This is a genomic window from Pantoea sp. OXWO6B1 (assembly GCF_001641135.1).
Lineage (GTDB): Bacteria > Pseudomonadota > Gammaproteobacteria > Enterobacterales > Enterobacteriaceae > Pantoea > Pantoea allii.
This window is the reverse complement of record NZ_LWLR01000001.1, coordinates 3,934,392-3,990,874: the sequence shown is the minus strand read 5'-3', so window position 1 is coordinate 3,990,874 and position 56,483 is coordinate 3,934,392. Positions and strand designations below refer to the sequence as shown.

Below are 56,483 nucleotides of genomic sequence, written 5' to 3'. Positions count from 1 at the left end.
TGGTGATGGCGACAGCCAGGTCAATCAGCGCCAGATCCAGGTTGCCGGGAATAAAACCGGCACCAATGCCCTGAATTTTATGTGGGCCAGGTTTCAGCTCTTCGCCTGCCATTGCCTGAGCAATCACGGGAGAATCGGTTGGCTCGACCGCTACCGTGATCAATGATTTTTTACCCTTGGTGTTTTTGATGTAGCGGCTCACACCTGTCAGGGTGCCACCGGTGCCGACACCGGCAATAAACACATCCACTTCACCATCGGTGTCTTCCCAGATTTCCGGGCCGGTGGTCTTTTCATGAATTTCCGGGTTGGCCGGGTTGCTGAACTGCTGCAGCAGCAAGAATTTATCCGGATTGCTGGCAACAATCTCTTCAGCTTTGCCGATTGCGCCTTTCATGCCTTTTGCGCCTTCGGTCAGCACCAGGTTCGCACCCAATGCTTTCAGCAGTTTACGACGTTCAACGGACATGGTATCCGGCATGGTCAGCGTCAGCTTATAACCGCGCGCGGCAGCCACGTACGCCAGTGCAATCCCGGTGTTACCACTGGTCGGCTCAACCAGCTCAATGCCGGGCTTAAGAATACCGCGCTTTTCTGCGTCCCAAATCATATTGGCACCGATACGGCATTTCACACTAAAGCTTGGGTTACGGGACTCAACCTTGACAAGGATGCGGCCGTTACCGATGCGGTTCAGTCGAACCAGCGGCGTATGACCAATTGTTAAAGAGTTGTCTTCATAAATCTTGCTCATAGCCTGTCCTTAACTGTATGAATTATTGGGAACCCTCAGAGCATACCTGTTCTTCTTTCTGGCGGAAGGAAAGAAATCATATATCTATATGTCTCATGGCAATAAGACCTGCAAAAAATCGCATAAGGCTGGCTGATGAGTTTAGCCTGGGTTTGCGCGGGCAAGGCGCGTGCGATAGCGATCGACCCACATCGCCGTTGCGCCACAAACCGCCACCGGCATGATGGCAAGGTTAACCACAGGAATCATGGTAAACAGGCTGACCAGCGCCCCAAACTGCATATTCGCCGTCTTGTGCTGACGCAAGGCATGGCGCATCTGCTGAAAACCTACCTTATGGTTATCGAAGGGATAGTCGCAGTATTGAATGGACAGCATCCATGCGCTGAACATAAACCACAGCACCGGCGCGACAGTTTGCCCAAAGCCCGGAATAAAGTAGAGCAGCAGTAAGCCAAGCGCGCGGGGCAGGTAGTAGCCCAGCTTCTGTAATTCACGTTTCATGATACGCGGTATATCTTTGAGCATGCCGACCCAGCCGCTGTCGGGGAGCGGTTTGCCGGTCAGGCGCGCTTCCAGTTGTTCTGCCAGCAGGCCACAAAAGGGGGCAGCAATCAGATTGGCTAGGGTGGAAAAGAAGTAGCTGAACACCAGCACGACGGAAATCACAGACAGCGGCCACAGCAAATAGCTCAGCCACTGCAGCCAGTCTGGCACATGGGACATTAACTGTGGTATCCACGTATCAAGCTGGTAAAAAAGCCACACGAAAGCGCCGCCCAGCAGAACGATATTGACCAGTAAAGGGATGATCACAAAGCGCCTGATGCCGGGTAATCTGACCAGCTTCCAGCCCTGGCTGAAGTAGTGCACACCGTTAAATGAGGATACCGAATTGTTTACAGCCATAGAGCCCATTCTCCTGAAGATGTTAAGGCGCGCCCACTATAACCTGGCTTTTTCTGCTGGCCAGGTGCCGTTTGGGTAAAAAAACAGCGAAAAAGCGTGGGTGGTCTATCTTATTTGTGAGAAAATACTGCACAGACTTGCACTTATCTGGCAGGGCAAATACAGTTAGAGAATAAAGTTTGCCGCGGTGGCAAGGTATTGGAACAACAGAGAATACAATGATGCAGGATTTGCGTCTGATATTAATCGTTGTTGGCGCGATCGCCATTATAGCGCTTCTTATTCACGGACTGTGGACCAGCCGTAAAGAGCGCTCTTCAGTGTTCCGCGATCGCCCGCACAAACGTTTGAAACAACGTGATGAACATGATGATGAGACCCTGACCGATGACGTAGCAGAAGGCGTCGGTGAAGTTCGTGTGCGCCACACGCGCGAACACCAGGAGCCTCATTTCGACAACACTCGCGTGCAGCCGGACGAGCCTGTCACAGCAGCGCGCGCGCGTCAGTCATCCACCGCCGGGCCTGACAGCGATCCGCTTTTTGCCCCAGCGCCAACGTCTGAACCTACGCCCCAGCAACGGCCCGCGCGCCAGCAGCCTACCTTTGTTGCCGCGCCTCCGGTACAGGCGGACCCTTTGCTGGATGCCGACCCGCTGGATACGGTGCAGCCTAATCCGGTTTACCAGGCGGCACCTGAGCCTGAGCCAGAAGTGGTTAGCCCGCCGCAGCCTAAGCAGCCCGAGTCCCGACCGGCGACCAGCAGCAAACCGAAAGAAGCCGTGTTGGTTCTGCATGTTGCCGCCCATTCTGGTGGTCAACTTAATGGTGAAGCGCTGTTACAGGGCATTTTGCAGGCCGGCTTCCAGTATGGCGAAATGAACATCTTCCATCGCCATCTCAGTCCGGCCGGAAGTGGCCCGGTGCTGTTTAGCCTGGCTAACATGGTCAAACCCGGTTCATTTAATCCAGACGAAATGACCGACTTCACTACGCCCGGCGTGTCCATTTTCATGATGGTGCCGTCGTATGGTGATGCGAATCAGAATTTCAAACTGATGCTGCAGTCGGCACAGCGCATTGCGGACGATGTCGGTGGCGTGGTACTTGATGACGAGCGCCGCATGATGACGCCGCAGAAACTGGAAACCTACAAAGCGCGTATCCGCGATGTGGTTGAATCCAGAGACTGATCCGCACTTTTCCAATTTGTTATGATAAACCCCCGCCTGTCGGGGGTTTTTTATCTGATGGGGTTATATGAAATCCGTCCAGGAACACATCACCGAACTGCGCACTACGCTGCGCCATCATGAATACCTTTATCACGTAATGGATGCGCCGGACGTTCCCGATGCGGAATACGACCGTTTGATGCGTGAACTGCGTGAGCTTGAAGAACAACATCCCGATCTGATTACCCCGGATTCACCGACGCAACGCGTGGGTGCTGCTCCGCTGATGGTGTTTGAGCAGGTACGTCATGAAGTTCCCATGCTGTCACTGGATAATGCCTTTGATGAAGCCAGCTTTAGAGCGTTCAACAAACGCGTGCAGGATCGTCTGAAAAGCAGCGATGATCTGGTTTACTGCTGCGAACTCAAACTGGATGGCCTGGCCGTCAGCCTCTTGTATGAAGATGGACTGTTAACCCGTGCCGCCACACGCGGAGACGGAACGACCGGCGAGAATATCACCACCAATGTGCGGACGATTCGCGCCATCCCGCTGCGGCTCAAAGGCGATAATATTCCCGCCCGCGTCGAAGTGCGCGGTGAAGTCTTTATGACCCAACGCGGTTTCGAAAAGCTGAACGCTGAAGCGCGCCGTACCGAGGGCAAAGTCTTTGCCAATCCGCGCAATGCGGCAGCGGGTTCCCTGCGCCAGCTTGATCCGCGAATCACCGCGAAACGACCACTGACCTTCTTTTGCTACGGGTTAGGTCTGCTGGAAGGGGGCGAGATGCCGCGCAGCCACATGGCGCGTCTGCAACAGTTTAAAGCCTGGGGTTTGCCCGTCAGCGATCGTATCCGTCTGGCTCATAATGCCGATGAGGCTCTGGCGTTTTATCACGACGTTGAAGCCCAGCGTACAGCGCTGGGGTTTGATATTGATGGCGTGGTGATCAAAGTCGATTCTCAGGATTTGCAGGAAAAACTGGGCTTTGTGGCCCGCGCGCCGCGTTGGGCGGTGGCCTTCAAGTTCCCCGCTCAGGAGCAGATGACCGTAGTGCGTGATGTCGAATTCCAGGTCGGCCGCACAGGGGCGATTACGCCTGTCGCCCGACTGGAGCCGGTGCAGGTGGCAGGCGTCATGGTCAGCAATGCCACCTTGCATAATGCGGACGAGATTGAACGGCTTGATCTGCGTATCGGCGATAAGGTGGTTATTCGCCGTGCCGGTGACGTTATCCCTCAGGTGGTGAATGTCATCGCCAGCGAACGTCCTGAGGATGCCCGTGAAATCGTGTTTCCTGCCCACTGTCCGGTCTGCGGGTCTGATGTGGAGCGCATCGAAGGCGAAGCCGTGACGCGCTGTACTGGTGGGTTGATCTGTGGCGCGCAGCGCAAAGAAGCGCTGAAGCATTTTGTGTCGCGCCGTGCCATGGATGTGGATGGCATGGGCGATAAGATCATCGATCAACTGGTGGAAAAAGAGTATGTCAAAACGCCAGCGGATCTGTTCCGTTTAACCCGTGAAACCCTGACCGGTCTGGATCGCATGGGCGCGAAATCAGCGCAGAACGTGGTCGATGCGTTAGAGAAGGCCAAATCCACCACGCTGGCGCGCTTCCTGTATGCACTGGGGATTCGTGAAGTCGGAGAAGCCACGGCGGCTAATCTGGCCAACCACTTTGGTGAGTTGCAGAAGGTGATGGACGCCGATCTTGATGCGTTGATTGCGGTGCAGGATGTCGGCACCGTCGTCGCTAAGCATGTCCGCAACTTTATGGAAGAAGAGAGCAATCGGGAAGTCATCCGTCAGTTGGTTGAGGATATTGGCATTCACTGGCCGCAAGTGGTAGTGGTAAAAGCCGAAGAGATTGACAGTCCATTTGCAGGCAAAACCGTGGTGCTCACAGGCTCGCTGTCACAGATGAACCGGGACGATGCCAAGGCCCGTCTTACCGAACTCGGCGCGAAAGTGAGCGGGAGTGTATCCAGGAAAACCGATTTGCTTATCGCTGGCGAAGCTGCCGGTTCAAAGCTGGTGAAGGCACAGGAACTGGGCATTGAGGTGATTGACGAGGCTGAAATGATTCGGTTATTGGGGGCCTGAAATGGACAAACAGTATCTGGTTGAGATTGCCAATACAGCCATGCCCTTTGGCAAATATAAAGGCCGGATGCTGATTGATTTGCCTGAACCCTATTTGCTGTGGTTTGCCCGCAGTGGTGATTTTCCGTCAGGGCGTTTAGGTGAGCTGATGCAGCTGACGCTGACCATTAAAATTGAAGGGCTGGAAGGGCTGGTGAAGCCCTTAAAGCGTGGTGAATAAGCACGCTGCCTCGTGGGTATCAAGCCAACGAGGCAGCGTTTGAGTTACTTCTGCGATTCCACCGCCGCCGCTTTTACTTTTTTAGCCTGCATGTCGTTGGTTTTCTTATAGCGCCCGGCTATAAACGAACACACCATTAACTGAACCTGATGAAAGATCATCAAGGGCAAAACGATGATGCCGACCGCACTGGCGGGGAACAGAATGTTCGCCATGGGCACGCCGTTTGCCAGGCTCTTTTTAGAACCACAGAACAGAACAACGATCTCATCCGGGCGGCTGAAGCCGAACAGACGAGAGGCAAAGTAGTTAATCAGCAGTACGATCGTCAGCAGCAGTACGCATCCCGCCAAAATCCACAGCAGCGTATCAACGCCCACGCGTTTCCAGATGCCGTTGACCACGGCTTCACTGAAGGCGGAATAAACGACTAACAGAATGGAGGTTTGATCGGTAATCCCAATCAGACCACGATGTCTTTCCACCCAGCCGCTAATCCAGCGACGCGACAGATGGCCCAGAACAAAAGGCACCAACAGCTGCAGCATGATTTTTCCCACCTGCTCCAGACCATCGCCCGGCCCGTTACTGTTGACGTCCATGACCAGATTCACCAGCAGCGGGGAGATAAATACGCCCAACAGGCTGGATGCCGATGCGCTACATACCGCGGCGGCAACGTTCCCGCCAGCCATCGAGGTAAAGGCAATCGCTGACTGCACGGTGGCAGGTAAGATACACAGATACAGGAAACCGGTATAAATCTCTGCGCCGACGTTTACCGGATGCCACCAGACAATTAGCATGCCGATAGCCGGGAACATCACAAACGTACTGCACATAATCCAGAGATGGAGACGCCAGTGGCTGCTACCGGCAATGATTTTTTCCCGCGATAGCTTGGCACCATGCATAAAGAAAAGCAGGGCAATCGCGGCGGTAGTGAGGTACTGGAAAACGTCAACGAAGCCGCCTCTGGCAGGAATAAAAGAGGCCAACAACACGGTGATGATAAGCTTAATCATCATTGGGTCTATACGTAAAAATCCCATCGTTACAATCCGGTTAAATTAAGTCTGTGAGGATTGTGCGCGATGCGGGTTTAGAAATAAAATTAATTTATTAGATTAATCTATGTGAGAAATCGATGAATTACTCTTTGCGTCAGCTACGCACCTTTGTTGCCGTTGCCCACTATGGCGGCTTTAGCCAGGCCGGGCAGGCTATTGGCCTGAGCCAGTCAGCGGTGAGCCACAGTATAAAAGAGTTGGAAAATGAAATCGGCGTTCGCCTGCTGGACCGTACGACGCGCGAAGTGGTCCTGACCGAGGCCGGACAGCAGCTGGCATCGCGCATGGAAAGGCTGCTGGAAGAGATGAATACGACGCTGCTTGATATTCGCAGCTACGGCGAACAACGCAGTGGGACGGTGAGAATCGCGGCCAGTCAGACCATTTCTGCGCACCTGATGCCGCAATGTCTTGCCGCCAGCCAGCATAGCTATCCTGATATTAAGATCATTTTGCACGATCGCGTTCAGCAATGGGTGTTAGAAAGTGTACGCAATGCTGAAGTCGATTTTGGGATCGTCATCGGCCCGCTTAATGACACGGATTTTGACTGCTGTGCGATTCTGGACGAACCTTTTCTGCTGTTGTGCCGGGAAGACGATCCGCTTGCCGAGGTAGCACTGGCGCAGTGGTCTATGTTGGACGGCAGGACGATGGTGCTGCAGGATTACGCTTCAGGCAGCCGGGTATTAATTGATGCGGCTTTACGCCAGCAGAACGTGAATATTAACGTAATCCAGGAAATCGGCCATCCCGCTACGCTTTTTCCCATGGTCGATGCGGGCATCGGGATCAGCATTTTACCGGCCCTGGCGTTACCGCTACCGGCAGGGCGCGCACTAACGGTACGGCGTCTCTATCCTGAGATCAATCGCACCCTGACATTAATTAAGCGTAAAAATCGCTCTTTAACGCCAGCGGCCGAAGCGATATGGCAGGAAGTGCGTCAGCAGGCAAGATTGCTGACGCAACAACGCGAATCCAGACCTGCGTTTTAAATATAAACGTCAAGTTGGTTGTTTTGCGTAGGGCGATTAACACCATCTGCAGGGGTAGTATTACCTTCTTTTTGCGCCTGCTTTGCTTCAGCTTTCTGTTGCTCTTTGCGTTGTAACTGCTGGATTTGCGCTTCTAAAACCTGGATTTGTGCCTTAATCGTATCTTGCTGCTTCTTTTTCTCCTCTGTGGTCATCGTCTTATCGTCGCCCAAACTTTTCAGTTGATCGTTGAGACGAGAAATCTGCTTATTCAGGCTGGCGATTTGTGATGCGGTATCACTTGAATTGACCGTGTCTGATGAACTGCCGCTTCCGATACTCGGTGTGCTGGTTAATATAGTTGTCATGAGGCTCTCCTTACAATTAGACGTTTTAGGTTATCGGACGTTAACAGGAAAAGCTTAATGTCTCTGAGTGTTAAATATGTGAAAAGATTCTTACATTCTTGCGTGAGGTTAAGGCGGGCAGGGAAGATGAGAGGTGACGACAGGTAAGATGGACCCGACTGTCATCTGAGCACAGAAAAGAAAAAGGGCGCCAGCGCTTTATGTGGAGAGGGAAGTTGGACAGGGTTTCTCCCGTCCGGGCCTCACCCTTCGGGTGATGCTGGCGCATCAGCCTGAACCGCTTTGCGATTCAGTCGAACCTGCCAGCAGGTTCTCATCCCGCACGTTTTACGCATAGCAAAAAGGCGCCTTTAGGGCGCCTTTCAACATTGGTGGGTCGTGCAGGATTGCCTCGGCCCGGTGGGCCTCGCCCTTCGGGTGATGCTGGCGCATCAGCCTGAACCGCTTTGCGATTCAGTCGAACCTGCGGCAGGTTCTCATCCCGCACGTTTTGCGCACAGCAAAAAGGCGCCTTTAGGGCGCCTTTCAACATTGGTGGGTCGTGCAGGATTCGAACCTGCGACCAATTGATTAAAAGTCAACTGCTCTACCAACTGAGCTAACGACCCGAAGTGGTGGGTGATGACGGGTTCGAACCGCCGACCCCCTCCTTGTAAGGGAGATGCTCTACCAACTGAGCTAATCACCCACTTCGGTACTGCTTCACAAGAGTGTCATCTGACTAAGATATGGTGGGTGATGACGGGTTCGAACCGCCGACCCCCTCCTTGTAAGGGAGATGCTCTACCAACTGAGCTAATCACCCATATCTTATCTCTTGCACACTGCGGGCCATCTTAAACCTTGTTAAGAGTGGTGGGTGATGACGGGTTCGAACCGCCGACCCCCTCCTTGTAAGGGAGATGCTCTACCAACTGAGCTAATCACCCCCGCTGTGTGGAGTCGCATTATAGGGATAGTTGATTTTGAGTCAACGCTTTTTAAAACATAATTGTGCGTTCGGTTTAATTTTAAACATCCCGTAGCGATTTTATCCAATGTGCTGGTTTTCTTAGCAGAAATATAGGGTTTGCTGGCGCTCAGCTGCCTTGCATGCATTGAGGATTCATCATCAGATGCTAGAATATGCGCACTCTTTTCGCGTCTAACCTGTTTTTTGTCATCCAGACAACGAACCTGCGCATTTAAGGCAATACTGAATGAAAATCAAAACTCGCTTCGCGCCAAGCCCCACCGGCTTCTTACATGTAGGTGGCGCGCGTACTGCCCTCTACTCATGGCTCTTTGCCCGTCATCATCAGGGCGAGTTTGTGCTGCGCATTGAAGATACCGATCTTGAGCGTTCAACACCGGAAGCCATTGAAGCCATTATGGATGGGATGAACTGGCTGAGCCTGGATTGGGATGAAGGTCCCTATTACCAGACTAAACGTTTCGATCGCTATAACGCCGTTATTGATGAAATGCAGGAAGCGGGTACGGCTTATAAATGTTACTGCTCCAGAGAGCGTCTGGAAGCGCTGCGTGAAACGCAAATGGCTAACGGTGAAAAACCGCGTTACGACGGCCGTTGCCGCGACAGCCATGAACATCATGCCGATGATGAACCGCATGTGGTGCGTTTCCGTAATCCACAAGAGGGATCGGTTATTTTTGATGACCAGATTCGTGGCCCGATTGAGTTCAGCAATCAGGAGCTTGACGATCTGATCATCCGTCGCACCGATGGCTCACCGACGTATAACTTCTGCGTCGTGGTCGACGACTGGGATATGGGCATTACCCATGTTGTGCGTGGTGAAGATCACATCAACAACACCCCGCGCCAGATCAATATTCTCAAGGCTATCGGTGCACAGGTACCGGTTTATGCCCACGTTTCTATGATCCTGGGCGACGACGGTAAAAAACTGTCTAAGCGACATGGTGCGGTAGGCGTCATGCAATACCGTGATGACGGCTATCTGCCAGAAGCCTTGCTTAACTATTTAGTCCGTCTGGGCTGGTCTCATGGCGATCAGGAAATCTTCTCTGTCAAAGAAATGACAGCGCTGTTTAGCCTGGACGCGGTCAGTAAGTCCGCCAGCGCCTTTAATACCGAAAAGCTGCAGTGGTTAAATCATCACTACATCAACGCGCTGCCGCCAGAGTATGTGGCAACACATCTGCAATGGCACATTGAACAGCAGAATATTGATACCCGCACTGGCCCGGAGCTGGCGAAGCTGGTGACCTTGCTCGGTGAACGCTGTAAGACGCTGAAAGAGATGGCGGCGTCCTGCCACTATTTTTATCAGGACTTTTCAGAATTCGATGCCGATGCCGCGAAAAAGCATCTGCGTCCGGTTGCACGTCAACCGCTGGAAGTGGTTCGCGATAAACTGGCTGCATTGACTGACTGGAATGCCGAAACCGTGCATCAGGCGATTCAGCAGAGCGCGGATGAGCTGGGCGTAGGCATGGGTAAAGTGGGAATGCCACTGCGCGTTGCCGTGACCGGCGCAGGTCAGTCCCCAGGACTGGATGTCACGGTGGAAGCGATTGGTCGCACCCGCAGTGTCGCGCGTATTGAAAAAGCGCTGGCCTTTATTGCCGAGCGCGAAGCACAGAACTAATAAAAAAACCGGAAGCATTACGCTTCCGGTTTCTTACTCTTCACTAATCCCCAGACGGCCGAGTACACCTTTAATCCCTTCCCGCAGAATCAACGCCGTAAGCTGATCTTGTTCATTCTGACTCATTTGCTGGACAGAGCTTATCAATAACGCAGGTAAAGAATTCGCTGGAGGCGTGTAATTTGCCGTGGGTTCATTAAGATTGCGCGTCGACTGAATGAAACTTTTCACGCGTTCATCAATATGAATCAGTCTTGCTTTTCCGCCCTGAACACCCGGCTTTGGCGTGGTCGTCCAGTTCTCGCGTTTGATCCATTTGTTCACCGTCTGCCGACTGTAGCCCGTTTCGATTGCCAGTTCTTCCGGAGTTAGCCATTCCTTTTTCACGATGCTGTCCCTGTTAAATACATTAGCCATACATATTACAGCAAATCGTAACGCGTGAAAGTAACTGGAAACGAAATTGCCTTTTGTCTCTCAACAAAAGGCAAAGAAAGTTTATTGCGCGGTGCGTGGCTGCTCGGCAGCGGGGCGGAAAGCGAGGAAGTAAGCCAGACCAACGAAGACGGCACCGCCAACGGCGTTACCTAAGAATACCGCCACGAAGTTGGGGAAATATTCAGCCCAGCTCATCTGTCCGGCGAAAATCGCAGCAGGGATGATGAACATGTTCGCGACAACGTGCTGGAAGCCGATGGCGACGAACGCCATAACCGGGAACCACATAGCGAAAATTTTGCCTACCACGTCTTTACTGGCGAATGCCAGCCACACGGCAAGACATACCAGCCAGTTACAGCCGATGCCAGAGATAAAGGCGTGCAGGAAATCGGCATGCACTTTTGCGTTAGCAATAGCCAATGTCTTTTTCAGGTAGTCGCCTTCGGTCATGGCCAGCATATGCCCAAAGAACCAGGCGATAGCGATGCTGCCAAGGAAGTTCGCAATGGTTACCCAGAACCAGTTACGTAATACGCTGTAGCCACTTACGCGGCGTGCAAACCAGGCAACAGGCAACGTCATCATATTGCCGGTTAACAGCTCGCCACCGGCCAGAATGGTCAGGATTAAACCGACCGGGAACACCGCAGCACCTAGAAAGCCGCCAAATGAACCCCAGTCCGCTGGGAGTGAGTTGATAACGTGGACATCCAACAAGAAGCCTGTAGCGATGAAGGCACCTGCCATGAAGCCAAGAATAATTAAGGAACTAATGGAGGCATGGCTTTTTGCCACGCCAGCCTGAATCGCCAGTTGGGCGATCTCTTTGGGTGTATGCAGCGACATATATTCTCTATTGATTTTAGTATTGGAGCGAAAACGCCTGGTTGAAGAACGGTGCGCTGGAGAAAACCATGCAGCCGTATTACATAGCGGGCTAAGTTTTACACGACATTACAGGGAAGACAAGATAATTCCTATAACATATTTAACCGCGTATTAACCTAGCAGCCGATAAAAAATTACTAATCAAACCCAGGCTCCTTTCATGATGTTAACAAGGGCAAGAGAGAAACAAACGCCCGTCATCACGCTGAGTTTGCCGTCTTTTTCAGCGATCAAACACAGAATGTGATTTTGCCGTTGACACTCCATGGGGGGTTTCATATTATGCCGTCCGTCGCTTAACACGACGGTTTTTTCGGTACGGGGCTATAGCTCAGCTGGGAGAGCGCTTGCATGGCATGCAAGAGGTCAGCGGTTCGATCCCGCTTAGCTCCACCAAACTTCTTCCCAAAAGTTTGGCACTGAAAAAACGATTTCCAGATGTGGGGGTATAGCTCAGCTGGGAGAGCGCTTGCATGGCATGCAAGAGGTCAGCGGTTCGATCCCGCTTATCTCCACCAATCATTTCTTGTTTTCAAATCAATACGTTAATAGATTTCGAGTGAGTGACTTTACTCATACACTGCCACAGTGGTGTTAGTGGCAATTTGTGAGAATAACATCACTGTGGCCTGTAGTTAATAGCTCGAACAGGTAGCAATTCAAAACTCGAAAGCTAATGACGTGCCTCCGTCTCAAAACACTTCTTACAAAACAGTCTGATCACACGCATTTTAAGCCCGATGTGCGGCCTTTTATGGCCCTAAACAGGCTTATGGTGGTTGATTCTGGTAGCTACAGTTCCGGCTCTGCCAGCGTTTCGCTCACGCTTCTAAGAAATACACAAACATCCTGATAAGTTGTGGTCATTCTGGACAATTGATGAAGTCGCTACGCTCCCGTTATTGCCTTACCGCCAACGGGGCTGTATGGCTTCTATTGTCTTTTTATGATGGGGCTTTATGATAAGTCATCCTTATCGTTAGGGTGTGTGTTGAAGGAGCCAAATATGGCATTAAAAGGAAAGTTCACTGTTAATGATGCAGACTACTCCCCTCTGCTAATGTATGGCGTAGGAACGTTTATGGCCTTCTCTGGTAATGGCGAATACCGCAACAGTGCAGGATGTATTGCAGTTCCAGATAATGGGCCAATACCTGACGGTCTATATCACATCGTTAAACGCCCAACAGGTGGTTGGAAAGGTGTTGTCAGAACTGACTTACACGATTTTTACTCGTGGCCTACTTCAACACCCGTTATTAAGTATGAATGGTTTGCTTTGTATCGTGATGATGGAAAGATAGACGATCATACCTGGATAAATAACGTAGAAAGAGGGAATTTTAGGCTTCACCCTCGCGGCCCTCTTGGAATTTCTTTAGGCTGCATTACCCTACAGCACAAAACCGATTTTACAGCCATAAGGCAAGCATTGCTCTCTACACCGCAAGTGAAATTACGTAATGGGCTGATGTCGTTTGGAACAATCGAGGTGGTTTTAAATGGAAGCAAAACGTGTCCCAACGGGGTTTAGAATCCTGATCGGAGTTGCTATTTTTATTATTACATTCTTGATAGCCAGACCTTCAGATCCCTCAACGCCGGGACAACAACAATTCTGGATTGCTGTGGCTAAAATCTTTGGCCAGCGTGACATTGAAGGCTTTGTTGGGATTGGATTGTTAGTGATTTGCACCTTAGTAACCGTGATTGGCTATCAGGTGATTGTTAGACTAATAGAGAAGAAACTCAACAGCATCCCGTGAATGTAGAAGATGCCCTGACTGGTTGGCAGAACTGTCCCTATATTAGGCTGGGTTATGGTCGCCTCAGACGTATCAAAAATTGCCTTCAATGCCATGACCAACTACAACCCTATAGCACGAGGTGATGATAAGTTATGGTAACTGATGAGCAAGTTTTAGATTTCTTCCGGCAAAAATTGCCGCAAATAAGAACGTTCAGCTTCAAAATCGTTCCACTTGAAATCAATGACCCGTTACAGGAATACGCAGAACTTGATGATTTGGTTGAAGCTATAGATCAGTATTCTGACCAATTTAATATTGATGTTTCAACGTTGAATATTGATAATTACTATCCCTGGACGACGCCTTGGTTTTTTCGTGCGTGGTTTAAAAAAGAGCCAGTAAAACAACACAGGCAGCCTTTAACAGTAAAAATGTTTGCTGAGTCAGCTAAAGCGGGAACGTGGTTGTATCAATGATAGCCATATAAAAGTTTTAATTATTAATGTGTTAGTATTTCTCTGTGCGATTGTAAATAATGAAATGGGATAAGTCATGGCTTTCGCGTTCAAGAAATGGCAAGTGGTATTATGAAAAGTCTGATTCACGCGCCTGGGGAAATAAGGTCTCTCTAACAGATTATAATTTCACGTTAATAGGTGGTGAAAAATATATCTATCAATAAGTAATTCATTTTTCTGTTTGAGTTTCCTTCAATGCAGGAAATAGTAAAGTGTTACCATGCCAATATATCTTTATTTTCATTGTTGAATCTTAATGTAATCATAGTTGTTATTTTTTAAACGTATTTATGATTGGGCCGCTTATAGGGTAAAGTTTCCAGATGTGGGGGGAAGCTACTTAGCTAACTTACTGAAAAGTAATTTTATAGCTCAGCTGGGAGAGCGCTTGCATGGCATGCAAGAGGTCAGCGGTTCGATCCCGCTTATCGCCTCCTGACATCTTTCAACTGCACTGCGTTGCATTCTCATTCCACTTAACGCCTGGATTCCGCCCCCGTTCAACCTAATTGCTGCAACAGCCATCGACTGAAATCATTAAGGCGTGAAGTAAATTCCGCAACAGTTGCCTGTGGCGTCTTGCTCTCTGCTAAAAAGAAGGTGATCGCGTCTTCACGTTCCGGATAAAGCGCAACGAATCGCACAACATGATCCTCCAGGCTGCGTGGCCAGTCGATATCGTTATCTGTGCGTAACATATTGGTTGAGCGAATCAGTTTTCTGGCCGCCGCGCGCTGATATTGCTGCTGCTCATGAGCCTGGCTGGCGCGGGATAATAACGTGGCATAGCCACTCAATACCGCTGCGACATCACCGTTTATTGCCCGTGCCAACGCGCGGGACGGGCGGAAACGTTCAAAGTACACAGAGAGATCCTGGCCATAGAGGCAGCGGCAGTGGTGCTTTAACCAGTAGCCCCAGGAAAGGCGGTTTTCCGGCGCGAGTGCCTCATTGACCGTGCCGATATCAAAATCGACTTTACTCACCACAGGATGCTCTTCCGCCAGCGCCTCTTTTAACGCTGACAGTCTGGCTTGCTGCTCTTGCCGGAGTGGATGGCTGAAGAGTAAACACAGATCTAAATCCGATCTGCACTTGACGGCGTTTCCGCACGCCACGCTACCGTAAAGATAAATGCTGTGCAGGCCATCCCGATAGTCAGCGCTCAGACGGGCCACAGCTGCGTTGACGACAGCCTGAAACGCCGGCTGAACGTCAGCTGTCGCTAGCGTGGGGATGTAGCTGTCGGGGTCCAGACTCATCATGGCTCCTGTCAAACAAACATAACCGGTGGAAAGAGGGGATTCGCTCTGGATTATAATCGGGGCGCGCTCCCACTAGTCGGGCAGTATTGATGAGTGTGGTAAGCGCGATCAAGCGTTGTGTCTGAACACATGCCAGCGGGCAGGCGCAAACAGGCGGGATAAAGACAAAAAAGGCGAGTCATTTGACTCGCCTTAATGTTTTGCAGAGCGCTAACTCAGAATGCCAGTACCAGGCCTGCAATCGCCGCAGACAGCACGCTGACCAGGGTTGAGCCGTACAGCAGTTTCAAACCAAAGCGTGAAACCACGTTACCTTGCTCTTCGTTCAGGCCCTTGATCGCACCGGCAACGATACCGATAGACGAGAAGTTAGCGAACGAGACCAGGAACACCGACAGGATGCCTTCTGCATTGGGTGACAGCTGACCGGCAACTTTCTGCAGATCCATCATAGCCACAAACTCATTGGAAACCAGTTTCGTTGCCATGATGCTGCCAACCTGCAGCGCTTCGCCAGACGGCACGCCCATTACCCAGGCAAACGGATAGAAGACATAACCCAGCACGCCCTGGAAGGTGACACCGAAAATGAAGTCAAACAGCGCGTTCAGGCCGGAAATCAGTGCGATAAAACCAATCAGCATGGCCGCAACGATAATGGCGACGCGGAAACCAGCAAGAATGTATTCGCCCAGCATCTCAAAGAAGCTCTGACCCTGATGCAGGTCCTGCAACTGCAGATCTTCTTCGCTGTCTACGCGGTAAGGGTTAATGAGCGACAGCACAATAAAGGTACTGAACATATTCAGCACCAGCGCCGCGACCACATACTTAGGCTGCAGCATGGTCATGTAAGCACCCACGATAGACATAGAAACCGTCGACATCGCGGTTGCCGCCATGGTGTACATACGACGTTGTGACATCTTGCCCAGGATATCTTTGTACGCGATAAAGTTCTCAGACTGTCCCAAAATCAGAGAGCTTACGGCGTTAAACGATTCCAGTTTGCCCATTCCGTTAATCTTGGACAGCACAGTACCGATACCGCGAATCACCCATGGCAGGATGCGGAAGTGCTGGAGAATACCGATCAGCGCCGAGATGAAGACAATGGGGCACAGCACGTTCAGGAAGAAGAAGGCGAGGCCTTTATCATTCATGTTGCCGAAGACGAAATTAGTGCCCTGAGCCGCATATTTCAGAAGATGATCGAAGAAACCGGCAAATCCTTTGACGAAGCCCAGACCGGCTTCCGAGTTCAGGAAGAACCATGCCAGAATGATTTCGATGACCAGAAGCTGTACGATGTAGCGAATTCGAATACTTTTTCTGTCGTGGCTGACCAGCAAGGCCAGCACACCGACAACCACTAGTGCTAAAAGAAACTGCAAAATATGGGACATGATTGCTCCAAATTTGAGGAGGATTGTATTTTGCTGCGTATTCTATGTAACGGCTTACCGAAAAACGAGATCTCTACCACAATATAAGTATTCAATATCGCCAAATTTCTCAGAAAACTCTCACCGATCACGCCCTGTAACCAAATTGTTCACATCATATTCACTTAAATCTATTGTCTGTAATTTACACAACACGTAGAGTGACGGAATTGCGCCTTAAGTTGTAGGGTTTTTACATACCCAGGGTATAGCAAAGGCTATACTTTATAGCACTATCTATTACAGCGATTACCAAAACCAAATTTCACTTGCGCCTGCGTCGCCTTAAGCTGCACAGGTAAAACAAAGACAGGGTAGCCACTATGTTTGAAAGCCGTGCCGCCGAGCGCGCCGCTCGCGGAGCCAGAAAAGTCAAACTCGCCCTGTTGGGGCCTGCTTTTATCGCCGCTATCGGCTATATCGATCCGGGCAACTTTGCGACCAATATTCAGGCCGGTGCCGCTTACGGTTATCAACTGCTGTGGGTGGTGGTATGGGCCAACATCATGGCCATGCTTATTCAGTTAATGTCAGCGAAGCTAGGCATCGCAACGGGTAAAAACCTGGCTGAACATATCCGCGATCGTTTTCCCCGTCCGGCGGTATGGTTCTATTGGGTGCAGGCAGAAATCATTGCCATGGCGACCGATCTGGCAGAGTTCATCGGTGCAGCCCTGGGATTCAAACTGCTATTGGGGATATCTCTGATGCAGGGCGCCGTGCTGACCGGCGTGGCCACCGTGCTAATTTTGATGCTGCAAAATCGTGGGCAAAAACCGCTGGAGCTGGTGATTGGCGGGCTACTGCTGTTTGTGGCGGCGGCTTACATTGTGGAGCTGTTTTTCTCACAGCCAAAAGTGAGTGAACTGGTTAAAGGCATGGCACTGCCGTCACTGCCCAATACCGACGCGGTCTTTCTTGCCGCCGGCGTACTGGGAGCCACCATTATGCCGCACGTGATTTATCTGCATTCCGCCTTAACCCAGGGGAAAAGCGATGACAGTCAGGCTCAGCGCTATTCCTCGACCAAACTGGATGTCGCCATTGCCATGACCATTGCGGGGTTTGTCAACCTGGCGATGATGGCCACGGCCGCTGCCGCCTTCCATTTTAGCGGCCATAGTGGGATTGCCGAACTCGATCAGGCTTACACCACGCTACAGCCTCTGCTGGGGCACGCTGCCGCAACGGTATTTGGCCTAAGCCTGGTCGCGGCGGGGCTGTCTTCAACCGTGGTCGGCACCCTGGCCGGTCAGGTGGTTATGCAAGGGTTTATTAAATTCTATATTCCACTGTGGGTACGACGTGCAGTGACCATGGTGCCCTCGTTTCTCGTGATCTGGGCGGGCTGGGACCCGACGCGCGTGTTAGTCATGAGTCAGGTGCTGCTCAGCTTCGGTATCGCACTGGCACTCATTCCGCTGCTGGCGTTTACCGGCAACCGCGAGCTGATGGGCGATGCGTTGGTCAATTCACGGCTGATGCAAAATACGGGGCGCGTCATCGTGGTGCTGGTGGTGAGTCTTAACGCTTATCTGTTAATCGGTCAGGCAATGGGAATGTAACGCGTCTGCCTGATAAACGGTCAGGCAGGCGTCTGTTTTCGGTGTGAATGATATTGTCTTGAGGTTTATCCGCATCGGTTTATATTTTCTTCTGTCTTGATGATTCAGGAGCAGAATGATGCGGAAGCCGGATTATCCTTCAGAAGACCACGCAAAATGGGCCGCGGTCGACGACTATTTTTCTCAGTTACTCCTCCCTACCGATCGCCTTGCTCAAGCCGCGCTGGTTGCCAACAGTCAGGCGGGGCTGCCAGCCCACGACGTTTCTGCCCTGCAAGGCAACATGCTTGCACTGTTTATCAAAATGCTAAACGCAGCACGCGTACTGGAAATCGGCACGCTTGGGGGTTACAGCACCATCCTGATGGCGCAGGCGCTGGGCGAAGAAGGGAAAATCACCACCCTTGAAGCCGACGCCCATCATGCGCAGGTTGCCAGTGATAACATCCGCAATGCCGGGTTGTCTGGACGCGTCGATCTGCGCATCGGTGTGGCGCTGGATGTACTGCCTCACCTGCAGGGACCCTTTGATCTCATCTTTATCGACGCGGATAAGAAAAATAATCCCGCTTACCTGAATTGGGCATTAGCCCTGGCTCGTCCTGGCAGCGTGATTATCGCCGACAACGTTGTGCGCGGCGGGGCGGTAACCGATGCCGATTCCGCAGACATCAACGTGCAGGGGGTACGTGCGTTTTTCGAGCTGCTTTCCAGCGATGCCCGTCTGGAGGCCACAGCCATTCAAACCGTAGGTGAAAAGGGCTGGGATGGGTTTGTTATGGCAAGAGTGAAACACCTCTAACTCTAGCGCTATCGCCTCAGGTGATCTGCCGACGCGTGGGCCGACAGAGGCGCTTTAGCGATAGCGTTCCGGATAACGGTGGTGCGCGCGGCGTTCGTGGTGCCAGTGGCGTCGTTCATGCTCCCAACGACGTTGCCGGTCGCGCGCGCGCCACTGGCGTTCACGTTCCCACTGCTGATGACGTCGCCACGCTTCGTGTCGCCACCAGCGACGCTCTTTATACGCATAGCGATCGTTAAACCAGCGCGGCTCGCGCCAGCGGTTGCCGTCCCAGTAATAGCCGCGGCGGTCGCGATCGCCCAGATGAAGCGATACGCCCGGCGCAAGATTAATTGATGACCCTGAGGCCTGAGCGGTGTGCATTGCCAGCGGCGTTAACATGGCTACAAAGGCAGCCAGTAAAATTCCACGTATTATGATTTTCTCCTGACGGCAGCGTGTCTCCGCTGCTGGTTCGCTATTCTGTCGATATTGCGTCTGAGAAACCTGTGGAAACCGTCTGAAAAACCGCGAGAAATCAGGGTTTAAGAGTATTCCGGGATGGCCGCCCGGCGAAGCAGGCGGCGCATGTTACAGCAGGGCAGACTCAATGGCGGCAAGCTCGTCATCCGTGAGAGGAGCCTGATTCAGCATCTGCACTGCATCGTCGATTTGTGCCGTTTTACTGGCCCCAATCAGCACTGATGTAATGCGTGGATCACGTAACACCCAGGTTAACGCCATCTGCGCCAGCTTCTGGCCGCGCTGTTGAGCAATGGCGTTTAGCTTGCGGACTTTTTCCATTTTTTCATCAGTAAGCTGATTTTCGTTGAGGAACTTGCTGCCGCTGGCAACGCGTGAATCCTGTGGAATACCCTGTAGATAGCGATCGGTCAGGACACCGCCTGCCAGGGGTGAGAACGCGATACAACCTGCACCATGTTCATACAGTGTCTGAAGTAATCCCTGCTCTGGCGTGCGTTCAAATAACGAATAGCGAGGCTGATGGATCAGGCAAGGCGTACCCAGATCGCGCAGAATCGCCATCGCTTCAGCCGCCCGTTGCGCGGGATAGTTTGAAATCGCGGCATACAGCGCCTTTCCCTGACGTACGACATGATCCAGCGCGCGCATGGTTTCTTCCAGCGGCGTCTCCGGATCGGGACGGTGGTGATAAAAGATATCAACGTATTCCAGTCCCGTACGGCGCAGACTCTGATCCAGGCTGGCCACCAGATATTTGCGTGAACCCCAGTCACCATACGGGCCTTCCCACATGGTGTAACCGGCTTTCGTCGAAATAAGCAATTCGTCGCGGTGTGCCTGAAAATCTTCACGCATGATACGACCAAAGTTCGTTTCAGCTGAGCCAGGAGGCGGGCCGTAGTTATTCGCCAGATCGAAATGCGTGATACCGCAGTCGAAAGCGTGGCGCAATAGCTGGCGGCTGACATCCAACTGTGTGCTGTCACCAAAGTTATGCCACAGGCCCAGTGAAATCGCAGGAAGTTTCAGGCCACTGCGCCCACTGCGACGCCACTGCATATGCTGATATCGGTCCGGATGAGGGAAAGCTGTCATATAAGGGTCCTGAGTGAAAACGAATAAATGTGCCAAAACCGGAGGAGTGTATACGCTTACACTCAGTATTAATCCGCGTGAAGTCGCATATTCACGGAATAATACACGGTCGTAACGCGGGCTTGCCATGCAATAGATTGGCTAAATCTGCAGCCGTTCTCGCCAAATTTACGCCATGTCAGATACTTATCAGAACAATCCCCTAAAAGGAACGCGCTATGTCCGATTTTACGGTTGGTGACTATCTGTTGGCTCGCTTGCAGGAGTGCAGTGTCAGGCATTTATTTGGTGTGCCGGGCGACTACAATCTGCAGTTTCTCGACCGTGTTATTGCCCATCCGGACATTAGCTGGGTGGGATGTGCTAACGAACTGAATGCAGCCTATGCAGCCGATGGCTATGCGCGTTGCTCCGGCGTAGCGGCGTTGCTGACTACGTTTGGCGTGGGTGAACTCAGCGCGATTAACGGTCTGGCGGGCAGCTTTGCCGAGTATGTGCCCGTTATCCACATTGTGGGCGCGCCTTCGAGTCAGGCGATGCAGCAGGGGGATTGTGTGCATCACACGCTGGGAGACGGCGACTTTGGTCACTTCATCCGGATGGCGCAGGAGGTGAGCGCTGCCACGGCACAGCTTACGGCCGACAATGCCACGGCTGAAATTGACCGGGTCATCCTGGCCGCGCTTCAGCAGCACCGTCCTGGCTATTTAATGCTGCCGGTGGATGTTGCCCAGCGGCAAACCTCAGCGCCTGAGCAGCCGCTAATGCGCCCTACCGCTTCACCTCATGAGGTGCGCATCGCGTTTCAGCAGGCGGCAGAGCGGTTGCTGGCACCTGCGAAGCGTGTATCGCTGCTCGCCGATTTTCTGGCGCAGCGCTGGCAGCAGCAGCCGGCACTGGCAGCCTTGCGGGCGGGACGCGCCTTTCCCTGTGCCACCTTGTTGATGGGCAAAGGTGTGCTGGATGAACAGCAACCGGGTTTTGTCGGCACCTATGCGGGAGAAGGCAGTGAAGGTGACGTGCGCCAGCAAATTGAAAACGCGGACGTGACGATTTGCGCTGGCGTACGCTTTACCGACACGATTACGGCCGGTTTTACCCAGCAATTCAGCCCGGCACGGCTTATTGATATCCAGCCGCACAGCGCCAGCGTGGCGGGGCAAACGTTCGCACCCCTGACGATGGCGGATGCGCTAAGCGCGTTACTGCCGGTGTTTGAACGTCATGGTGCCGACTGGCAGGCCGCCTGTCCGCCGTCGGCCCCAGAGCCGGTTCCGGATGCAGCTATCATCAGTCAGTCTGCTTTTTGGCAGGCGATGCAGGCGTTCCTGCAGCCGGGTGATATTATTCTGGCCGATCAGGGGACGGCGGCTTTTGGTGCCGCGTCGCTGCGGTTGCCCGTCGGTGCGCAGCTTTTGGTACAGCCGCTCTGGGGCTCTATCGGCTATACTTTACCCGCCGCGTTCGGTGCGCAAACTGCCCAGCCTGCTCAGCGCGTTATCCTGATTATTGGCGACGGTTCGGCCCAGTTGACCATTCAGGAGTTAGGTTCCATGCTGCGGGATCAACAGCATCCCATTATTTTTCTCCTCAATAATGAAGGCTATACTGTAGAGCGGGCGATTCATGGTGCCGCTCAACGTTATAATGATATCGCGCAATGGAACTGGACAGCGCTGCCGCAGGCAATGAGTTTGCAATGCCAGGCGCAGAGCTGGCGCATCAGTGAAACCGTGCAGTTGCAGGCACTGATGACGCTACTTAAACAACAGCACAGGCTGTCGTTTATTGAAGTGGTGATGCAAAAAGATGACCTGCCGCCGTTACTGCGTAAAGTCTCAGCCTGCCTGAGCCAGCGCAACGGCGGTTGAGATTCGGAAAGTTGCCTCTGTGCACGCCAGACTAACGCGGTTAGGCTGTTGCACACACGAGTCAGACGCTCACCCATAGCTTCGGTGAGCGTTGTTGTTTTATCGGCAGGATTTTATAGTGTCCTCCAACTCTTTAAGACCCCCAAGCGGAGCACCAGAAGAATGACAACTTATGCCTTGGTCGGCGATGTCGGCGGCACCAACGCCCGCCTCGCTTTGTGTGAGGTGGAAAGCGGCAGCATCTCCCAGGCCAAAACATTCGCAACATCAGACTACGACAGCCTCGAAGCCGTCATCCGCCACTATCTTGATGAACAAAAGCAGGATATCAAAGACGGTTGTATCGCCATTGCCTGCCCGATTACCGATGACTGGGTTGAAATGACCAACCATGACTGGGCTTTTTCCACCAAAAAGCTCAAAGAGAACATCGGTTTTGAACACCTGGAAATTATTAACGACTTCACCGCGGTGTCCATGGCCATTCCCATGCTGGGCGCAGAACATGTGATCCAGTTTGGTGGCAAAGAGCCGGTTAAAGACAAGCCAGTGGCCATTTACGGCGCGGGAACTGGACTGGGCGTCAGTCATCTGGTGCATGTTGATAAGCGCTGGGTCAGCCTGCCTGGTGAGGGCGGTCACGTTGACTTTGCGGCCAACAGCGAAGAAGAAGATCAAATCCTGGAAGTGTTGCGGGAAGAATTGGGCCATGTGTCAGCCGAGCGCGTGCTGTCAGGCGCGGGTCTGGTCAATCTCTATCGGGCGATTGTGAAAGTGGATCAACGCGTTCCCGAGAATCTGAAGCCGAAAGAGGTGAGTGAGCGTGCGCTTGCGGACAGCTGCACAGATTGTCGTCGTGCGCTGTCGCTGTTCTGCGTCATCATGGGGCGTTTTGGCGGTAATCTGGCGCTGAACCTCGGCACCTTTGGTGGCGTGTACATCGCAGGCGGCATTGTGCCGCGCTTCCTGGAATTCTTTAAATCCTCGGGTTTCCGTGCGGCATTTGAAGACAAAGGGCGTTTTCGCGATTACGTTGCCGATATTCCGGTCTATATGATCACCCACGATCAGCCAGGCTTGTTAGGTGCAGGTGCTCACCTGCGTCAAACCCTGGGCCGTATTCTCTGATAACCGCCATTGCCCTTCCCCAACGGGAAGGGTTCTCTCCGTCCTGTGGTTTCCCTATAAACGCATGAGCAGCCTGAAGGTTTTTACCTTGCTGCGACTGACGGGCACCTGAAAGTCCTTGTCCCTTAATTTGAGCAGATAGGTATTATTGAACCAGGGTTCAATCTCTCTGATCTTATTCAGATTAACGCAGTACGAGCGGTGACAACGAAAGAATTGCTGCTCGGGCAGGCGTGAGCAAAATTCGCTGATATTCATCGACATGACATAGTCTTCACGGCGGGTATACACGAAAGTTAACTTCTCATGAGCCTCGACGTAGTAAATATCATTCACGTCGGTCACGATGATGCGATCGTCTTTGGTCAGGTTAACCGTAAGGGGGTTTTGCGCGCTCGGTGCCTGGGTAATTGTGTGCTGCTGTTGCCAGCTGGCTTCCAGCTTGTTGAGCATCGTGATAATACGTGACTCATGATAGGGCTTCAGGATGTAGTCAAACGCCTCCAGCTCAAAGGCCTCTACCGCATGTTCTTTCCAGGCGGTAATAAAAACAATCAGAGGTTTATGCACAAACTGATGAATATTCTGCGCCAGTAACATGCCATCCAGCGACGGAATATTAATATCGAGAAATATCACATCAACCCGGTGCTGCTGCAGGTATTTCAGCACGTCGAGTCCGTCATCAAAGCAGGCTTCAATCTCAATGTTGCTGTGCTGCTGAATCATCCAGCTCAGCTCTTGCTGGGCAAGGAACTCATCCTCTACGATGATGGCTTTCATGCAAGATTTCCCACCAGTGGCTGTCCGGTTTTGCTCAGGGTAAAGGCGATTTCTGTCCCGGGTTGATGACGCACGATATGCAGTCCCTGGCCCGACAGCAATTTAACCCGGTGATGCACGTTTAACAGGCCGATTTTATTGCCCGGCATTTCGTTGCGTGCAACTCTGTCAATGACCTCATCGCTGATGCCTTGCCCGGTGTCCCGCACCGCAATGCGCACCCGGTCGCCCAAATCGCGCACGCTCAATGTCACCACACCTTTGCCTTTACAGGGCTGAATGCCGTGCACAATGGCGTTTTCGACTAAGGGCTGAATAAGCAGGCTGGGCAGAGAAAAATGCAAATCCTCATCCACGTCGTAAATCATCGTGAGCTTATCGCCAAAGCGGGCCTGCTCAATGGCGATGTAATCCTTTACCTGCCACAGCTCTTTTTTGATATCGATAAGCTCATCGTCGTTCAGTTCGAGGTTGTAGCGCAGATAACGCGATAAATTGATGACTAACTGACGCGCCGTATCTGGATTGAGTCGGATAGAAGACGAAATCGCATTGAGCGCATTAAACAGGAAATGCGGATTTATTTTGCTCTGGAGCGCGCGGAGTTCCGCTTTATTGGCCATTTCACGCAGCTGCTCGGTGCGGGAGACTTCAAGCTGGGTCGAGATAATCTGCGACAGGCCAACGGCCATCTCTTTCAGCGAGCCGGTAATACGGTGCGCGCGACGATAGTAGATTTTTAAGGTGCCGGTGACGTTGCCTTTTTCCCGTAACGGAATCACTATCATGGAGTGAATGTCTTTTGTTCTGTGGGCTTCATCATTGTTTTTAATGATGATTTTACCGCTGTGGATAGCCTGAGCCGTGGTGGGGCTGATACCGTCATCGCCGTGCTGATAGTTTTGCTCGCCGTAACCGACATAGGCCAAAATTTTCTGCTTGTTGGTCATGGCGACGGCATCTGCTTTGATTTCTCGCCGGATAATGTCGCAAATGTTCCGAAGTGAATCGCTGTTTACCTGCCGGAACAGCGGCAGCGTCTGGTTAGCAATATCCAGCGCCAGCTTGGCCTGACGTGCCGCGCTGGCCTCTTTTTCACCCTCAACGCTCTGCACCAGTAACACGATTAAGCCAATGCTTGATGCGCCGAGGATCATCGGCAGGGCGATTTCGGACACAATCGCCAGCCCCAGGGCGACAGGCTTCGCCCATAACAGAATGAGCAGCATCGTCAGGCTTTCACAGAACATCCCGCCCAGAATGCCTACCAGCCAGCGTCGCTCGCGCTGCACCCGACGATTGATCCCGCCCGCAACCACCCCGGCAATGATGCTGGTAATCAGGCAGGGCACGGACGTCACGCCGTGAATATCAATCAAAAAACGATGCAGGCCCGCAATCACGCCCGTCACGATCCCCACCCAGGGGCCAAAAAGAATACCGCCCGCCATCACGGCGATAACCCGCACGTTAAGCAATGAACCTTCGACGTTAACACCTGACCAGGTACTGAATAAGGCAAACAGGGAAAAAATGGCAATGACAGCGCTTTTTTCCAGCGAGGTGTGCTCATCTTTTTGTAATAACTGACGAAAAGGCCGGGTTCGCGTCAGAAAAAACAGGCAAATCAGCATGAGCGCCGCGCGATCAAAGACGGCCAGGAGCATGTTAAAGTGTGAGGTCACAGGCGACTCTTCAGCTATGTTAAAGAACGCTATGATAAAAAATGTAATGATAATGCGCCAGCGCGCCCAACGGTCAGCATGACTGTTCATGTTTTAGATCAATTTCTCTAAAACAGCGAAAAGGGGAAATGTTGACCACGATAAAGGGGAACGCTTATTTCCCTCTTTTCGATTCGGGGCGGGGTACTGAAGCCTGACAGGATGATCAGCGCAGTCGCTTTCCTTTGAGACCTGTCTGCCGGGAGCAGAGTATGCATCTGACCACTTCACGTTTGACGTTAACGACATTACGCCCGGAAGACTGGCAACTGTTCCGGGCGGTGCACGAAGATCGCGACACGATGAACTGGGTGAGTGAAATTCCTGACGAAGAGGATATCCGTGAACGGTTCAGCCAGCGTTTGGCACCCTGGCAGGTAGGCAGCTTTCACATGCTGTGCCTGGTCGCCAGGCTGCGCGACAGCGGAGAAGCCATTGGCTTATTTGGCTGTACGCCTGAATGGCAGCCCGCTCGCCAGGCCGAAATCGGTTACATGCTGCTGCACCGCTACTGTGGCCAGGGCTTCGGCAGTGAAGCCCTGGGGGCGTTGTGTCAGTGTTTGTTCGACGCCGATTTCCTCAAGCTCAAGGCGCTGGTGGTGGAGGGCAACTGGGCATCACGGCGGATTCTGGAAAAAAATGGCTTCACGCTACAGCGCACGCTGCAAAATAATTATCTGTTAAATGACCGCTGGGTGAATGACTGGCTGCTTGAACGGCTCAATCCACAAATATAAAAAATTTTCTGCTCCTCTCGACAAAGTTGTTATCTGCAAGTTATGTTCTTGTAGAGGTCACCGCAGTGACCAGCGTCGCTCGGACGGTCCGGGCGCTAACGTTTCCCAGAGGACACCATGGCTGATAACAGCACAACCCGTCGTTTCACACGTATTGAACGCCTGCCGCCTTACGTTTTTAACATCACCGCTGAACTGAAGATGGCTGCGCGTCGGCGTGGCGAAGATATCATCGACCTTTCAATGGGCAACCCCGACGGGGCAACGCCGCCTCATATCGTAGACAAACTGTGTCAGGTCGCACAACGTGAAGACACGCACGGTTATTCGACCTCACGCGGTATTCCTCGCCTGCGTCGCGCGATTTCTCGTTGGTATGAAGAGCGTTATCAGGTTGATATCGATCCTGAATCTGAAGCTATCGTCACCATCGGGTCCAAAGAGGGGCTGGCTCACCTGATGCTGGCGACGCTTGACCATGGCGACACGGTGCTGGTGCCCAACCCCAGTTACCCTATTCATATCTACGGTGCCGTTATCGCGGGTGCACAGGTGCGATCTGTACCGCTGGTGGAAGGGATCGATTTCTTCAATGAGCTGGAACGCGCTATTCGCGAAAGCTATCCCAAGCCCAAAATGATGGTGCTCGGTTTTCCCTCCAATCCCACATCTCAGTGTGTCGAACTGGACTTTTTCGAGCGCGTAATTGCGCTGGCGAAGCAGTACAACGTCCTGGTGATTCACGATCTGGCCTACGCGGACATTGTTTATGATGGCTGGAAAGCGCCTTCCATCATGCAGGTGCCAGGGGCACGTGATGTCGCGGTAGAATTCTTCACGCTGTCAAAAAGCTACAACATGGCGGGCTGGCGCATTGGCTTTATGGTGGGTAACAAAGAGTTGGTCGCCGCGCTGGCGCGTATCAAGAGCTATCACGATTACGGCACATTTACGCCCTTACAGGTGGCTGCGATTGCGGCGCTGGAAGGCGATCAGCAGTGCGTGCGCGATATTGCTGAGCAATATAAACGGCGGCGTGATGTGCTGGTAAAAGGGCTGCACGAAGCGGGATGGATGGTCGATATCCCGAAAGCGTCGATGTACGTGTGGGCGAAAATTCCTGATCACTATGCCCACCTTGGTTCGCTGGAGTTTGCGAAGCACATGCTGCAGGAGGCGAAAGTCTGCGTCTCGCCAGGCATTGGCTTTGGTGACTACGGTGACACGCATGTCCGCTTTGCGCTGATTGAAAACAGCGATCGTATACGTCAGGCAGTCAGAGGGATTAAAGCGATGTTTCGTGCGGATGGTATATTGCCGGGCAGCGTGAAAAACATGGAAGAACAGATCTAGTCCGCCACTGGGGCGACCGTCTGTCGCCCCCTGCGGAATGCTTGCAGATACTACAGCATCAGCACAAAGGTGCCGACCCAAAGCAGTACGAAGAAAGAAATTCCCATCAAAGCATATTTCACAAGCGAACTCCTCTGAGCGGTTACGATGTTGGCGATCCCGATCCAGCGCAACGCGGACAGATGGGACAAGGTCGCCGTTCAGGTCAACGGTCAACGGTCTCCCGGACGAACTGAATAACTCAGAACAGGATCGGGGCTAATCTACGCGTAATCAGACCGAAAAGAAATAGTTTGGTTCTGAGAGTTTGTTCACATTTTTTACTGAACGTTAATTTCTGGAACCGCAGACATGCCGACGCGTAACTGGGCCAGATTCGGCTGTCCTTCATCCAGCACAATTTTCACCGGTAATCGCTGAACGACCTTAGTGTAGTTGCCGGTAGCGTTATCAGGAGAAATCGCTGAAAACGTCGCGCCCGTGGCGGGCGCAATGCTGTCGACATGACCGGTAAAGACCTGATCGGGCAAAGCGTCGACCTCAATGCGCACGGGTTGTCCCGGACGAACATCCTTCAACTGCGTTTCCAGATAATTTGCCGTGATATAGGTGTGCTGCAACGGCACCACCGCCAGCAGACGCGTGCCTGCTGACACCCAGGCACCCAGGCGCAGGGTACGCTGTCCCACCATGCCGGCCACCGGTGCCACAATGCGGGTATAAGACAGGTTCAGACGCGCCTGATCGACGCTGGCCGTCGCTGCGGCGACATCGGCTTCTGAGGATCTGACCGCCGCCTGTAACACGCCGACCTGCTTAACCGCCGAGGCCAGGGCCGCTTCACTCTGGCGCACCGTGGCGCTCGCGGATCGTTGTGCAGAACTGGCTTTTTGCTGTTCATCTGCGGCCACCGTGCCGCGCTGATAAAGACGGTTATAGCGTTCCGCACTCTGACCGGCATACTGCGCTGTGGCCTGGCTGGCCGCGACGCTGGCCTTCTGCTGCGCAATCACCGATTGCTGCTGCTCCAGCTGTGCCTGACTGCTCAACAGTTTGGCTTCACTGACCTGCAGGTCGGCCTTGGCACTCTCAAGCGCCACCTGATAATCGCGATCGTCCAGTGTGGCTAACAGTTCGCCCGCCGCGACCTGCTGGTTATCCTTCACGTTGATACGGGCGATGTAGCCCGACACTTTCGGGGCGACAATGGTGTAATCGGCATTCACCCAGGCATCATTGGTGCGGTGATCGTTACGGGTCATCACCGCCCAGACCGCCAGCGCCATCGCCAGTAAAACCAGCAGCAGGAGGGAAAGCAGCAGGGTTCTTCTCATTGCTAAAGCACGCATATTCAGTTATCCCGACGTGGAGGTTGCAGGTTGGATCAAGGTTTGAGGAGGCCAGACCCGTTTGGGTACCAGAGCCGTCACCAGCAGCAGCAGTAGCGCAAAACCGATCAGCAGCATCCAGGTATCACTCAGGCCGAGTACCAGTGCCTGATGCTTGACCTGCATGGCAAAGCCGCGCAGATTTTCGACAGAGCTGGCGCTGCCGTCGGGCAGGAGCGGATAGCTGGCGCTGGCCTGGCTGCTGTCTGGCGCCGTCATCAACCAGGGCCTGCTGGCTGCCTGATTAACCAGAATGTTGGAGTGAAACTGCTCACGGTGGCTGACGAACCACGACACCAGCGTGGAGGCGGCAATGCTGGAAAAACCCCGAACCGTATTAAACATCGCTGAGGCAAACGGGCCTTCCGGTGGGGCAACGACGCTGGTGGCACTCATCAATACCGGCAGAATCACCATCGGCTGACCCACGGCCTGTAAACCCTGAATCAGCCAAAAGTTGTCCCGCGACCAGCCCGTCGTGATCTGCATACCCAGCAGGCATGAGGCGATAAGAAAGATCAGGCCCAGCGACAGCATCCAGCGACAGTCGATCCAGCGAATATTCAGCAGGGCGGCGATAAACGGCGCAATAATCAGTTGCGGCAAGCCGATGGTTAAAGCCAGCGGCGCAAACTGTCCAATGCGGAATCCGTCGACCTGAGCAAAATAGGTTGAAGGCAGGGCCGAGCCGGATAACGACACAATGAGCACGCCCGCCAACACCAGTAAACCGTGCATCAAATTACGCCGTCTCAGCATCTGCAACTTAAACAGCGGCAGCGGATGAAACCACTCGTTAATCAAAAACACTATCAGGAGCGGTAACGCCGCGAAAAGCATTGCTGTGATAAGGGGGGAATCAAGCCAGTCCAGACGTTCGCCCTGGCTGAGAACCAGAATGATCAGCGCCATGCCGCTACAGCCGGTGACCATACCAAACAGGTCGATCTGCTGAAAACGTTCAGTACGTAGCGGATCCTGAGGTAATCCCCAGGCCATCAGTAAGATGGCAATCAGCATACCGGGCACGACCTGCCAGAAGACAAACATCCAGCTGACTTCATCTGTCCAGAAGGCAGCCAGAGAAGCCGCCATATTGGGCCCAAAGGTGGCGGTCAGCGCGTAGGCACCCAGGCCGTAGAGCTTAATCGGCGGCGGCAAAAAGCGTAGCGCGACGGTCATCAGCATAGGCGGAAGTGCGCCGCCAAACAGACCCTGCACGACGCGCAACGCCATAAACAGAACAGGATTGGTCATGAGCGGCAGCAGTATGCCGGACAGTAAAAACCCCGCGGACATGATCAGCGAAAAACGGCGTAGGGAAAACGTGACGGCAAACCAGGGCGCAATCATCATGGCGGCGACTTCGGCAGCCTGATAGACAGAGACAATCCAGCTTCCCTGGTCGTAGCCGATGCCAAGGGCGGCACGAATATCGGCCAGGGCGATATCACTGACCCGATCGTTAAGTCCTGAGGTGAGCGCAGCGATCCACACGCCAAGCAAGCCTAATGCCAGGCGCAGAGTAAAGGGATGCAGCGTCGGCGCATTGCCAGGCCGGGTCGTCATAGCAGGTGGTCTCGTTATTATGATTCGATGTATTGCAATGCGATACAGCGCGGCGATATTACATGGCAATATGCTGTATTGCAATGCGGTACATGCTGTAAAAGGTGCGCTTTTCGGGTTACAGTAAGCCAGCTCAAAAAGGACGACGCTATGACTCATCAATCATCCAGCCGCGAGGATGAAAAAACGGGCGGCATTCAGGTTATTGCACGTGCGGCAAAAATTCTTAATGCCTTAGGCGAACATCCCAGTGGCATGAGCCTGGGCGAGATCGCACAGGTGGTTGATCTGCCGCGTTCCACCGTTCAGCGCATCGTTGCGGCCCTGGATAGCGCAGAGCTGGTTCGTAGCAGCGGTGCGGGTGGACTGCGCCTTGGCCCGGCTTTGCTTAAGCTCCTCTCCAGCGTCAACACGGATGTGGTGGATTTAGTCAAACCGCTGATGGAAAAACTCTCTGCGGATACCAATGAAACCGTATCACTGTCCCGCGCCAGCGGTTCACAGCTTGCTGTTGTGCATTACGTGGTGGCATCACGAGAGTTGCGGGTTGTTCCGCGTATCGGGCTGGATCTGCCGCTTTACAGCACCTCAGGGGGCAGAGCGCTGCTGGCGCTGGAAAGTGACGCTGACGTGCAGGCACGGGTGGGCGACGCCTGGCGCGAACTGACCGATAAAACGGTTAAGACGCTGGCCGAGCTCTTACAGATGATTCATGAGGTGCGTAAAACCAGTATTTCCTACGATCGCGGTGAAACGCTTGAAGGTATCTCGACGATGGCCTTTGCGCTGGACACGCTCTTTGGCCGTTTTGCCGTGTCATTACTGGTGCCTACGGCACGTTTTAAGAAACACGAGGCTCGTTATCGTGAGGAAATGTTGCAATGCAAACAGGCGTTGATTCGCGAAATTGGCAAAATTGCCGCTGTTGAAGGATGACTGCTCAATGAAAACAGTGTTGATGGCTATTGATAATTCTCCGGTGGCGAAGAAAGTGGTTTCTTTAACGATTGAACAAGCGCAGGCACACCGTGCGGAAGTCGTCGTTTTATGCTGTATCGATCCCGCTTATTCATCCTGCAGCCAACCTATTGATATTGATGCAGGCGAAGATCCGGCGGATTTTGTGGCGGCTCAGGATGAACAAAATACCGCTGAGATGGTGGTACGGCATGCACTGGCCCCGTTGCTGCAGGCTGGCATTAAGGCGCGTGGCATTATACTGGCCGGTGAAGCCGCTGATACCATCGTCGCCCAGTCGCAACAGCTAAACGCCAATATGATTATTATGGGGCGGCGCCATTTGTCACCCTTTAACCGTTTATTAAAAGGATCTGTGAGTGCCGCTGTTGTTGAACGCGCGCATTGCCCGGTACTGATTGATGTGCGTAAGGATTAACAACGTAGTATGACTTCCCTGCTTTTTATTACGCTGGTGGCCTTTGTGCTACTGGCGCTTATCATTGTGATGTTGGTCAGAACCACCCGGTTGCGGGTGTGGCAGGGCGTCGTGCTGTTTATCCTGCCGCTTATCCTGTCGAATATGTTGTGGTTCAACTGGATTTTGCCTCAGCAGCAACAGGAAAAACGCTATGAGCGGGCGGCGGACTATATGGCGCAAGCGACGGTTTATCGCGTGCTGCGCACCCAGGAACCCGCCCTGTGGCAGTTACTGACGCGCGAACTGTCTCACAAACTGCGTGAAGGCGAGCCGATGATTCAGGCCGTCGGTGAACTAAGAGGCTGGCTCACGGATGTGATTAATCAGCGGCTCATGCGCGGCTCAAGTCGCGCCGTCGTTAATTATATTGGCGTTTCCGTCAACGAAATGCAGGCGCTGAATAAAATTGATCCCGGACTCTGTTTTCAATTCCTTTATCCGCAGGTGAAGGGCGGGGTGAATCTGGCCAAAACGCTGCCAGCCGCACTGAACCAAAAGGATGCAGAAGCCACCGAGTATTTACTGCTCAACAGTTTGACCGAAGAACAGCCGATGGATCGCGACCAGGCTCAGCACGACCTGAAAAATATCGTGGATCGCCTTTACCAAAAATGGGGTGATAAGCTGCAACAGCTCAATATGCCTGCAGACACGGCGGTTGATCGCTCATCTATGTGTGCCATGTCCATCGATCTCTACACGGCGATTCTCGCACTCCCTGACAAGCAAGCCGCCAATCTGCTTCGTAGAATGATTGCGCTTTCGGGCGAGGGATAAGCGAAAAAAAGCCCGCTAAACGCGGGCTGAATTGAGAGAGGCTTTTTTTTAGAGTAATGCCTGGTGTTGTGCTTTGAATGTTTTCCGTTGAATGCAGTTTCGCAGTTTAATGGCACATTATGCCAACTGTTTAACAGTATTGAATCAATTGGTAAAACTTCGTAAATACGCAACAGCTCGCGTACTATTCCTATAGATACCCATTTTGCCGCGCCTTACACTGCGACAAAATGTGAGGTAAAAATGAAAAAAATAGTTATTGGTGCACTGGCACTTATTCTGCTGAGCGGCTGTACTGCCAGCAAACCCGGGGCGTTTGAGCGAGTAGATGAAGATACTCATTCAAACACCGTACAATACCGTTTCGACCCGTCAAAAGTTAATCGCGACGCGATGGAAATTGATGTGGCGAATTACTGCATGAATAAAGGTTTTGATAAGGTAGAAAATTTACCTGTTCAGGACAGCACAATACCAGGCTTAAAGAAAACCTGGTATCAGTGTAATTATGCGGTGAAGAGTTAACCAATAAAACGAGGTGGGATTTAATCCCACCTTCTTTTTTTATATTATGCTGTGTGAAATCTTTGCCCTTCAGTGGTTCTCATTTCTGGCAGACCATTTTCCCTGTCGCTGCCTGTCATCCTTATGTCCTGATAGCATTTTTGGCCCGTTTATAAAATAACCCGCTGCGACCATGGGAAGGACTGTTGTACTTATTTCTTTCATACGCCATCTCCTCTTTTTCGATGTTTTAGATATTACGCCGAAATAGTGGAGCAAACATGTAGCGATTGTAGAGTTACCTGCAGAAGTATTTCTTTATATTTCTTTTTCGGCAATGTCGACAAAGCAATTTTAATCTTCCCATCAGAATGGGATGAATAAGCGCAAGCAGAAGTAAGAACCGTCTTAAAAATACGGTGAAAATAGTTCTCCTGGGTCTGGAAATTGGCGCTACATTATTAGCAGGACAATAAATGGAGGCAAACATGGCTCACAAGGTAAAAAATATTCTGCAACTTCAGGCGGAGTTAGGGGAATGCCCGCTCTGGTCGGTCAAGGAACAGGTATTGTGGTGCGTTGATATTTTGGCTCCAGCTATTCATCGTTTTGATCCCATCAGTGGCGAACTGACGACGTTTCCCCAACAGGAAGAGGTGGGGTGCATTGGATTGCGTGAGCAGGGCGGTATCATCGCCGCCCTGCGCGGTGGCGTGTGGCTGTTGGATGAGCAGGGTAAACCGCAGAAGAAAGTGGCTGATAATCCAGGCATCGCGGAGAAAAGCCGTTTCAATGACGGACGTGTCGATCCCTGGGGGAATTTCTGGTGCGGCAGCTTGTGGGAGCCACAGGATAAAAACGGAGGGTTGCTATGCCGTGTGACGCCCGATTTGAAGCTTGATGTTAAAGCGCGTGACATCAAGATTTCAAACGGCGTAGCCTTCTCACCCGATCGTCAGTGGATGTATCACACGGACACACCGAACGAAGTGCTTTACCGCTATCCGTTGGATGCCCAGGGCGAACCGGGCGAACGTGAGGTTTTCCGACGTTTTGATGCCCGCGGGGGCTTGCCCGATGGTGCAGCCGTAGACAGCGAAGGCTTTTACTGGTCGGCATTATTTGATGGCGGTCGGGTGGTGCGTATCGATCCACAAGATGGCGAAATCGTGGATGAGATCAGTCTGCCGGTTAAGTGGCCAACGATGGTCGCCTTTGGCGGTCGCGATTTGAAAACGCTGTATATCACCAGTTCAAGAGAGAATCTCAGTAAAGAAGATCGGGAGCGCTATCCAGAGTCGGGTGATATTTTTGCGGTTGAACTTGATGTGGCCGGTATGGCGGAACCGCGCTTTCGCGGCTAAAAAAAGGGGCCAGTCTGACCTGGCCCCTCGCGATTACTGACGCTGCAGCAGCGGCTCGCGAACAGACGGGCTCTGCGGCATACGAATCGTCAGTGACAGCAGTAATGACATCACCAATAGCGTCATGATAAGGCTGAACGTTATGGTAAAACCGCCAAACAGTGAGGCGACCAGCGAACCTAAAACGCTGCCAATACCGAATCCCAGATAAATCAGACCATAATTTTTGGTCAAATTATTGAGGCCGAAAAAGTCGCTGACCAGCGAAGGGAAAACGGTAATGGTGCCGCCAAAGCTGAAAGCGATGCAGGCCAGAGACAGGAAAAAGGTGGTTTGATTCATCTGGGTAAACAGTAAAACGCTCATGCCAGCTAACGAAATCAGCTGGGCCAGCGAGATAACCCGGATACGAACCATTTTGTCAGACAGTACGCCCAGCACTAACCGACCACTCAGATTAGCCACGGCAATGACAGTCACCGCGTTAGCCGCCGTCTGGGTGCTGAGATGCACTAAGCCTTCCCCGATATCTTTAGCGACGCCAATCACGTACAGGCCACTCATGCAGGCCGTCAGGAACATCAGCGCCAGCATCCAGTACTGCGGCAGGCGCACTGATTCAGCCAGCGTATAGTTGCGGTTTGCCTGGTTTTGCACGGTCGACGGGCTTTGCAATGGCGCATCGCGCATCATCAGCGCCCCGATGATCATCATCGTCATGGCCAATAATCCCCAGATAATGAAGGTCTGTTCGAGCCCAAACTTAGCCAGTAGCGCGCCACAGATAAATTTGAACCCCAGGCTTCCCAGTCCGTAGGCACCAATCGCGCAGGCGGATATCACCCCTTTACGTTCAGGAAACCATTTAACGCAGTTTGACAGCGTCATCAGGTAGCCTGCGCCATCAGCCAGGCCCAGCAGAATGCCTGCGCTGAGATACAGCATCATCAGGTTATCGGCATGGGAGGTCAGCCATAAGCCCAGCGCCATCATCACGCCCGCGCCGATAGTCACCTTACGGACGCCAAAACGTTCCTGAAGTTTGCCAGCCAGCGAAGACGCCACCGCCAGCCCCAGGCTCAGCAACCCAAATGAAAAGGCCACCTCGCTGACCGATGCCGACAGTTTTTGCGACAGCTGACCGTTAAACAAACTCCAGGTATACACCGACCCCAGCGCAAACTGGGTAATCACCGTACCGATAAGAGTTAACCAGCGTGTACGCTGGCAGACAGCCTGTTGTGGCTTATTCATGATGTTTACTCCCGATGGGAAACTGGAAACTGCGGCCAGAATAAACCTTAGCCTTGCGCGTGCGGGGAGAAAGGGCATGAATGGAATGCAAAATGGAATGAAATGCCGCGAGAGTGGCATGAATGGCAGGAGCGATAAACGTTACCGGTATAGCTATGTGATGACCCCAGGTAAATAGCAGTAAGTGAATGTTACAAACAGTGCTTTTTTCCGGCAGAGTCAGCGTTTTTTTGCCATGCTAAAAGTTCATTCAACAGGAGGAAATATGAAAGACCGGACATATGAATCCGTCACCAGTGAGGATGAGGTTTGCTGCATTATCGGTCAGGCAGTGATTGAATTGAGCGCAGAGCAGCAGCCTGTCACTAAATCTACGCTGGCGCTGAAATTATTGTCAATGGCGGATCGTGACAGTGACGACGAGCGAGTTCTGCTCTACTGGATTGCGCGTAAGGCAATAAATCAACCACAACATCTTGTCAATCAGCAGCAACAATGGGCATGACGCCCGGACAGGAAAGGGTTCCACGCCCGGTACGGTTCAGCCTGTAGCAAGAGCGTGACAGTGGCTCATGCCTAATGTATGAAAACTGACCGTATCATCATGGTAATGCCAGGGATGGCGTCGATATCCTCAACTTTACCTGTCCTCAGTTTTACCTCTAATCTTTAGCTTCTTAACCGGCATTGCTTTTTCGCCCGCGCTTAATCATAACTGCATCACCTCCCTCGCCCCGGTGGCATTAGCATCGATAAATCCTGCTAAATCTCACGCTTACCTCAGATGGGATGCTGGCGATGCGTAACAGTGGGTGACGGTTGAGCGATTGGTTAACCGGCGATTAAGTGCCTGCACGTATCTGAGCGCGTCATACTCAGACATATTCCGCATGCAGACAGTCACCCTGTCTTGTGAGAATAATAAATTCCTGTTTATTCTGCCGGAGAGGTTTATGTATTCAGTCAGTCTGAAGAGCCTTGGCGTGCTGATGCTCGCCGCCGCTTGCACCTCATGCAGCCCTTCATCCTCTGGTCACATTTCTCCGGGTAAATGTGATATCGAGGGCACTTACCATGTTAATCTCCCGCGCTTTGATGAAACGGCCCAGCAGTTAGCCCATGCTTCAGGCTGTTTTATTGAGACAGATCTGTCGCGAACCGGCGCTGTCCACGTCAATCCGGTGCAGGGAACCATGACCCTCCGGGAAGCGGTCAGTGACGCGATAAAAGGCACCTCGCTTAAGATCGTGGCGCAAAAACCGGACTCGATCACTGTCGAATAATAATGGCGAATGAAGGCGGTATGTTCATGCATAAGTTAGCTGTTGTAACCGGGATAATGTTGCTTTTATCGGTATCCGCCTGCTACGCCGGATCGGGTGGTAATGGGGGCGCAGGTGGCAACGGCGGCAGCCAAAATGGACAGCCTGGCGGTGAGGGCCTTGCGGGAAAGAACGGGCAGCGCGGAATGGACGGTTGTCCCGGTGGTACGGCGCGCTCTGCTGATGGTCACTATTATCTGCCGGGCACCCATGAGCGGTGTCATCCGCCATCGACCAGAAAACAGCACCGGCACAAACAGATGGGCGTTGAGAGCGTTTAGGTGAGTCAGCCTGAATGTCGCCCGGGCGGTTGGCATCTCTGCCTGTTTCGCTGGAATACGCATGACGCGCCCTGTGTTGAAGTGTGCGGAGAACCTGTAACCATTACGCTTTCATCCGACGGCCCTGAGTGGGGATTGTAGTGGATTTTCGCCTCAGGGCTGCCCAACGCGCCAGCCGAACAGGTTTATTAACGACGATGACCAGGATAGCCGCCATGAGAATGCTATGTTACGCCATGCTTTATCTGATCGCTTTTAGCACCTTCGCCGCGTCGGCTGCGCCAGACTATCCGGGATGCGATCTCAACACGCAACATGATGTGCAGGGCAATGTGGGCGGTGCCATTACCGATCCCCGTCAGGCGCATATCGCCGTACGTGCCAATATCCTTCAGGCCGATATTGCTACTGCACGCAAAGCCCGTCTTCTGACACAACCACAGGCGGAAAAAATGTGGCGGCAGGTTGAGCAGGTGCGAAAAGACACTAATCAATTTGTTAAGAAGCAGGGATTCTTGAGTGCTGGGGAACGGGCCAGTTATGACAGAGCGCTGGATCGCGTGGCATCCCAACTCTGCCGGTTCTGATCACGCGGAATAAAACGCCTGCCTCTGGTCTGATGGCGGCGGCTCTTCTTTATTCTGGCATTGTTGTGTGAATATTCGCCTTGCCGGCCGGTTTATTCTCAATGCTTCACGCGCACTCGATGATCGCTTCCTGCCAGAACGGGATATTCACCCCGGCAAATTTGTTCTCCCCTGTGAAAAGACAGAAACAGAAGCGAGTGGTTTTATTTGTCGGTGCGGGCTGCTTTTTCAGGTGGAGGCCGGGATAAACGCGCATCAACCCAGACCGATCCCGGCGGAGGTGGATATTGAGAGGTATTACAACGCTGGAAACAGAATGGCCACGATAAATACCCTGTTGGACGGCTTCCACTTTACGTTAGCGGGACAGCGCTTACCGCCCATGGCGACGTGTTTTTAAGCCATGTTAAATCACGCTGAGGTGGCGGTTAAATGCGCTACGATTCCCCCGCATCCGGCTGAGCCACATTATGCAGAACCATGGCGGCGGCACCGAATGCGACGGTATCCGTAGCGGAGATATCCGGCAGGCAGATTTCAGGTTGCACGACATGAGTGCCATTGAACGTATCTAACGCGGAAAAATCGAGCCAGACAGCAAGCCGTTGACGCACGACCTGCGGCAGTGTGCCCCCAAGATAGATAGCCGCTGGCGCAAGGACAGCGTTTAGCATAAAGCCCAGGCGTGCGATTTCCGGGCCTGTGCGTTCAATCCACCCGTCGAGAACCGATACGTTTTCGCTCAGGAAACGGTGCCAGACGGCTTGTGAACGACCATCCGGTATCTGGCAGAGGTGATTTTTGCACCAGGCAGCAAGGTCAGTAAAAGAGGGCCGTGGTCTTTCGAGTGGAAGTAACAGGCCAATTTCGCCCGCATTGCCAAGATGACCGCGATAGCGTTGTTTGCCCAAAATAATGCCGCTGCCGATGCCTTCTGACAGATAGAGATAGACAAAGTCTTGATGATTAGCCGCATTACCGAGCGCCATCTCGCCCATTGCTGCAGCATTGGCATCATTTTCGATCAGCACAGGACAGCCCAAAGCCTGACGGATGGACTCATACAGCCCGGGTTCATCCCAGGAAGTCACTTCGGGAGCCAGATGGAGAGGCGCAACACCGCGTTGAAACCGTGTCGGCATGGCGATGCCTGCACCAATCAGTAAATGATGCGGTATGTGATTTCTCTCCAGCAGCGTTTTGTGACCCTCCTGCATCGCTGACCGAGCCTCGGCAAAGGTTTCATAGAGGCCGATCAGTTCAATTTCATCGACCAACTTGCCTTTGAAATCAAGCAGCATCAGCGTGATAGAAAAGCGGCTGGCATGAATCCCTATGGCATAACCGATTGCGGAATTAAGCGTAAGATCGATGTGCGGTGCGCCCCGGCCAGACGGACGACGAGCCCCTTCGACGACGATACCTCGCTTGATGAGATCGCGGGTCATCATGCTCACCGCCGCCGCTGTCACGCCACAACAATCGGCGATTTCAGCACGCGATGCAGAGTCGTTGCGACGAAGATAACGTAACACGGCAGACTGCGTTGTACCGATTCCTTCCCAATGCTTCGATGAAGTCAATTCATCTTCTCCCGGTCATTTGCACATGGTCATGAACTTGTCATTTAAATAAATTAACTTACTTAAATAATAGGCACAACGGGAATAAAAACCATGTCGAAAAAATTGACTGTCCTCGCCACCTTGGTGATTTCCGCGCTGTGTGGCGGCCTTGCCCACGCCGAAGAGATAACCATCAAACTCTCCACGCTCGCCGAGCGGAGTGCTCCCAACCGCATCACCAATATTGAAGATGCCGCCGACATCATGAACAAGCAATTTAAGGCTGCGGGTGTCGACAAGCATATTGTGGTTCAGGCCAACAGCAGTGCTGTCAAAGGCTGGGACGACTTTGCCATGGACATGCTGAAGGCAATGTCCGTCGGCCAGGGACCGGATATCTATGTGCTGCCCCATGAGTGGATCGGTCAGTTTGCTAAGGACGGTTATGCCTTGCAAATGAACGATAAGATCGCCGCTGCACCGTGGGTTTATAGCGATATCCTGCCTGTGCTGTGGGAATCGGCGAAAGCAAAAGATGGAAAGATCTATGGCATACCGCAGGATGCTGAAATACGCATGTTTTTTTACAACAAAGATATGTTGAGAAAAATCGGCAAGGATGAAGCCTTTATTAACGCTATTCCGGCCAGAGTTGAGTCCGGTGATTTTACACTCGACGATCTGACCGCACTTGCCAAAGAAGTCGTGGACGGCAAAGCAGCCCAATATGGCATGCTGCACCGCCCGAACGTCGGTATTGATTATCTTATGGTCTTTCAGTCTTACGGCGTGAAATTCATGGATGAGAAGACCGGTAAACTCATGTTCCCCAAGGCTGAAATGGCCGACGCCCTTGGCTGGTATGCGCGTAATGCGAAGCAGGGGGTTACCCCTGTCGATAATACGGCGATGAGTTGGGATGCCATTCAGGGGGCATTCAAACAGGAGAAGGCATTTATCTTTCACCAGGGTGTCTGGGCGGTTGCCTGGCAGGTGGGGGACAAAAATGGGGCGGTCTGGCCGTCAGACAAAGAGGGTTATTTTCATAAGATAGGCTGGATTCCGGCCCCGGCGGCCAAAAAGGGCGGTCAGCCTTCAAACCTGTCGCATCCGCTTCTCTATACGGTGAATGCCAAAAGTAAAAATGCCGATATTGCTGCCGAACTCGTCGCACTGGCAACCTTACCCTATTTCAACAACGAGCATGCTGTGACCTCCTATCATACGGCCATCAGCAACGCGCAAACGGCGATGCCGAAATACCGGGATAACTGGGTGCTGTCAGCCGCCTCGCCAATGATGGCGCATGCGAAGTTCGTGCCCAATCACATTCAGTTTGGCAGCTATAACAAGGTGCTGTTCAGCGGTCTTCAGGCCGTTGAGACAGGGAAAATGACCGCAAAACAGGCTGTTGATTTTATCGCTGAAGAGCTTGAACTGCAGTTCGGCGACGATATTGAGATTCGCGCCTCTGTCGCCAACAAATAGTGTTTAGCCCGTCGGGTGTCGCGCTTAGTGTGATCGTTAATACTTAAGGAGATGAGGTCATGTCTCAGTTCCAGCCTCGGGCGCACCGGCCAGCCCGACCCGTTTTCTATCTCGCGCCCGCTATCGCGTTGTTGGTCGTCTTTTTCCTGGCGCCCATCATCGTCAATACTGTCATCGCCTTTACCGATATGGGCGCGGATCTTCGGGTCGGCCAATTTACACTGCAGAATTTCGAGCGGATCGTGTCACGCGATGCGCGCATTCCTGGCGTGCTCCTGACGACGCTGATTTACGTCACGGCGACATTGTTTATTTTCAATGTCGGGCTGGGTGCCCTGTTGGCCATAACGTCGACGGCCATCCCCGACAGACTCGGTAATCTGTTTCGCGGTCTCTGGCTGTTGCCACGCATGTCACCGGCCGTACTCTACAGCATTCTGTGGATATGGGTTGCCGATCCCACGCCGTCCGGTTTGCTTAATCAGGTATCCGGGTCTTTAGGCCTGCCGCCTGTGAATTTGCGCAATGACTTCCCCTTGTTTCTGATCGTCGTGGCGAATGGGTTGGTGGGAGCATCCTTTGCCATGGTCATTCTGACGTCATCAATTCGCTCCATCCCCTCACATCTCGCCAATGCGGCGCGGACAGACGGGGCGAGCGAATGGGGCGTGCTGCGTTATGTGGTGATCCCCGCGCTGTCTCAGCCCATTCGATTTATCACGATCTATCAGGGCCTCTCCCTGATGACCACCTACGAATACATTTTGCTCATCACCGGAGGCGGCCCTGTCTACGATTCCACGCCGTATGCGCTCTATATCTACCGTCGTGCCTTTGAAAATGGGGCTTACGCCTATGGCGCGGCGCTGGCGCTTGGTTTGATGGTGATTGGCGTGGCCGCGACCTTAGTGCAATGGCGTGTTAGTAATATGCGCGCGACCTTTGCCGCGCCGAAAATCGAGGTATTGTGATGTCACGCGTACAAACCACAGCGGTTGCCCAATCGAAATGGGCGCGTCTTGAACGTCGAGGCACCGTCAATCGTGTCGGCTTCCTGTCTGCGGTCATTCTCTTCCTGACGATTATTTCGGTCCCGATTCTGCTGCCTTACCTCTGGCTCCTGGCAAAATCCCTGACCACCTCTGATGAGTCCGTCAGCCGGCTTGTGCTTTGGCGCACCAGCGCCATTGCGGGCGTGGCTTATTTCGGGGCGATCGTGCTTGCCTTTCTGGCAGATCGCCTGCGCAGACCGATATTGTCCTGGACTGCGCTCGGTATCATTGTGCTGCTCCTCGTGATGATTTTCCTGATGCCCCATATGACAGTGCACAACTACCGTTTTCTGTGGAACCGGGATATTGCGAATACCGGCACAACGCGCGTGGAGCTGATGCCGTCGGCCTGGACGGCACTGGGTAGCTCCCTGATCTTTGCCGTCTCCCAAACGCTGATTGTGACGATCGTCGCGACGCCAGCAGCCTACGCGTTATCGCGCTTTGCCTTTGCCGGTCGGGAAAATTTCCTTCGCGGTTTGCTTCTGTTACATGCTTTTCCCGCGCTGGCCCTGACCATCGCTATCTTCATCCAGCTTCACTATATGGGCCTGCTCAACCATCTCTCCGGCGTGGTGATGGTGATGAGTGCGCTGGAGCTGCCCTACGCGATCTTCGTCCTTAAGGGCTTTTTTGACGGCGTGCCCTGGGATATTGAGATGAGTGCGGTGACAGATGGCGCGACCCGCTTCCAGGCCTTTCGCCTGGTGGTTCTGCCACAGGTGCGTAGCGGGCTGATTGCGATTGCTACCTTTACCTTTTTGCGCGGTTGGGAGGAGTACGTTTTTGTCCAGACGCTACTTATCGACAAAAGCCAGATGACCATGAGCCTCTACCTTTTCTTTGTTGCACAGGATAATACGGGCGCAGATTACGGCATGATCGCCGCCGTCGGCATCATCTACTTACTTCCCGTGCTTGTTCTCTACACCTTCACGCAGAAATACATCACCCAAATGAGTTTTGGCGGTATTAAGGGATAATTGTCATGGCCTCGATCACGCTCAACAATGTCACCAAAAACTGGGGTGAGACCCAGGTCCTGAAACCGATGAATCTTGCCATTGAGAACGGTGAATTCGTTGCCATTCTCGGCCCATCCGGATGTGGTAAGTCGACGACGCTGTTTCTTCTGGCGGGGCTTTATGCGCCGAGCAGCGGTGAGATCGCGTTTGACGGGCACAATGTCAATCGCATTGATGCCCGCGATCGTAATGTCGGTATCGTCTTCCAGTCTTATGCGCTTTACCCAAACCTGACGGTGCGCGACAACATCGCCTTTCCGTTACGTTTTAAAAAAATCGATAAGGACCAAATGGCCCGGCGCGTGGAAGAGGCGGCTACTCTTGTGCAAATAAGCGCGCTGCTCGATCGACGCCCATCGCAGCTTTCAGGTGGGCAGCAACAACGCGTGGCGCTGGCCCGGGCACTGGTCAAGGAACCGAATATCCTGTTACTTGACGAGCCGCTTTCTAACCTTGACGCAACACTCCGTATCACCATGCGCACGGAGCTCAAGAATCTTCAGAAACGTCTCGGCTTCACCACCTTGATCGTCACCCATGACCAGTTGGAAGCCATCACGATGGCCGATCGGATCATCTGTATGAATCATGGCGAGATAGTCCAGATCGGCACGCCAGACGACCTTTACAGGCGTCCGGACGATCTCTTTGTTGCAGGATTCATTGGCTCACCGCCCATGAACCTTGTGAAGGGACAGGCACTTGGCCGTTTTCTGCAATTAGGACAATCATCCTTTGAACTGAATCACGGATACGATGGACCCGTTTGTTTCGGTCTGCGTCCGGAGGATATCAACCTGGTTGCCGCCGATCATGCGCCTCTCTGTGGTGACGTTATCACCGTCGAGCCGATGGGACGTGAAGTTTTCTACACGATTGACACGCCAGCCGGCATTCTCCGCGCGCTGGAATATGGTGAAGCGGTGCGTCATGCGACCGGTTCCCGGATCGGTATCGCATGTCAACCCGAACTGACCCTTATGTTCAATGCTTCTGGTAAACGCATCGTCGATCTTCATGCCAACCTCTCTGTATTCTGCCACCCCAGCAAACATGTTTATGCTGGCTAGCTAACAGGAAAATACGTTAATGACCCGAGTCGTATCACACCGTGGTGCCAACCATTTTGCACCAGAGAATACCTTCTTTTCCGCAGACCTGGCGCTTGAACAGGGGGCCGATTACATTGAGCTGGATGTGCGAGAGAGCGCAGACGGTGTGCTCTACGTTATCCATGACGAGACCCTGGATCGCACGACGAACGGCACGGGCCTCGTTGGTCATGCCTTGTCGCGCGATATTGATACACTGGATGCAGGAAGCTGGTTCGACGACCGCTTTAAAGGTGCCATTGTGCCGCGGCTTGATGACTACCTTGAACATCTGCGTGGTCGCGCGGGTGTCTATATTGAGCTGAAATACTGCGATCCGCTCAAAGTGGCTGCGTTAGTCCGGGATCTTGGTATGGTGCGCGACACGTTCTTCTTTTCGTTTTCCGACGCGATGCGCACTGGCCTTCAGGCCGTGGCACCGGAGTTTCGCAAAATGATGACCCTCGATATCGCCATGTCTCCCTCTCTTGTTGCACCCCTGCATCATGGATCTATCATCGAGATGAACGTTGAGCAGATGCGTAATCCCGGAATCCTTGAATCAAGCCGTAAGGCTGGCCTTGAGATCATGGTTTATTACGGTGGTGACGACATAAAGATTCATCAGGAAATAGCGTCTGCGGGGGTGGATTATATCAACCTCAACCGCCCGGATATTTTCAGCACCATACGGCGTTAGTTTGCTGGGGCCCGCTGCCAAACGATACTAATCGCTCGCGTCACCAATGTGATTTGCACGATTTTATCAGGGGATGGATGGGAAGTTTGAAATATTACCTTAATCTGGCTCATCACTATTGAGCAGGCAATGTTACCGAATTCTGTCTGTCGATGATGCCATTCAGTTTATCGACACGTTCAGATCGCTGAAAAGTGAGTTGCGCCGCTCCCTGCATATTGCCGCCTGGACGGTTATTGTTCCCGATCGTCCAGGCACCTGGTGCCTGAGATTTACCTGTCACAGGCACTGGCATGAAAAAGGTGAAGAGCCCAGTGGTGATCGTTACTCTCCTTCAATAAAAATAAATAACCCCCAGGTTAACGAAAAGAGAATTATGAAAGTATGACCATGTCTTCATATTTTCCCGAGTGCAGTCGCATCCTGATTATTATTTTTGTTAAAACTAAAATTAAATATTTTACATTGTGGTCGGGATTTTTCGGGATTCAATCCCTAAGCTAAATTGATCACTTACTGAACACCCTTGTCCCATGCGGCATGAAAGGCTTATTAATTAAAAGTCATATAAATCAAAAAGATGATATAAAAATGTTAAGCCTGATTATTGTAACGTTTTGTTACACTTTTTCATTTACTGTCATGTGTTTAACCTTCTTACACTCTGTCCGTTGGCGTTTATCCGAATGTTTTCCATCGCAGATAAACGCTCAACAATACAGTGTCGACATGCTGGTGAATGGAATGCACCCGCTTTTGATTCCGGGTTTTTATTCTCGTCGGATGACGTGAACCGGGACGTTGTTCTTGCTGGGTTTGCTTTTCTTATTAATTTCTCGCTGGCATTGACCGTTTCTATAACGCAATAGAACAGGGACAGCCATGTCTAATTCTTCCTATCAGTCCGAAATTCCGAAAGCACGTATTAATCTAAAACTTGAACTGCATACCGGTGGCGCGAGCAAGAAAACAGAGCTCCCCCTGAAATTACTGGTTGCGGGTGATTTCAGTCATGGCAAGGAGACCGCACCGTTATCCGAGCGAAAAAAAGTTAATCTGAACAAAAATAATTTCGACGCCGTACTTTCCGAATATTCCCCAGAAGTCAATCTTACCGTTCAAAACACGCTTGCCGGTGACGGTAGCGAAGAAAATATCCGTCTGACATTTCAGAGCATGAAAGATTTCTCTCCGGAACAGGTGTCCCGACAAATACCTCAACTGAAAGCCATGCTTTCCATGCGCAATTTGCTTCGTGATTTAAAGGCCAACCTGCTGGATAACCAGACTTTCCGAAAAGAGCTGGAAAACATTCTGCTCGATCCGGCATTAAGTGCCGAACTTCGGTCTGAGCTGTCTGCTCTGGCCCCGAAACAGCCCTAACGGTCAGAGTGTTTTGACGGATTAATAACGGATTAATAAGGAAGATGTTGATGTCTGTAAAAAATGAGAAGGCTGCGGGTGGCGAAAGCGTGGTACTGGAACGCCCAGCCGCGGGTGGGGTTTATGCGTCCCTGTTTGAAAAAATCAATCTGAACCCGGTGTCTGAGCTGAGCGCACTGGATATCTGGCAGGATGCACAGGCGATGTCGGATGCAACGGCGGATGAACGTCTGACCGCCGGCATGCAGGTGTTTCTGGAATGCCTGACAAAATCTGGCTCAAAAGTTGAGAAACTCGACAGAAACCTGATTGACCATCATATCGCCGAACTGGATCACCAGATCAGCCGTCAGCTTGATGCCGTCATGCATCACGATGCTTTTCAGGCGGTGGAAAGTCTGTGGCGCGGCGTGAAATCCCTGGTCGATAAAACCGATTTCCGCCAGAACGTGAAAGTTGAACTGCTGGATATGTCGAAAGAAGACCTGCGTCAGGACTTTGAAGACAGCCCGGAAATTATCCAGAGCGGACTGTATAAACACACTTACATTGATGAATATGACACACCGGGTGGCGAACCCATTGCCGCGCTGATCTCCGCCTACGAATTTGATGCCTCTGCACAGGATGTGGCCCTGTTGCGCAATATCTCGAAAGTCTCTGCCGCAGCACATATGCCGTTTATCGGCTCCGCAGGTCCGAAATTTTTCCTCAAGGACGCCATGGAGGAGGTGGCGGCCATCAAGGATATCGGCAACTACTTTGACCGCGCGGAATACATCAAGTGGAAATCCTTCCGCGAAACCGATGATTCCCGCTATATCGGTCTGGTGATGCCGCGTGTACTGGGCCGCCTGCCGTATGGCCCGGATACCACGCCGGTCCGCAGCTTCAACTATGTCGAAGAGGTGAAAGGCCCGGATCATAACAAATATCTGTGGACCAACGCCTCGTTTGCCTTTGCCGCGAATATGGTACGCAGCTTTATCAACAACGGCTGGTGCGTCCAGATTCGCGGCCCACAGGCGGGCGGTGCCGTTCAGGACCTGCCTATCCATCTGTACGATCTGGGCACCGGTAATCAGGTGAAGATCCCGTCTGAAGTGATGATCCCGGAAACCCGCGAATTTGAATTCGCCAACCTGGGTTTCATTCCGCTGTCGTACTACAAAAACCGTGACTACGCGTGCTTCTTCTCGGCGAACTCCACCCAGAAACCGGCGCTGTACGATACAGCGGATGCGACCGCCAACAGCCGTATCAATGCCCGTCTGCCCTACATCTTCCTGCTGTCACGCATCGCCCATTATCTGAAGCTGATCCAGCGTGAAAATATCGGTACGACCAAAGACCGCCGTCTGCTGGAGCTTGAGCTGAACACCTGGGTTCGCAGTCTGGTCACGGAGATGACCGATCCGGGCGATGAGCTGCAGGCGTCTCACCCGCTGCGTGATGCGAAAGTGGTGGTGGAAGACATCGAAGACAATCCGGGCTTCTTCCGCGTGAAACTCTTCGCGGTGCCGCATTTCCAGGTAGAAGGCATGGACGTCAACCTGTCACTGGTTTCCCAGATGCCGAAGGCGAAATCGTAACGAAAGGCAGGAAGCCGATGAAAACGGAACAACCGTTATGGGGCAGGGGCATTATGATCTCTCCCCAGCACTTCCAGCAACAGGTCGCGTATGCGGCCTGGTCTGCCGAAGGTATCGCCCGAATGGGATTATCACAGCCCTGGGGCGTGATCAATGTCGCTTTTGAACCGGAAACACTGAAACTGGGCCGCCTGCAGGCCAGCCATCTGCACATCCGCTTTCCGGACGGGACGCTTATCGACACGGATAATGCTGACGACCTGCCACCGGTACTGGCGCTTGAGGGGGAATCACAGGAGGTCGTGGTGGTTCTGGCACTTCCGCTGCTGCGGGCGAATGGCGGTAACTGCCTTAAACCTGATGAAGTGGCCGAGCGTCCTGTGCGTTATCGCCAGCGCTGGCGGGATGTACGCAATACGTTCGGAGACGATATCCGCCAGATTGCGGTGATGCAACCCGAGCTGACGCTGCGGTTTAGCCATCAGAACAACAGCGATTACCTGACCTGTCCGGTCGCGCGCCTGCAGCAGGATTCGCAAGGATTGTGGCAACGTGATGAGACGTTTCTGCCCCCCCTTCTGACCATTCAGGGCAGCCACTGGCTGCTGACCCAGTTGGAGCAGCTGATGACCCAGTTGCGTGCCCGACTGAGTCGTCTCATGGCAATGCGTCGTGAAAGCAATGAGCGGATGGCCGATTTTGCCGTGGCCGACGTGTCCCTTTTCTGGCTGCTGAATGCCCTGAATAGCGCCGAGCCGGTGCTAGGACAGTTTCAGCGCCACCCGCAAAGCCCGCCTGAGCGCCTGTATCTGGAGCTGGCACGACTCGCTGGCAGCCTGCTGACTTTCTCGCTGGAGCACCAGGTGAGTGCAATCCCGGTCTGGCAGCATGAGCAACTGAATCACGTCTTCCCGCCGTTGTTTGATTTACTGGGCGATCTGCTGGAAGCCAGCCTGCCGTCGCGGGTGGTGGCGATTGCGCTTGAGCATGATGCCCGACTTCACGTCTGGCAGGCCCGGCTGCACGATCCACGTTTGCGTGAAGGGGCGGATTACTATCTGTCCGTGCGTTCACCGATTCCGGTGGCACAGTTGCAGGAACAGTTCCCGCGCCAGTGTAAGGTCGGCAGTCCCGATCATGTCAGGAGTATCGTCAATTCATCGCGGGTGGGCGTACCTCTGACGCCACTGCGTCATGTGCCTGCCGCCATTCCACTGCGTCTGGAAAACCAGTATTTCAGCCTTGATGTCTCTCATCCTCTGGCCAACGACATGCTCCAGAGCGGCACCTGTATGTTTTATGTTCCAGGCATGCTCGGCGAGCCTGAACTTGAACTCTTTGCGGTACTAAGAACATGAGTGAGGGTAAACGCGGCGCTGCCGCGTCCATTGATATTGATGCCCTGCTGCAGGATACCTGGCTACAGGTGGTCAGCCTGCGTCACGGCCCGAAATTTCAGGATGGAGAAGGGCGTACGCTGTGGGAGCGTTGCATCGCTGATGTCGAGCGTGTGCAGCGTGAGCTGAAAGCGAGCGAACTTGATGAAGCCAGCTGTCAGCACATCCTCACTGCACAGTGTGCGTTGCTTGATGAGGCGGTCAAAGGTCGCGGTGTGGAGGATGACGCCTGTGTACAGTGGTATCACATTCCTCTGCAGGGGCACTTCCTCGGCACCATGGACGCCGGTGATACGCTGTGCGATCGGATGCGCGAAGTGCTGCGTGAACCGGCGCCTGACCATGCTGTCGTGACCTGCTTCCAGCGAGTCATGATGCTGGGATTCCTCGGCAGTTTCCGCTCTCTAAACGACCCTGAGCGCCAGAAACTCGTTAACGCACTCAGTGAATATGTCACACCGTTCAGCTATCCACAAAACCATCCGGTACTGGCGGAAAGCCATATCGGACGAGGAATGGGCGGCGTGCTGGCGTCATGGCCCGTGCGTATCGGCCTGAGCGTGGTGGTGGTTGCCGCACTCTGGTGGGGACTGGATCACTGGCTGGATCAGATGCTGCTGACTCTGTTGCCGGGGGCCGTGAAATGAGTCCTGCACAACAGCGTGGGCTTGCGCTGTGGGCCGCCGTGCTGAGCGCGGCGGTATGTCTGAGTTTTTTACCGGTATCCAGATGGGGATCTGTACTTGTCCTGCTGGCGATGCTGGGGCTTATCCTGGCGTTCTGGACTGTCGCCAGTCGTCGCGCGGAGCACAACGTTACCCTGCCTCTGGATGATCTTCCGGAAGCCACTTACCGTCAGCCCGTTGTGCTGGTGTGTGGCGATCTGCCGCTGGCCTGGCCGCAGCCGTCACCGGTGCTCACTGTCACGCAGGGATGCTGGATTCGCGTGGCGGATGGTCAGGATCTTGAGCAGGTAGCCCGTAAAGTACTGTGGCTGCGTCCTGACTGGGGACGTCAGCTGTCGGTGATGGTCAGCGTCTGTCCGCAGAAACACGCAGACAGCGAAGCCCTGACCTGTTGCCTGCTGGCCCTGCGCTGGCAAATCAGCCAACTGCGTAAAGAGACCGGCCATGCAGTGCCGCTGATTCTGAATGGTCAGATCGGCAGCGCGATGACGACTAACCCGCTCTGGCAGGCGGCTATCCCGGGAGAAGGGGTGAGAGTCTGGCGCGAATCTTCAGCACCGGCCTCAATCGCGGCATGGATCACTACCGGCGGAACGCCTGCGATGCAGCAGCAGGTGTTGATGAACAGCCTGATGAGCTGGTTCCATCAGCATGTCAAAGCTGTCTTTATGGATGAAAACCCCGATGTTCCTGTCATGGCACCTACTGCGGTGCTGTGGGGAATGGGCCCGATTCTGGTCGGAAGCCTGGCCACATCGGCCTGGACGGCATGGCTTTCCCGTCACACTGGGATGCAGCAGGTGAAGGGCTGGCAGCCGGTGGGAACCGACAGCACGGTTATTTCCCCGTTCCCGGATTTTATCCTGCCGCTGCTGCCAGAAGGGCAAGGACTGACGCCACGTGGGAGAGCCTTCCGTTGGGCGCTCGGAATGTTCACTGTGGCGGCGATTGCTTCGTTGCTCAGCAGTGGCTGGAACAATCGCCAGCTATTGCAACGCGTAAGCTTCGATATTGCCCGCTATGACCGTATCCCGATGCATGATGTCGCATCCAAAGCCGCTGCCGTTGCTGTCCTGCGTAACGATGCGGCAGAACTGGATAGCTGGGCGCGCAATGGTGAGCCGATCCGAATGAGCCTCGGTCTGTATCGGGGCGAGCGCCTGCGAATGCCCGTGTTGGATGCGATCCGTTCGTATGTGCCGCCGCCCCAGCCGTCCGCACCACAGCCATCCGCACCACAGCCGACACCCAAATCTGAACCAAAAATCGTGCGCCTCAACAGCATATCGCTGTTCGATTCGGGGAAATCGGCGCTGAAAGCCGGGTCCACCAAATGGCTTGTGAACTCGCTGGTCGGCATCAAAGCGAAGCCGGGCTGGCTGATTGTTGTGTCCGGCCATACCGATAACAGCGGTAACCCGAAGATCAACCAAACACTGTCACTGAAACGTGCCGAAGCGGTGCGCGACTGGATGCGTGACACCGGCGACGTGCCGGAAAGCTGTTTTGCGGTGCAGGGCTATGGCGAAAGCCGTCCGATCGCAACCAACGACACCCCGGATGGGCGCGCGCTCAACCGCCGTGTCGAAATCAGTCTGGTACCACAGGCCAATGCCTGCCAGGTACCGGGCCACACCCAGGCGTCATCTCAGGATGATGGCGCATCACTACACAATGGAGAGTAATTCCATGGCAATTCCTGTTTATCTCTGGCTGAAAGACGACGGCGGCGCGGACATTAAAGGGTCTGTGGACGTTCAGGATCGTGAAGGCAGCATCGAAGTGGTGGCTCAGGAGCATAACCTGTATATCCCGACCGATAACAACACCGGCAAGCTGACCGGTACCCGCATTCACACCCCATTCCTGTTCACCAAGGAGATCGACTCCTCCAGCCCGTATCTCTACAAGGCGGTGACCACCGGCCAGACCCTCAAGTCTGCGGAATTCAGGTGGTACAAGATCAACGATGCGGGCCAGGAAGTGGAGTACTTCAACACCAAACTGGAAAACGTAAAAGTGGTGAAAGTGAACCCTGAGATGTACGACATCAAGGACCCTTCTAAAGAGAAGCACAACCACCTTGAGCGCATTGAACTGCGTTACGAAAAAATCACCTGGACCTACAAAGACGGCAACATCATTCATTCCGATTCGTGGAACGAACGCGCCACGGCGTAAGCCTGATGCGGGCAGGGCGACTTGTCCGCAGTTTTTCTGAGTGCCTGCCCGGCGGGTACTGAGCAAAACATCCTACAACCGAGAAATCTGACCTGATGCGCTTAGGTTCCTGACAACAGGAAAGCGATGGGCGGTAGCGTGCCTGAAGGTCTTCAGAGAGCGAGTTTAAAAACATGGAAAACCCGGCAATCCTTCTTCGACGTCTCAACCCTTACTGCGCCCGCGCGATGGAAGGGGCTGCCTCTCTGTGTCAGACCCGCGCCCATGCAGAAATCCTGCCGGAGCACTGGCTGTTGAAGTTGTTCGAACAGGGGGAAGGTGACCTGACGGTGCTGGCCCGCCGTTACGAGTGGGACATGGACAGCATCTGGCAGGATTTACTCGGCTGGCTGGATAAACAGCCGCGCTCCGTGCGCCACCGACCGCAGCTCTCCGATAATATCCAGTCGCTGATGCAGGAAGCCTGGCTGATTGCCTCGCTTAACGGTGAAGAACAGATCCGAAGTCACCACCTGCTAATGGCGCTGGTTGAAAAACAGAATTTGGTACGCTGTGATGGTCTGTGGCCGCTGCTGACCCTGGGGCAAAGCCAGCTTGAACGCCTGCGTCCGCTGCTGGACGCACAGTCAGACGAACGCCCGCAAGTGCAGCAGGAAGCCGAACTGGCACAGATCCATGGCGGAGAGGTTGAATTTGTGGTTCGCCCGGTTGGCGAGGACGTGAAGGAAGGCGAACTGAACCCAGCGTTACAGAACGCACTGGATAAATTCACTCTCGACGTCACAGCCAAAGCCAGAGAGGGCAAAATCGATCCGGTGTTTGGGCGTGATACGGAAATCCGCCAGATGGTGGATATTCTCTCCCGCCGCCGCAAGAACAACCCGATCCTGGTGGGTGAACCAGGCGTAGGTAAAACCGCACTGGTCGAAGGCCTGGCGCTGCGTATTGCCGAGGGCAACGTACCGGAATCGCTCAAACCGGTTATCTTGCGCACCCTTGACCTCGGTCTGTTGCAGGCAGGCGCAGGCGTGAAAGGCGAGTTTGAACAGCGTCTGAAAAACGTCATTGATGCCGTGCAGCAGTCACCAGTGCCGATCCTGCTGTTTATCGACGAAGCCCACACCATTATCGGTGCCGGTAACCAGGCCGGTGGCGCGGATGCCGCCAACCTGCTGAAACCTGCGCTGGCGCGTGGCGAATTGCGCACCATTGCCGCGACAACATGGTCCGAATACAAGCAGTACTTCGAACGCGATGCCGCGCTGGAGCGCCGCTTTCAGAGGGTGAAGGTGGATGAGCCAGACGATGACACGGCATGTCTGATGCTGCGTGGCCTGAAATCCCGCTATGCCGAACACCACAACGTGCACATCACCGACGATGCGGTGCGTGCTGCCGTTACGCTTTCCCGACGTTACTTAACAGGCCGCCAGTTGCCGGACAAGGCGGTGGATTTACTCGACACCGCGAGCGCCCGTGTGCGCATGAGCCTGGACACTGTACCGGAACAGCTGATCCGCATTCGCTCGCAGATGACGTCGCTCGACATAGAGAAGCAGGCGTTGCTGGAGGATATTGTCGTTGGTCATCAGAGCCACGGTGAACGGCTGACGGCGATTGAGCAGGAAGAAGCGCACCTGATGGCGGAACTCGGGGAGCTGGAAACCCGGTACGTTGAGGAGCTGAAACTCACGGAACAACTGATGGAATGCCGCCAGGACACTTCCCGTCAGAGCGAGATGTACAGGCTGCAACAGGCGCTGAACGGCATGCAGCACAGTAACCCGTTGTTGACGGTGGATGTGGACGTGCGCACCGTAGCGAATGTCATCGCCGACTGGACCGGCGTGCCACTGTCGTCGCTGATGAAAGACGAACAGACTGATCTGCTGTCCCTGGAAAATGAAATCGGTAAACGCGTGGTCGGGCAGGACATGGCGCTCGCTGCCATCGCCCGGCGCCTGCGCGCTGCGAAGACCGGGCTGACGTCCGAAAACGGTCCACAGGGCGTATTCCTGCTGGTCGGCCCGAGCGGGGTCGGCAAAACCGAAACCGCGCTGGCGCTGGCAGACGTGCTGTACGGCGGTGAAAAATCGCTGATCACCATCAACCTGTCGGAGTATCAGGAGCCGCACACCGTTTCCCAACTGAAGGGCTCGCCTCCGGGCTACGTAGGTTATGGCCAGGGCGGCATCCTCACCGAAGCCGTGCGCAAGCGTCCATACAGTGTGGTGCTGCTCGATGAAGTGGAGAAAGCGCACCGTGATGTCATGAACCTGTTCTATCAGGTGTTCGATCGTGGCTTTATGCGTGACGGTGAAGGCCGGGAAATCGACTTCCGCAACACGGTCATTCTGATGACCTCGAACCTCGGCAGCGACCACCTGATGCAACTGCTCGATGAACAGCCGGAAGCCAGCGAAGGCGACCTGCACGAACTGCTGCGCCCGATCCTGCGCGATCACTTCCAGCCTGCACTGCTCGCCCGCTTCCAGACCGTCATTTACCGTCCGTTGGCGGAAGCCGCAATGCGTACCATCGTGGAAATGAAACTGGCTCAGGTCAGCAAACGCTTACATCGTCACTACGGCCTGACCACGCATATTGACGAAAGCCTGTATGACGCTCTCACTTCTGCCTGCCTGCTGCCGGACACCGGCGCCCGTAACGTCGACAGCCTGCTGAATCAGCAGATTCTGCCGGTGCTGAGCCAGCAGTTGCTTACCCATATGGCGGAGAAGCAGAAACCACGCAAACTGGCACTCGACTGGAGCGATGAAGAAGGTGTCTCACTGGAGTTCAACCGGACTGAAGGAGTGGCCATATGAGCAACAACCCCCCCATAAGATTCAGTCACAACCACCACCGGCTTTCGGTGAAGGGATGTGGCGCAGAGCTTGATGTGCTGGCTTTTGAAGGCGATGAAGCCTTAAGCAGACCGTTCCGCTACCGGATTGAATTCACCTGTACAGACCATGCCATCAGCAAAGAGATGATGCTGATGAAGCCCGGTTCCCTGACGCTGCAGGCCCCGGCTGACACGGGTTTCGGTAGTAAAGTGCAGCAGACGTTACGGGTGATTCAGGGCGTGGTGACCGGCTTTGAGCGCCTCAGCGCTTCTAAAGAGGAAACCCGCTATGCCCTGACGCTCCGGCCGCGTCTGGCGTTGCTTGACCGTTCGCACCAGAACGCCATCTACCAGGACATGTCGGTGCCGCAGATTGTGGAAAAAATCCTGCGCGGGCGCCATAACATGCGCGGCCAGGACTTTCTGTTCTCGCTCACAAAAGAGTACCCGCGCCGCGAGCAGGTGATGCAGTACGGTGAGGACGACCTGCACTTCATTACCCGTCTGCTGGGTGAGGTCGGTATCTGGTTCCGCTTCACCACCGACACGCGCCTGAACATCGACGTGGTGGAGTTCTGCGACGGTCAGCAGGGCTATGAGAAAGGCCTGACGCTGCCGTCGGTGCCGCCGTCGGGGCAGCACTCGCAGGGCGTGGATTCGGTGTGGGGGATGGAGAGTCATCACAGCGTGGTGCAGAAGCAGGTCAGCACCCGGGACTACAACTACCGTCAGGCCACGGAAGACATGAACGCTCTGGTGGACGTGACCCGCGGGGATGCGACCACCTACGGCGATGCCTACCACTGGGCGGATAACTACCTGTCACCGGGCCGTACCTGTGACCGCAGTCCGGTGCCCGAGTCCGGTGCGTTTTATGCCCGCATCCGGCATGAGCGTTACCTGAACGGCCAGACGCAGACTCATGCCATCACCAGCTGCCCGACCCTCTCTCCGGGGCAGGTGCTGAA

The 56,483-nt window shown here is 53.4% G+C and carries 54 protein-coding genes, 6 tRNA genes, 2 other RNA genes and 1 pseudogene (2 of these 63 cut by a window edge); 40 read left to right on the top strand and 23 right to left on the bottom strand.

What is annotated here, in order from left to right; all coding sequences use genetic code 11:
- Both cysK and cysZ read right to left on the bottom strand, forming a co-directional pair.
- A protein-coding gene (gene cysK, locus A6A26_RS20635; protein ID WP_063880466.1) for a cysteine synthase A crosses the window boundary here: on the bottom strand, positions 1-754 show its 5' portion. It extends 215 nt beyond the left edge of the window; only the first 754 of its 969 coding nucleotides appear in the window; its start codon is at positions 752-754; the stop codon falls past the left edge of the window.
- A gap of 141 nt (positions 755-895) precedes the next feature.
- The gene (gene cysZ / locus A6A26_RS20630) at positions 896-1,663 is read right to left on the bottom strand and encodes a sulfate transporter CysZ (protein WP_063880465.1); all 768 of its coding nucleotides are present in this window, start codon (positions 1,661-1,663) and stop codon (positions 896-898) included.
- 218 nt (positions 1,664-1,881) lie between these two features.
- Here cysZ and zipA point away from each other — a divergent pair, with 218 nt between their 5' ends.
- The 3 genes from zipA to A6A26_RS20615 all read left to right on the top strand — a co-directional run bounded on the left by zipA (position 1,882) and on the right by A6A26_RS20615 (position 5,162).
- The gene (zipA, locus tag A6A26_RS20625; RefSeq protein WP_063880464.1) at positions 1,882-2,856 is read left to right on the top strand and encodes a cell division protein ZipA; all 975 of its coding nucleotides are present in this window, start codon (positions 1,882-1,884) and stop codon (positions 2,854-2,856) included.
- Between the two features lie 67 nt (positions 2,857-2,923).
- Entirely contained in the window at positions 2,924-4,942 is a 2,019-nt protein-coding gene (gene ligA / locus A6A26_RS20620; protein WP_063880463.1) for an NAD-dependent DNA ligase LigA, read from the top strand.
- A gap of 1 nt (position 4,943) precedes the next feature.
- On the top strand, positions 4,944-5,162 hold the full coding sequence (locus tag A6A26_RS20615; RefSeq protein WP_063880462.1) for a DUF3820 family protein: 219 nt from the start codon (positions 4,944-4,946) through the stop codon (positions 5,160-5,162).
- Positions 5,163-5,206: 44 nt separating this feature from the next.
- Here A6A26_RS20615 and A6A26_RS20610 read toward each other — a convergent pair whose 3' ends face one another.
- Positions 5,207-6,214 carry a bile acid:sodium symporter family protein gene (locus A6A26_RS20610; protein ID WP_063880461.1) on the bottom strand — a complete coding sequence of 336 codons (1,008 nt, stop codon included), beginning with the start codon at positions 6,212-6,214 and terminating at the stop codon, positions 5,207-5,209.
- 95 nt (positions 6,215-6,309) lie between these two features.
- Here A6A26_RS20610 and A6A26_RS20605 point away from each other — a divergent pair, with 95 nt between their 5' ends.
- Positions 6,310-7,230, top strand: coding sequence for a LysR family transcriptional regulator (locus tag A6A26_RS20605; protein WP_063880460.1), 921 nt, complete (start codon positions 6,310-6,312; stop codon positions 7,228-7,230).
- Here the strand turns inward: A6A26_RS20605 and A6A26_RS20600 are convergent.
- The 7 genes from A6A26_RS20600 to A6A26_RS20570 all read right to left on the bottom strand — a co-directional run bounded on the left by A6A26_RS20600 (position 7,227) and on the right by A6A26_RS20570 (position 8,506).
- Positions 7,227-7,577 carry a FlxA-like family protein gene (locus tag A6A26_RS20600; protein WP_063880459.1) on the bottom strand — a complete coding sequence of 117 codons (351 nt, stop codon included), beginning with the start codon at positions 7,575-7,577 and terminating at the stop codon, positions 7,227-7,229. The genes A6A26_RS20605 and A6A26_RS20600 overlap by 4 nt on opposite strands.
- Before the next feature lie 208 nt (positions 7,578-7,785).
- Positions 7,786-7,915, bottom strand: a non-coding RNA gene (locus tag A6A26_RS20595) — RtT sRNA.
- A gap of 31 nt (positions 7,916-7,946) precedes the next feature.
- Positions 7,947-8,078, bottom strand: a non-coding RNA gene (locus tag A6A26_RS20590) — RtT sRNA.
- Positions 8,079-8,109: 31 nt separating this feature from the next.
- Positions 8,110-8,185 (bottom strand) — tRNA-Lys (locus A6A26_RS20585).
- Between the two features lie 4 nt (positions 8,186-8,189).
- Positions 8,190-8,265, bottom strand: a tRNA-Val gene (locus tag A6A26_RS20580).
- 41 nt (positions 8,266-8,306) lie between these two features.
- Positions 8,307-8,382: transfer RNA gene (locus tag A6A26_RS20575), tRNA-Val, on the bottom strand.
- Between the two features lie 48 nt (positions 8,383-8,430).
- Positions 8,431-8,506, bottom strand: a tRNA-Val gene (locus A6A26_RS20570).
- A 270-nt stretch (positions 8,507-8,776) separates the two neighbouring features.
- Here A6A26_RS20570 and gltX point away from each other — a divergent pair.
- Positions 8,777-10,192: a glutamate--tRNA ligase gene (gene gltX, locus A6A26_RS20565; RefSeq protein ID WP_063880458.1), complete on the top strand. Its 1,416-nt coding sequence runs from the start codon at positions 8,777-8,779 to the stop codon at positions 10,190-10,192.
- 33 nt (positions 10,193-10,225) lie between these two features.
- On the opposite strand, the gene A6A26_RS20560 is transcribed toward gltX, so the two are convergent.
- On the bottom strand, positions 10,226-10,579 hold the full coding sequence (locus A6A26_RS20560) for a YfeC-like transcriptional regulator (protein ID WP_063880457.1): 354 nt from the start codon (positions 10,577-10,579) through the stop codon (positions 10,226-10,228).
- A gap of 111 nt (positions 10,580-10,690) precedes the next feature.
- A complete protein-coding gene (locus A6A26_RS20555) occupies positions 10,691-11,479 on the bottom strand; it encodes a formate/nitrite transporter family protein (RefSeq protein WP_063880456.1) in 789 nt (262 codons plus the stop codon).
- A gap of 362 nt (positions 11,480-11,841) precedes the next feature.
- Between A6A26_RS20555 and A6A26_RS20550 the strand changes: the two genes are divergently transcribed.
- The 6 genes and pseudogenes from A6A26_RS20550 (at position 11,842) to A6A26_RS20530 (ending at position 13,748) form a co-directional block, all read left to right on the top strand.
- Positions 11,842-11,917: transfer RNA gene (locus A6A26_RS20550), tRNA-Ala, on the top strand.
- A 46-nt stretch (positions 11,918-11,963) separates the two neighbouring features.
- Positions 11,964-12,039, top strand: a tRNA-Ala gene (locus A6A26_RS20545).
- A 488-nt stretch (positions 12,040-12,527) separates the two neighbouring features.
- Positions 12,528-13,055, top strand: coding sequence for a DUF2778 domain-containing protein (locus tag A6A26_RS25005; protein ID WP_074181028.1), 528 nt, complete (start codon positions 12,528-12,530; stop codon positions 13,053-13,055).
- Complete coding sequence (locus tag A6A26_RS20535; RefSeq protein WP_063880454.1) at positions 13,024-13,287, top strand: hypothetical protein; 264 nt, start codon at positions 13,024-13,026, stop codon at positions 13,285-13,287. Before A6A26_RS25005 ends, A6A26_RS20535 begins: the two co-directional genes overlap by 32 nt.
- Positions 13,288-13,308: 21 nt before the next feature.
- Positions 13,309-13,428, top strand: a pseudogene (locus A6A26_RS26340) (STM2901 family protein); the annotation flags it as partial.
- Positions 13,422-13,748: a DUF1493 family protein gene (locus A6A26_RS20530; RefSeq protein WP_063880453.1), complete on the top strand. Its 327-nt coding sequence runs from the start codon at positions 13,422-13,424 to the stop codon at positions 13,746-13,748. The pseudogene A6A26_RS26340 and the gene A6A26_RS20530, both read left to right, overlap by 7 nt.
- Before the next feature lie 542 nt (positions 13,749-14,290).
- Here the strand turns inward: A6A26_RS20530 and A6A26_RS20520 are convergent.
- Positions 14,291-15,055 (bottom strand): nucleotidyltransferase domain-containing protein, encoded by a 765-nt coding sequence (locus A6A26_RS20520; RefSeq protein WP_253851912.1) that lies wholly within the window; start codon positions 15,053-15,055, stop codon positions 14,291-14,293.
- A 215-nt stretch (positions 15,056-15,270) separates the two neighbouring features.
- Positions 15,271-16,461 carry a NupC/NupG family nucleoside CNT transporter gene (locus A6A26_RS20515; RefSeq protein WP_063880451.1) on the bottom strand — a complete coding sequence of 397 codons (1,191 nt, stop codon included), beginning with the start codon at positions 16,459-16,461 and terminating at the stop codon, positions 15,271-15,273.
- Between the two features lie 362 nt (positions 16,462-16,823).
- On the opposite strand from A6A26_RS20515, the gene A6A26_RS20510 reads away from it, so the two are divergent.
- A complete protein-coding gene (locus tag A6A26_RS20510) occupies positions 16,824-18,065 on the top strand; it encodes an Nramp family divalent metal transporter (RefSeq protein WP_063880450.1) in 1,242 nt (413 codons plus the stop codon).
- A gap of 118 nt (positions 18,066-18,183) precedes the next feature.
- Positions 18,184-18,867 (top strand): O-methyltransferase, encoded by a 684-nt coding sequence (locus A6A26_RS20505; protein WP_063880449.1) that lies wholly within the window; start codon positions 18,184-18,186, stop codon positions 18,865-18,867.
- A gap of 54 nt (positions 18,868-18,921) precedes the next feature.
- Here A6A26_RS20505 and A6A26_RS20500 read toward each other — a convergent pair whose 3' ends face one another.
- Together A6A26_RS20500 and mgrA are read right to left on the bottom strand one after the other, a co-directional pair.
- Positions 18,922-19,284, bottom strand: a complete 363-nt coding sequence (locus tag A6A26_RS20500; protein WP_063880448.1) for a DUF2502 domain-containing protein — start codon at positions 19,282-19,284, stop codon at positions 18,922-18,924.
- A 153-nt stretch (positions 19,285-19,437) separates the two neighbouring features.
- Positions 19,438-20,427 (bottom strand): L-glyceraldehyde 3-phosphate reductase, encoded by a 990-nt coding sequence (mgrA, locus tag A6A26_RS20495; protein WP_063880447.1) that lies wholly within the window; start codon positions 20,425-20,427, stop codon positions 19,438-19,440.
- A 218-nt stretch (positions 20,428-20,645) separates the two neighbouring features.
- Between mgrA and A6A26_RS20490 the strand changes: the two genes are divergently transcribed.
- Both A6A26_RS20490 and glk read left to right on the top strand, forming a co-directional pair.
- Complete coding sequence (locus A6A26_RS20490) at positions 20,646-22,298, top strand: thiamine pyrophosphate-binding protein (protein WP_063880446.1); 1,653 nt, start codon at positions 20,646-20,648, stop codon at positions 22,296-22,298.
- 162 nt (positions 22,299-22,460) lie between these two features.
- A complete protein-coding gene (gene glk, locus A6A26_RS20485; protein WP_063880445.1) occupies positions 22,461-23,426 on the top strand; it encodes a glucokinase in 966 nt (321 codons plus the stop codon).
- Positions 23,427-23,480: 54 nt separating this feature from the next.
- Here glk and A6A26_RS20480 read toward each other — a convergent pair whose 3' ends face one another.
- Positions 23,481-24,209, bottom strand: a complete 729-nt coding sequence (locus tag A6A26_RS20480; RefSeq protein ID WP_063880444.1) for a LytR/AlgR family response regulator transcription factor — start codon at positions 24,207-24,209, stop codon at positions 23,481-23,483.
- A complete protein-coding gene (locus tag A6A26_RS20475) occupies positions 24,206-25,876 on the bottom strand; it encodes a sensor histidine kinase (protein WP_063881224.1) in 1,671 nt (556 codons plus the stop codon). Before A6A26_RS20475 ends, A6A26_RS20480 begins: the two co-directional genes overlap by 4 nt.
- Positions 25,877-26,145: 269 nt before the next feature.
- Between A6A26_RS20475 and A6A26_RS20470 the strand changes: the two genes are divergently transcribed.
- Both A6A26_RS20470 and alaC read left to right on the top strand, forming a co-directional pair.
- Positions 26,146-26,670, top strand: a complete 525-nt coding sequence (locus A6A26_RS20470; RefSeq protein ID WP_063880443.1) for a GNAT family N-acetyltransferase — start codon at positions 26,146-26,148, stop codon at positions 26,668-26,670.
- 117 nt (positions 26,671-26,787) lie between these two features.
- Positions 26,788-28,023, top strand: a complete 1,236-nt coding sequence (gene alaC, locus A6A26_RS20465; RefSeq protein WP_063880442.1) for an alanine transaminase — start codon at positions 26,788-26,790, stop codon at positions 28,021-28,023.
- 50 nt (positions 28,024-28,073) lie between these two features.
- Here the strand turns inward: alaC and ypdK are convergent, their stop codons facing one another.
- The 3 genes from ypdK to A6A26_RS20455 all read right to left on the bottom strand — a co-directional run bounded on the left by ypdK (position 28,074) and on the right by A6A26_RS20455 (position 30,980).
- The gene (gene ypdK, locus A6A26_RS25620; RefSeq protein ID WP_006120362.1) at positions 28,074-28,145 is read right to left on the bottom strand and encodes a membrane protein YpdK; all 72 of its coding nucleotides are present in this window, start codon (positions 28,143-28,145) and stop codon (positions 28,074-28,076) included.
- A gap of 198 nt (positions 28,146-28,343) precedes the next feature.
- On the bottom strand, positions 28,344-29,372 hold the full coding sequence (locus A6A26_RS20460) for an HlyD family secretion protein (RefSeq protein WP_063880441.1): 1,029 nt from the start codon (positions 29,370-29,372) through the stop codon (positions 28,344-28,346).
- A gap of 6 nt (positions 29,373-29,378) precedes the next feature.
- Positions 29,379-30,980, bottom strand: coding sequence for an MFS transporter (locus A6A26_RS20455; protein ID WP_063880440.1), 1,602 nt, complete (start codon positions 30,978-30,980; stop codon positions 29,379-29,381).
- Positions 30,981-31,130: 150 nt separating this feature from the next.
- On the opposite strand from A6A26_RS20455, the gene A6A26_RS20450 reads away from it, so the two are divergent.
- The 5 genes from A6A26_RS20450 to A6A26_RS20430 all read left to right on the top strand — a co-directional run bounded on the left by A6A26_RS20450 (position 31,131) and on the right by A6A26_RS20430 (position 35,063).
- Positions 31,131-31,916, top strand: a complete 786-nt coding sequence (locus tag A6A26_RS20450) for an IclR family transcriptional regulator (protein WP_063880439.1) — start codon at positions 31,131-31,133, stop codon at positions 31,914-31,916.
- Positions 31,917-31,923: 7 nt separating this feature from the next.
- Positions 31,924-32,376, top strand: a complete 453-nt coding sequence (locus A6A26_RS20445; protein ID WP_063880438.1) for a universal stress protein — start codon at positions 31,924-31,926, stop codon at positions 32,374-32,376.
- 9 nt (positions 32,377-32,385) lie between these two features.
- Positions 32,386-33,195 (top strand): hypothetical protein, encoded by an 810-nt coding sequence (locus A6A26_RS20440; protein ID WP_063880437.1) that lies wholly within the window; start codon positions 32,386-32,388, stop codon positions 33,193-33,195.
- 243 nt (positions 33,196-33,438) lie between these two features.
- Entirely contained in the window at positions 33,439-33,720 is a 282-nt protein-coding gene (locus A6A26_RS20435; protein WP_063880436.1) for a lipoprotein, read from the top strand.
- 467 nt (positions 33,721-34,187) lie between these two features.
- A complete protein-coding gene (locus A6A26_RS20430; protein ID WP_063881223.1) occupies positions 34,188-35,063 on the top strand; it encodes an SMP-30/gluconolactonase/LRE family protein in 876 nt (291 codons plus the stop codon).
- Positions 35,064-35,096: 33 nt separating this feature from the next.
- Here the strand turns inward: A6A26_RS20430 and A6A26_RS20425 are convergent, their stop codons facing one another.
- Positions 35,097-36,317, bottom strand: a complete 1,221-nt coding sequence (locus A6A26_RS20425) for an L-lactate MFS transporter (RefSeq protein ID WP_063880435.1) — start codon at positions 36,315-36,317, stop codon at positions 35,097-35,099.
- 265 nt (positions 36,318-36,582) lie between these two features.
- Between A6A26_RS20425 and A6A26_RS20415 the strand changes: the two genes are divergently transcribed.
- The 5 genes from A6A26_RS20415 (at position 36,583) to A6A26_RS20395 (ending at position 38,907) form a co-directional block, all read left to right on the top strand.
- Positions 36,583-36,822 (top strand): hypothetical protein, encoded by a 240-nt coding sequence (locus A6A26_RS20415; protein ID WP_063880433.1) that lies wholly within the window; start codon positions 36,583-36,585, stop codon positions 36,820-36,822.
- A gap of 448 nt (positions 36,823-37,270) precedes the next feature.
- Entirely contained in the window at positions 37,271-37,600 is a 330-nt protein-coding gene (locus tag A6A26_RS20410) for a hypothetical protein (RefSeq protein WP_063880432.1), read from the top strand.
- Between the two features lie 26 nt (positions 37,601-37,626).
- On the top strand, positions 37,627-37,920 hold the full coding sequence (locus A6A26_RS20405; protein WP_156506687.1) for a hypothetical protein: 294 nt from the start codon (positions 37,627-37,629) through the stop codon (positions 37,918-37,920).
- A gap of 215 nt (positions 37,921-38,135) precedes the next feature.
- Positions 38,136-38,507 carry a hypothetical protein gene (locus A6A26_RS20400; RefSeq protein ID WP_096012892.1) on the top strand — a complete coding sequence of 124 codons (372 nt, stop codon included), beginning with the start codon at positions 38,136-38,138 and terminating at the stop codon, positions 38,505-38,507.
- Positions 38,508-38,574: 67 nt separating this feature from the next.
- A complete protein-coding gene (locus A6A26_RS20395; RefSeq protein WP_063880429.1) occupies positions 38,575-38,907 on the top strand; it encodes a hypothetical protein in 333 nt (110 codons plus the stop codon).
- Positions 38,908-38,944: 37 nt separating this feature from the next.
- Here A6A26_RS20395 and A6A26_RS20390 read toward each other — a convergent pair whose 3' ends face one another.
- On the bottom strand, positions 38,945-40,090 hold the full coding sequence (locus tag A6A26_RS20390) for an ROK family transcriptional regulator (RefSeq protein ID WP_063880428.1): 1,146 nt from the start codon (positions 40,088-40,090) through the stop codon (positions 38,945-38,947).
- Positions 40,091-40,183: 93 nt separating this feature from the next.
- Between A6A26_RS20390 and A6A26_RS20385 the strand changes: the two genes are divergently transcribed.
- From A6A26_RS20385 to A6A26_RS20320, 13 genes are all read left to right on the top strand, one after another.
- The gene (locus tag A6A26_RS20385) at positions 40,184-41,560 is read left to right on the top strand and encodes an ABC transporter substrate-binding protein (protein ID WP_063880427.1); all 1,377 of its coding nucleotides are present in this window, start codon (positions 40,184-40,186) and stop codon (positions 41,558-41,560) included.
- Between the two features lie 59 nt (positions 41,561-41,619).
- Positions 41,620-42,531 (top strand): carbohydrate ABC transporter permease, encoded by a 912-nt coding sequence (locus tag A6A26_RS20380; protein WP_063880426.1) that lies wholly within the window; start codon positions 41,620-41,622, stop codon positions 42,529-42,531.
- On the top strand, positions 42,531-43,595 hold the full coding sequence (locus A6A26_RS20375) for a carbohydrate ABC transporter permease (RefSeq protein WP_063880425.1): 1,065 nt from the start codon (positions 42,531-42,533) through the stop codon (positions 43,593-43,595). The genes A6A26_RS20380 and A6A26_RS20375 overlap by 1 nt, the downstream gene beginning before the upstream one ends.
- A gap of 5 nt (positions 43,596-43,600) precedes the next feature.
- Complete coding sequence (locus tag A6A26_RS20370; protein WP_063880424.1) at positions 43,601-44,707, top strand: ABC transporter ATP-binding protein; 1,107 nt, start codon at positions 43,601-43,603, stop codon at positions 44,705-44,707.
- A gap of 19 nt (positions 44,708-44,726) precedes the next feature.
- Positions 44,727-45,428 (top strand): glycerophosphodiester phosphodiesterase, encoded by a 702-nt coding sequence (gene ugpQ / locus A6A26_RS20365; protein ID WP_063880423.1) that lies wholly within the window; start codon positions 44,727-44,729, stop codon positions 45,426-45,428.
- Between the two features lie 882 nt (positions 45,429-46,310).
- Positions 46,311-46,811, top strand: a complete 501-nt coding sequence (tssB, locus tag A6A26_RS20355; protein ID WP_063880421.1) for a type VI secretion system contractile sheath small subunit — start codon at positions 46,311-46,313, stop codon at positions 46,809-46,811.
- Between the two features lie 44 nt (positions 46,812-46,855).
- A complete protein-coding gene (gene tssC / locus A6A26_RS20350) occupies positions 46,856-48,403 on the top strand; it encodes a type VI secretion system contractile sheath large subunit (protein ID WP_063880420.1) in 1,548 nt (515 codons plus the stop codon).
- A gap of 17 nt (positions 48,404-48,420) precedes the next feature.
- Complete coding sequence (gene tssK, locus A6A26_RS20345; protein WP_063880419.1) at positions 48,421-49,761, top strand: type VI secretion system baseplate subunit TssK; 1,341 nt, start codon at positions 48,421-48,423, stop codon at positions 49,759-49,761.
- Positions 49,758-50,447, top strand: a complete 690-nt coding sequence (gene tssL, locus A6A26_RS20340; RefSeq protein ID WP_063880418.1) for a type VI secretion system protein TssL, short form — start codon at positions 49,758-49,760, stop codon at positions 50,445-50,447. The genes tssK and tssL overlap by 4 nt, the downstream gene beginning before the upstream one ends.
- The gene (locus tag A6A26_RS20335; protein ID WP_063880417.1) at positions 50,444-52,171 is read left to right on the top strand and encodes an OmpA family protein; all 1,728 of its coding nucleotides are present in this window, start codon (positions 50,444-50,446) and stop codon (positions 52,169-52,171) included. The genes tssL and A6A26_RS20335 overlap by 4 nt, the downstream gene beginning before the upstream one ends.
- 4 nt (positions 52,172-52,175) lie before the next feature.
- Positions 52,176-52,667, top strand: coding sequence for a type VI secretion system effector Hcp (hcp, locus tag A6A26_RS20330; protein ID WP_033758542.1), 492 nt, complete (start codon positions 52,176-52,178; stop codon positions 52,665-52,667).
- Between the two features lie 173 nt (positions 52,668-52,840).
- A complete protein-coding gene (tssH, locus tag A6A26_RS20325) occupies positions 52,841-55,495 on the top strand; it encodes a type VI secretion system ATPase TssH (RefSeq protein WP_063880416.1) in 2,655 nt (884 codons plus the stop codon).
- Positions 55,492-56,483: the beginning of a type VI secretion system Vgr family protein gene (locus tag A6A26_RS20320; protein WP_063880415.1), read on the top strand. Its footprint extends 1,528 nt past the window's final position; the window shows 992 of its 2,520 coding nt (coding positions 1-992); it begins with the start codon at positions 55,492-55,494; the stop codon falls past the right edge of the window. The genes tssH and A6A26_RS20320 overlap by 4 nt, the downstream gene beginning before the upstream one ends.

What these genes read in the sequence shown, in the direction of transcription:
- glk (WP_063880445.1), top strand. Translation starts at nt 22,461, where the DNA reads ATGACAACTTATGCCTTGGTCGGCGATGTCGGCGGCACCAACGCCCGC.
- A6A26_RS20445 (WP_063880438.1), top strand. Translation starts at nt 31,924, where the DNA reads ATGAAAACAGTGTTGATGGCTATTGATAATTCTCCGGTGGCGAAGAAA.
- A6A26_RS20410 (WP_063880432.1), top strand. Translation starts at nt 37,271, where the DNA reads ATGTATTCAGTCAGTCTGAAGAGCCTTGGCGTGCTGATGCTCGCCGCC.
- A6A26_RS20455 (WP_063880440.1), bottom strand. Translation starts at nt 30,980, where the DNA reads ATGACGACCCGGCCTGGCAATGCGCCGACGCTGCATCCCTTTACTCTG.
- alaC (WP_063880442.1), top strand. Translation starts at nt 26,788, where the DNA reads ATGGCTGATAACAGCACAACCCGTCGTTTCACACGTATTGAACGCCTG.
- A6A26_RS20520 (WP_253851912.1), bottom strand. Translation starts at nt 15,055, where the DNA reads ATGATGAGTCTGGACCCCGACAGCTACATCCCCACGCTAGCGACAGCT.
- A6A26_RS20555 (WP_063880456.1), bottom strand. Translation starts at nt 11,479, where the DNA reads ATGTCGCTGCATACACCCAAAGAGATCGCCCAACTGGCGATTCAGGCT.
- A6A26_RS20475 (WP_063881224.1), bottom strand. Translation starts at nt 25,876, where the DNA reads ATGCTCCTGGCCGTCTTTGATCGCGCGGCGCTCATGCTGATTTGCCTG.
- zipA (WP_063880464.1), top strand. Translation starts at nt 1,882, where the DNA reads ATGATGCAGGATTTGCGTCTGATATTAATCGTTGTTGGCGCGATCGCC.
- tssL (WP_063880418.1), top strand. Translation starts at nt 49,758, where the DNA reads ATGAGTGAGGGTAAACGCGGCGCTGCCGCGTCCATTGATATTGATGCC.
- A6A26_RS20505 (WP_063880449.1), top strand. Translation starts at nt 18,184, where the DNA reads ATGCGGAAGCCGGATTATCCTTCAGAAGACCACGCAAAATGGGCCGCG.
- A6A26_RS20440 (WP_063880437.1), top strand. Translation starts at nt 32,386, where the DNA reads ATGACTTCCCTGCTTTTTATTACGCTGGTGGCCTTTGTGCTACTGGCG.
- A6A26_RS20435 (WP_063880436.1), top strand. Translation starts at nt 33,439, where the DNA reads ATGAAAAAAATAGTTATTGGTGCACTGGCACTTATTCTGCTGAGCGGC.
- A6A26_RS20405 (WP_156506687.1), top strand. Translation starts at nt 37,627, where the DNA reads ATGCATAAGTTAGCTGTTGTAACCGGGATAATGTTGCTTTTATCGGTA.
- A6A26_RS20510 (WP_063880450.1), top strand. Translation starts at nt 16,824, where the DNA reads ATGTTTGAAAGCCGTGCCGCCGAGCGCGCCGCTCGCGGAGCCAGAAAA.
- A6A26_RS20460 (WP_063880441.1), bottom strand. Translation starts at nt 29,372, where the DNA reads ATGCGTGCTTTAGCAATGAGAAGAACCCTGCTGCTTTCCCTCCTGCTG.
- A6A26_RS20615 (WP_063880462.1), top strand. Translation starts at nt 4,944, where the DNA reads ATGGACAAACAGTATCTGGTTGAGATTGCCAATACAGCCATGCCCTTT.
- cysZ (WP_063880465.1), bottom strand. Translation starts at nt 1,663, where the DNA reads ATGGCTGTAAACAATTCGGTATCCTCATTTAACGGTGTGCACTACTTC.
- ugpQ (WP_063880423.1), top strand. Translation starts at nt 44,727, where the DNA reads ATGACCCGAGTCGTATCACACCGTGGTGCCAACCATTTTGCACCAGAG.
- A6A26_RS25005 (WP_074181028.1), top strand. Translation starts at nt 12,528, where the DNA reads ATGGCATTAAAAGGAAAGTTCACTGTTAATGATGCAGACTACTCCCCT.
- hcp (WP_033758542.1), top strand. Translation starts at nt 52,176, where the DNA reads ATGGCAATTCCTGTTTATCTCTGGCTGAAAGACGACGGCGGCGCGGAC.
- A6A26_RS20515 (WP_063880451.1), bottom strand. Translation starts at nt 16,461, where the DNA reads ATGTCCCATATTTTGCAGTTTCTTTTAGCACTAGTGGTTGTCGGTGTG.
- A6A26_RS20400 (WP_096012892.1), top strand. Translation starts at nt 38,136, where the DNA reads ATGAGAATGCTATGTTACGCCATGCTTTATCTGATCGCTTTTAGCACC.
- A6A26_RS20430 (WP_063881223.1), top strand. Translation starts at nt 34,188, where the DNA reads ATGGCTCACAAGGTAAAAAATATTCTGCAACTTCAGGCGGAGTTAGGG.
- tssH (WP_063880416.1), top strand. Translation starts at nt 52,841, where the DNA reads ATGGAAAACCCGGCAATCCTTCTTCGACGTCTCAACCCTTACTGCGCC.
- A6A26_RS20375 (WP_063880425.1), top strand. Translation starts at nt 42,531, where the DNA reads ATGTCACGCGTACAAACCACAGCGGTTGCCCAATCGAAATGGGCGCGT.
- A6A26_RS20370 (WP_063880424.1), top strand. Translation starts at nt 43,601, where the DNA reads ATGGCCTCGATCACGCTCAACAATGTCACCAAAAACTGGGGTGAGACC.
- A6A26_RS20380 (WP_063880426.1), top strand. Translation starts at nt 41,620, where the DNA reads ATGTCTCAGTTCCAGCCTCGGGCGCACCGGCCAGCCCGACCCGTTTTC.
- mgrA (WP_063880447.1), bottom strand. Translation starts at nt 20,427, where the DNA reads ATGACAGCTTTCCCTCATCCGGACCGATATCAGCATATGCAGTGGCGT.
- A6A26_RS20480 (WP_063880444.1), bottom strand. Translation starts at nt 24,209, where the DNA reads ATGAAAGCCATCATCGTAGAGGATGAGTTCCTTGCCCAGCAAGAGCTG.
- tssB (WP_063880421.1), top strand. Translation starts at nt 46,311, where the DNA reads ATGTCTAATTCTTCCTATCAGTCCGAAATTCCGAAAGCACGTATTAAT.
- A6A26_RS20470 (WP_063880443.1), top strand. Translation starts at nt 26,146, where the DNA reads ATGCATCTGACCACTTCACGTTTGACGTTAACGACATTACGCCCGGAA.
- A6A26_RS20415 (WP_063880433.1), top strand. Translation starts at nt 36,583, where the DNA reads ATGAAAGACCGGACATATGAATCCGTCACCAGTGAGGATGAGGTTTGC.
- A6A26_RS20605 (WP_063880460.1), top strand. Translation starts at nt 6,310, where the DNA reads ATGAATTACTCTTTGCGTCAGCTACGCACCTTTGTTGCCGTTGCCCAC.
- A6A26_RS20600 (WP_063880459.1), bottom strand. Translation starts at nt 7,577, where the DNA reads ATGACAACTATATTAACCAGCACACCGAGTATCGGAAGCGGCAGTTCA.
- A6A26_RS20530 (WP_063880453.1), top strand. Translation starts at nt 13,422, where the DNA reads ATGGTAACTGATGAGCAAGTTTTAGATTTCTTCCGGCAAAAATTGCCG.
- A6A26_RS20535 (WP_063880454.1), top strand. Translation starts at nt 13,024, where the DNA reads ATGGAAGCAAAACGTGTCCCAACGGGGTTTAGAATCCTGATCGGAGTT.
- A6A26_RS20490 (WP_063880446.1), top strand. Translation starts at nt 20,646, where the DNA reads ATGTCCGATTTTACGGTTGGTGACTATCTGTTGGCTCGCTTGCAGGAG.
- ligA (WP_063880463.1), top strand. Translation starts at nt 2,924, where the DNA reads ATGAAATCCGTCCAGGAACACATCACCGAACTGCGCACTACGCTGCGC.
- tssC (WP_063880420.1), top strand. Translation starts at nt 46,856, where the DNA reads ATGTTGATGTCTGTAAAAAATGAGAAGGCTGCGGGTGGCGAAAGCGTG.
- A6A26_RS20335 (WP_063880417.1), top strand. Translation starts at nt 50,444, where the DNA reads ATGAGTCCTGCACAACAGCGTGGGCTTGCGCTGTGGGCCGCCGTGCTG.
- A6A26_RS20610 (WP_063880461.1), bottom strand. Translation starts at nt 6,214, where the DNA reads ATGGGATTTTTACGTATAGACCCAATGATGATTAAGCTTATCATCACC.
- gltX (WP_063880458.1), top strand. Translation starts at nt 8,777, where the DNA reads ATGAAAATCAAAACTCGCTTCGCGCCAAGCCCCACCGGCTTCTTACAT.
- A6A26_RS20385 (WP_063880427.1), top strand. Translation starts at nt 40,184, where the DNA reads ATGTCGAAAAAATTGACTGTCCTCGCCACCTTGGTGATTTCCGCGCTG.
- tssK (WP_063880419.1), top strand. Translation starts at nt 48,421, where the DNA reads ATGAAAACGGAACAACCGTTATGGGGCAGGGGCATTATGATCTCTCCC.
- A6A26_RS20450 (WP_063880439.1), top strand. Translation starts at nt 31,131, where the DNA reads ATGACTCATCAATCATCCAGCCGCGAGGATGAAAAAACGGGCGGCATT.
- A6A26_RS20425 (WP_063880435.1), bottom strand. Translation starts at nt 36,317, where the DNA reads ATGAATAAGCCACAACAGGCTGTCTGCCAGCGTACACGCTGGTTAACT.